This window comes from Pseudoalteromonas sp. SG43-4 (assembly GCF_014164325.1).
Lineage (GTDB): Bacteria > Pseudomonadota > Gammaproteobacteria > Enterobacterales > Alteromonadaceae > Pseudoalteromonas > Pseudoalteromonas distincta.
Window position 1 is genome coordinate 57672 of the sequence record NZ_JACJFB010000015.1, and the last position, 57671, is coordinate 115342.

A 57671-nucleotide genomic window follows, 5' to 3' on the forward strand; every position below is an offset into this window, starting at 1 on the left:
GCTCGCCAAAGTAATTAGGCACACCTGCGCGCACGGCATTAATACGGCATAAAATATCAAGAGGGTTGGTTACGTTACGAAGCGTAATAGTAAATTTATTACCTTTGTGGCAGCCCGTACGTAACTTACGGTCGTGGCGCTGTTGCGACACAATAAAAATACTCTCACTATTTAAATCACTAAAATCGATAGGCTTTTTAATTGGTACTTTTACACTAAACCACTGTGAGCACACGCCGTGGCGATCTTTCATGCCTGCATAGCTTACGTCTCGCGGTGAAACACCCGCACGCTGTGCAATTAGCTTTGCAACGTATTGCGTGTTTTCGCCTTTTTTAACCACCTGCAAACACACGTGTTCGCCACTGCCGGTAAATTCTATACCTAAGTCTTCATCAACCATAAAGTCTTCAGCTGTGGTTTTAAAATCAGCTTTAGAAAGCGGTGCACCGTATAAATAATTTAAATCGCTCATGCGTTTTTTGTACTCGCAAGCTCTTTACTCATAATAACCACCGCATGGCTCGAAATACCTTCTTTGCGCCCTTCAAAGCCTAGCTTTTCGGTAGTAGTGGCTTTAACGTTAATTTGGCTAAGGTCGCAATTTAAATCGCTGGCTAAATTAGCGCGCATAGCTTGAATATGTGGCAACATTTTTGGTGCCTGAGCAACAATAGTCACATCGCCATTACCAAGTACATAACCTTGTTCTTTAGCTAAGCCCACCACATGGCGAAGTAAAATACGGCTATCGATATTTTCATACTCGCTTGCCGTATCGGGAAAGTGCTTACCAATATCACCCATTGCAAGTGAGCCTAAAATAGCATCGCATAATGCATGAATAGCAACATCACCATCTGAGTGCGCTAAAAAGCCCTGTGGGTAATCAATTTTTTCACCACAAATAGTTAACGGGCCTTCGCCACCAAATTTATGTACGTCAAAACCATGGCCAATTCGTATCATAATCCACTCTCGTTTTGTTGTTTATGTAATAAAAACCCAGCCAGATCTAAATCCTCTGGCGTGGTTATTTTAATATTATCGCTACGACCTGCTACAAGCTTAACCGGTTTACCCGCCCACTCAATTGCACTGGCTTCATCGGTAATAGTAGCCCCACTTGCTAATGCGTTTTGCAGTGCATTTTTAAGCTCGTCATATTTAAAAAACTGCGGGGTAAGTGCTTGCCATAAATCATCTCGCGGCACAGTTTGTAGGGCATGAGTGTGGCCGCGTTTTATAGTGTCTTTTACTTTGCTAGCTAAAATACCGCCTTCATCAGCGCTTACGCATTCATCAATTAGACGTTCTATATCACTGATATTAACTAATGGACGAGCAGCATCATGCACCAATACCCATGTTGGTGGGTTAGGCGCTAAAAAAAGCAAGCTATTGAGCACCGAGTCGGCTCGCTCTTTTCCGCCACTGGCTCGCACAATGCGATTATCAAGCAGTGGGAGTTCGTCAAAATAGGGGTCGCTGTCGCTAAGGGCAACAACAATAGTGCGTAATTGAGGTAATTGAGAAAGTTTAGCTAAGGTGTGTTCTAAAATGGTTTTACCGGCTAATTGTATATATTGCTTAGGCGCATTGTGCTGCATTCTACTGCCAACACCCGCAGCAGGTACAATTGCTGCAATAGTCTGTTTATTTGTCATATTGTTTGCCCGGTAAAACACGAATAAATGTTTCGTCCGGTTTAATCATTCCCAATTCGTTGCGTGCACGCTCTTCAATGCCTTCTTGGCCAAGCTTTAAGTCTTCAATATCTGCTTTAAGTACTTTATTACGTTTAATGAGTTTTTCGTTGGTTTGATGATGCGACGTTACTGCACCTTTTAGTCGTGTGTAGTCTTGTAAACCATTATGACCAAACCATAACCTGTATTGTACAAACAGTGCTAAGCACAGTAAGCCAACTTGAAAAATACGCATTTAACACTCCTTATTTTAAATTCCAAATACCTTAACTTTAATACGCTAAGGGGCGCTTTAAATTGCGCCAATTAATACTACCCGCTAAAAGCATTTCGCGTAGTGATAAAACACGCGGCATACAACGCTTCGAAAATTGCCACTGATGCCCGCAACATGCAGCGGTTAAACTCACTTTACTTGGCTTTATTAGCTGAGCATTTTGCTGCTCTAGTCCATTTCCTAAAAAATCAAACCATCCAAGCTCGTTACAATGCAGCTTATTTTCGCCTAACTGATCGATACTGTCTATTCTAAGACGCACCTGATCGTAGCCATGCAATATAACGGGCACTATAAGCCCCACTTTGGCATACGTTTGATAAAAAAGTTCATTAGCTTGAACATTCACATCGGGTGGGGTCGGTTTTTGCTTTTCAAGCCACGTACCATTTTGTGCATCAAGCGTAAAAGGCGTGTCACCATTGGCAACTAACGTTGCCGCTCGCTCAATATAATAAGGTAGGCTTTTTAACTGGCGGCGCAGTTTATCGGCATTAGGCTCTGCAACTAATCGCTGAACCTCACGCTGATAAAACGCATTGCACAATTGTGCATACAACACTTTTTGTGCATCAGTTTGCCAAATTTCAACTTGCTGTTGAGCACCAAGTGACTGATTTTTAGCGACCAAAAGCTGTACTCAAAAATATTCAGGTAAATGTTTTATAACACAGTATTGAATGTTTTTTAAGCGCAGCGCACTATTTTAAGCGCTTGGCTTTTCACCTAATTTTGCTTTACCTGATTCTAAAAATTGCACAACCGTATTACGCTTTTTACCAATCAATAGACTGCCATCAGCTAAAAACATAAAGTTTTGCCAATTGCGTTTAAATACATCAAACGTCGTTTCGATAATATTATCGCGTGCCATACAAAAATAAACCGTGGTGTTAGCTTCCCAATCTAAAAACGTTAAGATTGCTTCTGGTGGTAACGCATCGCCATTTTCCCACGCATCTTGCCAATCTACTTCTTGGCTAAAGCTTTTTTCTTGACCACACCAATCGGTGTCTTCAAAAAAATCAGGGTGATCAAACTCACGGCTCACCATGGTTGTCCAAAGTACGGCTGCGCGCTCGTCGCTCATAGGCTTTATTTTTGCTGCGTCTTCATCAGATACAGGTAAATCTTTGTGGCGAAAAACCCACGCCTTTTTGTAATCATCTAAAGAAATATAGTTCATAGTATTGGCAAATTAGTTAACATTAAAAGTGCAAAGCCAAATTATACAAGAGATCAAAACATGACTACAGCAATAAAACCACTTTCCCTAAAACCAGGCATATACCAACACTACAAAGGCCCGCAATATAAAGTTATTCATGTTGCCACCCATAGCGAAACCGAGGAACAGCTTGTGATTTACCAAGCACTCTATGGTGAATTTGGTATATGGGCGCGCCCACTTAGTATGTTTTTAGAAACTGTTGAAAAAGAAGGTGAGGTCATACAGCGTTTTGCTTATATTGGACCTGCTGCTTAACTATGGCATTATAACAAAATAACTTACTGCTCAGACCAGACAAGGGTACACCGTGCAATTTAATTCAACTGACAATTACATAGCGAGTAGCGCGCTTAAACAAGCTGTAAATGCTGCCATTATGCTCGAAAAACCACTTTTAATTAAAGGCGAACCTGGCACAGGTAAAACCATGCTGGCTGAGGAGTTGGCTAAAAGCTTAGATACCACGCTTATTCAGTGGCATATAAAATCGACTACTAAAGCGCAGCAAGGTTTATACGAGTACGACGCGGTTTCGCGCCTGCGCGACAGCCAACTAGGTGACGAGCGTGTACACAATATTGGCAACTACATCGTTAAAGGTAAGCTTTGGCAGGCATTTACGTATGCAGAGCTTAACGGCAAACGCCCAGTGCTTTTAATTGATGAAATAGACAAAGCCGACATAGAGTTCCCAAACGACTTACTACTTGAGCTTGATAAAATGGAGTTTCATGTTTATGAGACTAACGAGCGCATTGTCGCAAAAGAGCGCCCTATTGTAATCATCACATCAAATAACGAAAAAGAATTGCCGGACGCATTTTTACGCCGCTGCTTTTTTCATTACATTGATTTTCCTAGCAGCGACGAAATGCAGCAAATTATTGACGTGCACTACCCTAACGTTAAACAGGATTTAGTACGCCAAGCACTTGAAGTGTTTTTTAACCTGCGCGAAGCAAACGGCCTTAAAAAGAAACCTTCCACCAGCGAATTACTCGATTGGTTAAAGCTTTTAATGGCTGAAGACATAGACGCTAAAACACTGCACGACAAAGCGCAAAAAGGCGGATTAATGCCAATGTTTGGCGCCTTACTTAAAAACGAGCAAGATATAAGCCTAATCGAAAAACTTGCATTTATGAGCCGCTAGGGCCTGTTGACCTTTCAGGATTAAATTTGTTCTAACTAAGGACGTTTTAATCGTGGCGCGAGGTTTGTAACCTAGTGGGCTAAGTAAAAGCCGAGCAACAAAGAGTTAATCGTCCCTAGGACGAACCTTCAGGCAGCGCGTGTTTGGTATTTATGCTGTGTTATCGCCTATTTATGGGGAATAACCACACTACATAGGCTCTGCCTTGCCTAAATACCAAACACACTGCTGCAAATTTAACCTCGAAAGATAAACAGGCCCTAATATGTTAGTACAGTTTTTTTTCAAACTGCGTGAATACCGCCTACCTGTAAGCCTGCGCGAATTACTCGATTTAATTAACGCCTTAAAAAAAGGCGTTATATTTGCCGACGTAGACGCCTTTTACCATTTAGCACGCACCATAATGGTAAAAGACGAAACGCACTTTGATCGATTCGACAAAGCCTTTAGCGACTACTTTAGCGGTATTGCCGACCTTGATTTGCTCGAGAGCTTAAAGCAACAGCACAACCTACCTGAAGATTGGCTACGTAAAGAGTTTGAAAAACACCTAAGCGATGAAGAAAAAGCCCAACTAAAAGCCATGGGCGGGCTCGACGAGCTTATGAAAACCCTAAAAGAGCGTTTAGAAGAGCAACAAAAACGCCACGCTGGCGGTAATAAATGGGTGGGCACTGGCGGTACATCACCTTTTGGTGCGTACGGCTATAACCCAGAAGGCGTGCGTATAGGGCAAGACGGCAACCGTAATCGCCAAGCGGTAAAAGTGTGGGATAAACGAGAATACAAAAACCTCGACACGGACCGCGAAATCGGCTCGCGTACAATTAAACTCGCCCTTAAGAAGTTACGTAAATTTGCCCGCACAGGCGCAAGCGACACGCTTGATTTAAACGAGACTATTCGCGCTACTGCAAAACAAGGCGGCATGCTTGATGTAAAAATGGCACCCGAACGCCACAATGCAGTAAAAGTATTGATGCTGTTTGATATTGGCGGCTCAATGGATGACTACATCCACACCTGCGAAGAATTATTTAGCGCCGCTCACAGCGAGTTTAAACACCTAGAGTTTTACTACTTTCATAACTGTTTATACGAGCACGTTTGGCAAGACAACGCGCGCCGACATACAAACGTGATTGACACCATGACGCTGATTAATAAATTTACCAGCGACTACAAAGTAATATTTGTTGGCGATGCCACTATGGGCCCATATGAAATAGCCTACCCTGGCGGCTCGGTAGAACATTACAACGAAGAGCCCGGCAGTGCATGGTTATCACGTATAACAAACCACTTTGATAAAGTCGCCTGGCTCAACCCACAACCAGTTGAACACTGGCCGTACTATCAATCAATTGGCTTTATAAAAGAGTTAATGAACAACCGCATGTATGCGCTGAGTTTAGATGGGATAAGTAGAGCGATAAAAGAGCTGAGTTAATACTAAGTATTAGAGTCATATGAGGTTAAAATAACCTCCAAAACGTCAAAATAATGCTTTGAATTTTCTAAGTTATTAATTCAAACATTGTTCTTACCTTGGAGGTAGACTTGTTAAGCTCTGATCGATTTCAGCCTACTTGTTGCATATTCAGCACCTTACAGAGATTAATGCAGCATGGCCTTAAAAAGCCACACTACTTAATATTAAAAGCTATTTATTATAAGGTTATTCGATAGATCTCATTCCTACCTTTTACACTTGATACGACGACCTCTTTAACTTCAGCTTTTAATTGGCCACTATTACAGCCGACAAATTCAAAAGTGTAATTTATATCTATATAGGCTGTACCTATATCTGGATAAATTCCAAACGTCTTATAAAAATCAACTTTCCTTGTATCAAAATAAAAACCCCCATCTTTAGATAGAACTGGGGACTCTATATTGTCAAACCATTTTTTTGTATTAAAACCGACGCCCATTAGTTTGTTAGTATAAGTTTCTCTAGAAAAAAACCGCCCTCCGTATTGAGCTGTTCGGCTAGAATAATCCATATTATCATAATCATTTATTACATAAATAGATTGATTTCTTTTTAGTTGACTCCCAAAAGCCTCCAGAGCAACCTTTTCCCTTTTTGTAATAGCTCTATGGTCTCTATATTTGCTTGCTCTCATCCACCCACTCGGAAGCTCTGGTGAGAACCAATGATCATACGTATTAAAAACTACATTGTCGGGTACCGCACTTCGTTCTACAATATTTTCCCCTGTTACGGAGCCGCCTTTGTACAAAACCATTAGGCCAGTTTCTTCGTCATACCTCGAAAAAGCTGCAGGTTGTGATATTTTAAATTGCTTACCATCTACATTGGATTTCATTTTTTTTCGTTTTTCTTGCCAATCATTCCATACTGACTCTTTAATAGCTTTTCTTTCCTCTGGAGATTGGGTCGCACTGTTTCCAACATATTTAGTTATAGCGTCATAAGATTGAGAGCAATATCCGACTGTACCAGAGTATATATCGGTAGCAGAAGGCTCTTCAGATGCTAGTAAAATAGACTCTAAACCGGTACTTTTACAACCGCCAAAAAAAAGAGTTGATGTAATAAGTGCCAGTAAATAGTTTTTTTTCATTATAATTATTCCTTTATAAAATATTTAAATCGTTAAGGGATCTAAAAATCGTGCAATTATATTTTTCTACACAGTGTTGTAGAAAAATATAAAACCCATCCACGGCGCAAAAACCTGTTTCTTTAGAATTAAAAACCACTTAACAATCAATATTATATAGAAAATAACCTACAGTTCAATTATTAATACAGATAACCTCACCAATATCTAATGGGGGAACTCCAATGATATTGTGCGCGACAATGAATTAAAGTTATACATTTCGAGAGATAGCCATAATACTTTTGGTCACCATATCCAGAGGAAAATAAAAGAGGCATTTGACTTACAAATCTAGATTAATTAAACGAGTTAAAATCTAATCAAAAGATAATTGATTTTCTAAAACTTTATGAGTATGGGGGAAAGCCTTCAAGGATACTACAGAACATAGCTCGCAGTCTTTAAAACCAAATTGGTAGGAGCATCGTACAGGCAAAAACGCCTCTCCTGTGCCGGTCTCTAAACTTAGTTTTTTGTACCTCGCAAGGTCGCTTGCTCAATAATATGCGTGAGTAACTTAGCGGCTATGCCTTGGCGTAAATAGTTGCTTGATGTGCGCATTGATTTAATTTCGCCTTCGGTCACATTTAGTGCTTTTAAAGCGCCTACACCCGCTAAATTATTATCAATCCATAAGCTATAAAAGATTATATCGGGCTGAGTGAGTTTGCTCACATCAAGTGCATGTACGCTCTCAACAGGTGAGTGCTTTAGCATATCGTTATGATGCGCATGTAGTAGTTTTATAACGTGTGGGTTTGAAAGCTCACCTATTCTAATATCCATTTATACCTCGTTTAATCCTAGAATTTAATGCTTTAGGGCTTTAATGAAAACCCTAAAGTAAGTGGCTCTATTTAGGCTGCTAGTTTCCATACTACAAACGCAACAGCAAAGCCTACTAAATACACTAAACCTAACCACGTTAAACTACGTAATAGCACGCTGTGCTTTATAGCAGGCTCTGAGCGCACAAGGCTAAAGTTAAGCCATGCAAATACAGGCGTTGTAACAAAAGAAAGCGTCATGGCAAACGTAAGCATGGGGCCAAGGGCTGATTTAAAAAATAAAATAACGGCCATACCGGCAAATGCTTGTAGTATTAACCAAATATTTAAGCTGTGTTTTGATTGCCCAAAGCCAAGTAGTTTATGAGATTCGTTAAGCGTACGGGCGTAGCCATCTAGCACGGTGAGTGTAGTGCCAAACATACATAAAAAGGCGATTGCTGATACAAGCGGCCTTGCCCACTCGCCTATTGTTAATGCGTACATATCAATAAGCTGCTTGGCAAACGCGACACCGCCGAGTTCTATACTACTGGTTTGCCCGTACTGCACTAATACACCTAAGCTAAAAAATACCAAGGCTAAGCCAGCTGTAAGCCAGTAACCTACGTTAAAATCGAACAAGCCTTGGCTTTTAGAAACTGTTTGCTGCGCTTGTTTTTCTTTTAGCCATAAAGAACTTAATGCAGATATTTCGATAGGGGCTGGCATCCAACCCATTAAAGCCACCATAAAGCTCAGCATAGCCAGCTCGTAAGGTGATGGGCCAACATAGTCAGCAGGCGCCATTGGGCCATTACTAAACGCGATAACTAACGCAATAACGGTAGCCAGCGTTAATAACCCCATTATGCCTTTGGCCACACTGTCGAGCGCTTTAAAGTGCCCTAACAATAATATGGCTAAGCACACTCCTAATAATATCCAACATAGCAGTGTTACTTCTATCACTACGGGCAACGCGTAATGCAGTAAGCTTGCAGTAAGTAGTAATACGCCAGCGGTATTAACTACGGCGGCTACAATGTTTAAACCGATAAAACTGTAAAAATAAAACGGGCCTTTACTTTTATAGCCCTCCACTAGGCTATTTTTAGTCGCGAGTGTGTATTCCATACCAAAGCGAAAAAACGGGTACTTTAAAACATTAACAACCAGTATTAGCCAAAATAGTTGCCAGCCAAATATTGCCCCAGCTTGCGTAGAGGCAACTAAGTGAGAACCGCCAATAGCGGCTGTTGCCATGAGTATTCCAGGTCCAAGCGCACCTAGTCGAGACTTCCATACTGCTTTTGTTGTGTGCATTAATTTCTCAAAATATGTGTGTTGTGTGTTCTTTTTATTAATTTTTATAATTAATAAACTGCAAGAACGCATAACTTACCTAAATTACAGGCAATAAAAAAGAGCCATACGGCTCTTTTTTACAATACTTTGTGACTAAATTTTATTTAAGATCCATCTCTTGGATGATCTCGTGTGCGATTTCAGGTGTAGTGCTAACAGGCTTTTCGTGTAAGTTTGCTTTTATCTGCCCTTTTCGATGTTTTAGTGCCGCATCGAGTTTTTTAGCTGCGCTTGCAATGGCAGGGTACATAACTTCGTTTTCCCCTTTTACCGATATGCGCGTGCCTTCGTAATTAGTGCTAATTTCAGCTTGGATTTTATGATGCTCTTTAGACAAAATAATATCGAGTGCAATAAGCGATGGAAAGTGGCTCTCGATTTTTGAAAATTTTTCGTTGATGTGCTCTCTAATAGAGTCAGTAACTTCAACATGGTGACCAGAAAGATTAATTTTCATAGGGTATCCTTTTATTTGTTACCTCATAAATAGTATTGGGGGCTATTTAGATTAACACAAGGAAAAAAGAGAGATATTTGAGGTTTATTTGCGGTTTTTGGTGATTTAAATCATGCGTTGTGCAAAGTTTATGCAAAGCCCATAGTGCATGGGCTTTCAGACGTCTAGCTGTATTGATTAATCTGTGTACGAACAACAGTAGTCAGCAAAATCAGATACTTTTACTTTAAAGCTTACATTTGCATCAACATTAAACGATTCACCTGCGTTAAATGTTTTCCACTCACTTGCCCCTGGTAATAAAATATCCCATTGGCCAGCTAAAAGCTCCATGCATTCTTTTTGGTTTGTATCAAAAACAAACTCACCAGGTTGCATAAAGCCTAAAGTTTTCGCTTCGCCATCACCTAAAATAACGGTACGGCTCGACACTTTTCCGTCAAAATATACATTGGCTTTTTTTACTACACTTACGTTATCGAACTTTGGCATTTTTAGCTCCTGCTATTAATTTAAGATTTTTATTTATAAATTTTATCGCACTACCTTGCCTGATAGCTTACTTTCTTGCAAGGAAAGCAGCATTGTTCAAGGTGAAGTTGCTTCATGTAAGGGCATAAAAAAACCCGCAACATGTGCGGGTTTTTCAATTACTTACTTTATTTAATCAAAGCGATTAAAAAAGCTCGTTTGCTTTACTTACAATGTTTGCCACTGTAAAGCCAAAGTGCTCAAACAGCTCACCAGCAGGTGCCGACTCACCAAAGGTAGTCATACCTACTACTGCGCCATTTAGACCTACGTACTTGTACCAGTAGTCAGCAATACCTGCTTCTACTGCTACGCGGCGTGTAACAGATGCCGGTAATACGCTTTCTTTGTATGCTGCGCTTTGATCTTCAAAGGCATCAGTACATGGCATAGATACAACACGTACCTTTTTACCTTGGCTGCGTAGCTCAGTTGCTGAATCTTGTGCTAGTTGCACTTCAGAACCCGTTGCAATGAAAATAATCTCAGGGTTGCCGTCACAGCTAAGGATGTAACCACCCTTTTTAACATCGCTTAATTGCTGTGCGTCACGCGCTTGTTGCTCAAGACCTTGGCGAGTAAAGATTAACGATGTAGGACCGTCTTTACGCTCAATAGCTTGTTGCCATGCAATTGCCGACTCAACTTGGTCACAGGGGCGCCAGTTGTATAAGTTAGGCGTTAAACGCATGCTTGCAATTTGCTCTACTGGTTGGTGAGTTGGACCATCTTCACCTAAACCGATTGAATCGTGCGTGTATACAAAAATGCTTGGTTGCTTCATTAATGCAGCCATACGTACGGCATTTTTTGCATATTCAACAAACATTAAGAACGTAGCACCGTAAGGAATAAAGCCTTTATGAAGGGCAATACCATTCATAATTGCCGACATACCAAACTCACGTACACCGTAGTAAATGTAGTTACCGCTTGCATCGTCGTGTGTTAAACCTTTAGAGCCATCCCAAATTGTTAAGTTTGAGCCTGCTAAATCGGCTGAGCCACCCATAAATTCTGGTAATAACGGACCAAATGCGTTTAATGCATTTTGCGATGCTTTACGAGACGCTGGGTTTGCAGGGTTTGCTTGTAATTGCTCAATGTACGCTTGAGATTTTTCAGCCCAATCGCCAGGCAGTTCGTTATTAATACGACGCTTATATTCAGCTGCAAGCTCTGGGTATGCTTTTGCGTATGCTGCAAATTTTTCGTCCCAGCTTGATTCAAGCTGTTGACCTTTTTCTTTGCTATCCCATTGTGCGTAAATATCATCAGGAATTTCGAACGCATCGCCAGTCCAACCTAAGAATTCGCGAGACGCTTTTATTTCGTCATCACCTAGTGGTGCACCGTGACAATCGTGGCTACCAGATTTATTAGGTGAGCCGTAACCAATAATTGTTTTACAACAAATTAGTGATGGTTTATCGGTAACACTTTTAGCTTCTGCAATTGCAGCACTTATAGCATCGCTGTCGTGGCCATCAACACCACTAATTACATGCCAACCGTATGCTTTAAAGCGAGCTGGCGTGTCATCTGTAAACCAACCTTCTACTTCACCATCGATTGAAATGCCGTTGTCATCCCAAAATGCAACAAGTTTACCCAGACCTAATGTGCCTGCAAGTGAACCAGCTTCATGAGAAATACCTTCCATAAGGCAGCCATCGCCCATAAATGCATAGGTAAAGTGATCAACAATATCGTGACCTTCACGGTTAAACTGCGCAGCTAGCGCTTTTTCAGCAATTGCCATACCTACGGCATTTGTGATCCCTTGACCTAATGGACCCGTAGTAGTTTCGATCCCTGGTGCATAGCCATATTCAGGGTGACCTGGTGTTTTAGAATGCATTTGACGGAAGTTTTTAATTTCGTCCAGTGGTAAGTCGTAACCACTTAGATGCAATAGAGAATAGATAAGCATTGAACCGTGGCCGTTTGAAAGAATAAATCTGTCACGGTCAGCCCACTCTGGATTTGTTGGGTTGTGTTTTAGATAATCGCGCCATAATACTTCTGCGATATCAGCCATGCCCATAGGGGCTCCAGGGTGACCAGATTTGGCCTTTTGTACTGCGTCCATTGACAAGACGCGAATAGCATTTGCAAGTTCTTTGCGAGATGGCATGAATTCTCCTACCTTTATGTGTATTTGCGCGGGTATTTATGTGTTTGTTTATGCACCCAAGTAACTTGGGTTTGTTTATATCGACCATTCTTACTTATTGTGGGGGCTGTGTGCAATTAAAAACCCTATAAAAGTGAGGCATTATGAATATTTTTTAAGACCAAAAAGTTATTAGTAATTTTATTTAGACGTCTAGGCGTAAAAACACTATGCAAGGTGTTTTGTTTTCGATAAAATACGCCCCTTAATTTTTTAGCGCTAATACCGACGTTTGTGAAGCGCAATATTTGTGAGCAGAAATACAATGGCAAAACATTTATTTACTTCTGAATCAGTTTCTGAAGGTCATCCGGATAAAATCGCCGATCAAATCTCTGATGCGGTACTTGATGCTATCCTAGAGCAAGACTCTCATGCCCGTGTTGCGTGCGAAACTTACGTAAAAACAGGTATGGTTATGGTTGGTGGTGAAATCACTACTAGCGCATGGGTTGATATTGAAGAAATTACACGTAAAACAGTACGTGAAATTGGCTACACGCATTCAGACATGGGTTTCGATGCAGATTCATGTGCAATTTTAAACACTATTGGTAAACAGTCTCCTGACATTAACCAAGGTGTTGACCGTACTAGCCCAGAAGAACAAGGTGCTGGCGACCAAGGTCTTATGTTTGGTTACGCATGTAACGAAACAGAAGTACTAATGCCTGCGCCAATTACTTACTCACACCGTTTAGTACAGCGCCAAGCGCAAGTACGTAAAAGCGGCGAGCTTAACTGGTTACGTCCAGATGCAAAATCTCAAGTTACTTTTGCATACGAAAATGGTAAGCCAGTAGGTATTGATGCAGTAGTACTATCTACTCAGCACAGCGAAGACATTTCGCAAAAAGATTTAGTAGAAGCGGTGATGGAGACTATCATCAAGCCGGTGCTTCCTGCAGAGCTTATTACAAGCGCGACTAAATTTTTCATTAACCCAACGGGTCGCTTTGTAATTGGCGGACCAATGGGCGATTGTGGTTTAACAGGTCGTAAAATCATCGTTGATACATACGGTGGTATGGCTCGTCACGGTGGTGGTGCTTTCTCTGGTAAAGATCCATCAAAAGTTGACCGCTCAGCTGCATACGCTGCACGTTACGTTGCTAAAAACGTAGTTGCGGCTGGCCTTGCTGATAAATGTGAATTACAAGTTTCTTACGCAATCGGTGTTGCAGAGCCTACATCTATCAGCGTTGAAACGTTTGGTACAAGCAAGTTAGAAGAAAGCCGTTTAATCGAGCTTATTCGTGAACACTTTGACCTGCGCCCTTACGGCTTAATTCAAATGCTTGATTTAGAGCGCCCTATCTACCTTCCTACAGCGGCTTACGGCCACTTTGGTCGTGACGAATTCCCTTGGGAACGTACAGATAAAGCTGATGCACTTCGTGCAGCTGCAGGCCTTTAAGCTAAAAGTGTTGAAGTAAATTAAAAACGGCCCTTAATAGGGCCGTTTTTGTATCTAAAACTTATCAGTTACATTGTTTGTAGTGCGTCTACAAAATAACTATAAAATCGACCTCGAATTCTTTTGTACTTTAGGTATATACTCATTTCATTATAAAAGCTTTAGGGATAGTTAAATGGCCGATAACTTTCGCGTTATATTTGCAGGACTTGCCGATAACGTTGACATAAAAACAGCGTGCGCAAACTTAGCTGCAAAATTAAAAACGTCAGATGAAAAAGTAGCTCTTTTTTTTAAAGGTAAGCCGCTGTTTGCGCCAAGCGATAAAGACAAAGCGTTAAAACAGACTAAGTTATTAGCAAGCCTAGGTATTAAAAGTAAGCTGCAAGCTGTTTCAAATGCGATTCAAAATAGCTCCCCCGCAGCTGCAAATAACAACCAACGTGATGAACGTATTTTTGATGCACTTGATTACATCACTAGCAGCTTAATACGCCTTGAAGAAAAGCTAGATGAGCTAGAGCAACGCCTTCCTGAAGCTCAATTAAATACACCAGACGAAAGTGTAGACGAATGGCAAAATGACGACCTAATGCTAGATGAGGATTTAGCGACTCCTAAAAAACGCAGTAACTTACTTTTATATTCATTGATTGCAACTGCCACCATTTTGCTAGTTGTACTTGCTGTTTTTTTAATTTTTCCCGATTTATTCTCTTTTTAAAAATGGCTAATTAGTTTAATGAGCAATGAACGCGCACAAATAAGAGCTGAAATTCGTAACACCCGTAAAAACTTGTCAAATAATCAGCAAATAATTGCTGCGCAATCGCTAAAAATGAATTTTATTCAACACTTAAAAAGCGAAAACACAACGAATTCAAAGCATATTGCCATTTATTTAAGTAACGACGGAGAACTAGACACTTCATTGTTAATTAAAGAATTATGGAACTTAAACCACGTTGTTTATCTACCTATAATACACCCATTCAATGGCGCTAATTTACTATTTCAGCGCTATGAGAAAAACTCACCCATGAGGGCAAATCGCTATGGTATCTTGGAGCCTAAGCTGAACTGCTCTCAAATATGCCCATTACCAGCGCTTGATTACCTCCTTATGCCATTAGTGGCATTTGATAAACAAGGTAATCGCCTAGGAATGGGAGGTGGGTTTTACGACCGGACATTGGCACGTTTACACGAACAAAATTGGCAAAAACCACAACTAATTGGCCTTGCACATGAATGCCAAAAAGTTGATGCTCTACCAATCGAGTCATGGGACGTACCTCTTAAAACCATTATCACCCCAGATAAAACATACTGTTGGTAACATTTAATTTTGGTTACTAACCGCATATTTCTGACATACATGAGCACAAAGCAATGACACAAGACGAATTAAAAAAAGCAGCTGCTTGGGCAGCACTCGAGTTTGTAAAAGAAAACACCATTGTAGGTGTCGGTACAGGCTCTACTGTTAATCACTTTATTGATGCCCTTGGCTCAGTAAAGGACACTATTGTAGGCGCTGTATCAAGCTCAGAAGCGTCAACTGCACGTTTGGAAGCGTTAGGTATTGAAGTGTTTGAACTTAATAACGTGGATGCTTTAGATGTATACGTTGACGGCGCTGACGAAATAAACGCTCAAAACGAAATGATTAAAGGCGGCGGCGCAGCACTAACACGTGAAAAAATAGTAGCTGCAGTTGCAAAACAGTTTGTGTGTATTGTTGATGACACAAAGCTGGTAGATACATTGGGCGACTTCCCGCTTCCGGTGGAAGTTATTCCAATGGCGCGCAGCTACGTTGCACGAGAATTATTAAAACTTGGTGGTGACCCTGTTTATCGCCAAGGCGTAGTTACCGATAATGGTAACGTTATATTAGATGTATTTAACTTAAAAATTACCAATGCCAAACAACTTGAAACACAAATAAATTCAATTGTTGGCGTAGTTACCAACGGCCTATTTGCGATGCGAGGTGCTGATAAAGTGATTATCGGTACCAAAAATGGGCCACAAATTAAATAGGATGAGGTTATGAGTAAGGTATCGTTAGCAAAAGACAAAATTAAAATTCTCTTGCTTGAAGGTGTTCACCAAAGCGCTGTTGAAACGCTAAAACGTAACGGTTACAGCAATATCGACTACGTTAAAACATCCTTACCTGAGGACGAGCTTAAAGAGCGCATTAAAGATGTTCACTTTGTAGGACTTCGTTCTCGTACTCATATTAACCAAGCCGTATTAGACTCAGCTGAAAAGCTAGTTGCTATTGGTTGTTTTTGTATTGGTACAAACCAAGTTGATTTAGATGCTGCACGCGAACGTGGTATTGCTGTATTTAACGCTCCATTTTCTAATACTCGTTCAGTTGCTGAACTTGTACTTGGCGAAATTCTACTTTTATTACGTGGTATTCCAGAGCGTAATGCAGCGGCTCATCGTGGTGGCTGGTTAAAAACAGCAAATGGTTCGTTTGAAGCACGTGGTAAAACATTAGGTATTATTGGCTACGGTCACATTGGTACTCAGCTAGGTATTATGGCTGAAAATATCGGTATGAACGTGGAGTTTTACGATATCGAAGATAAGTTATCACTGGGTAATGCAACACAAGTTCATAACCTTACTCAGCTGTTACAACGCTCTGATATTATTAGCTTACATGTACCAGAAACACCGCAAACTAAAAACCTTATTGGTACAGCAGAACTTGCAGTTATGAAGCAGGGGTCTATTTTGATCAATGCATCACGCGGAACTGTTGTTGATATTGATGCTCTTGCAGAAGCGCTTACAGAGAAAAAACTAAGTGGTGCAGCAATCGATGTGTTCCCTACTGAGCCAAAATCTAACGATGAAGAATTTGTATCGCCACTGCGCCAATTCGACAATGTTATTTTAACGCCGCACATTGGTGGTTCTACACAAGAAGCGCAAGAAAACATTGGTATTGAAGTAGCGGGTAAATTGGCTAAATATTCAGATAATGGCTCAACTATTACTGCGGTTAACTTCCCTGAAGTATCGCTACCTGAGCTTGCTAATCGTAGCCGTTTATTACACGTACACCACAACCGCCCAGGTGTACTAACGCAAATTAACCAAGCGTTTGCACAGCACGGTATTAATATTGCTGCGCAATACCTACAAACAGACGCATCTATTGGTTATGTAGTTATTGATGTTGATACAGATCAATCTGAAGTAGCACTTAAAGAACTGAGCGCTGTTGAGGGTACAATTAGAGCACGTATTTTACATTAACCATTCTTTGATATTAAAAAAGGGTCCTTATGGACCCTTTTTTGTATTTAGATTACATATACTTTCTCAAGTATTTTTTGAATACCGGATCTGTTGCAGCCAACTCTTTTTGCTCAGCTAATATCTCTTTTAAAATAGCGCCTGAGGTAAGCGGGTTAGCAAGAACCACTCTAAATACAACCGTTGGTTGATTGTCGTATTTAGAAGGCGTTAAGCGTGTACGTGATACAAATGAGCGACCTGACTCGCGTTGACGCTTTTGCATACTGGCAGTAAAACGGTTCAGTGAAGCAAAAATATCTAACCGAGTTGCAGCATCTGCATCGGCTATTGCTTGTTTAATTTGCTTAGGTACATAACGATACGTTAATAAGCACAACTCAGGCTCCGAAATAAGCTCAAAGTCTTCATCAGCCTTAATTAAATCAGCAAAGTAATGTGCTTTTTTGATGCTGCGATCAATCAGCATTTCGTAACCTTTACGACCAATAACACGTAAGCAAGCATGTACTAACATTGCCATACCCGGTCGGCTGCCTTCAAGCGTGTGGCTACCTAAGTCTTTTGAACCTTTACGTAATATGTACTCAGCGTGATGCTCTATTGCATCAGTTGCAGCGGGGTCTTTAAATAAAACCAAACCCGCTCCCATTGGTACATACATTTGTTTATGTGCATCGATGGTAATTGAATCTGCTCGCTCAATCCCTTTTAGTAAAGGACGGTGCGTACTCGATAAAAGGGTCGCTCCTCCCCATGCAGCATCTACATGAAAATGGCAGTTAATGTCTTGTGCTAAGTCGGCCATTTCATCAAGTGGGTCAATATTACCGGTTTCGGTTGTCCCCGCGACCCCAATAATCGCCATTACTTTAATGCCTTGCGCTTCAAGCTCACGTGCTTTTTCGCGCATAGCTCCTACATCAACTTTATTATTTTCACAGGTTTTAATACCAATTAAGTTATCGCGACCAATGCCGAGTAAATCAACCGATTTACCTAATGAGTAATGCCCGCGTTCTGATATTAATACTGCTAAACCTTTATAACCGTAATGCAGCATACCAGCAATTAAGCCTTGTGCACCTATGCCTCTAAAATCGCCATCAGGTTTTAATAAGCGGTTTCGCGCAATCCAAAGCGCAGTAATATTAGCAACCGTACCACCAGAGCAAAATGCACCTAATGAGGTTTTAGCACTGTGCATCCATTTAGAATAAAATGAGTCTTCTTGCCCATAAGCTAAATGATGCATCATCCCAAGCACTTGACGCTCAAGAGGCGTAAACGCTTTAGATGTTTCTATTTTTACTAGATTTTGATTTAGCCCTACCATCAATTTTGACAGCGGTAATAAAAAGTGCGGCAAGGCAGAGGTCATGTGACCAATAAAACTAGGCGCAGCTGTATGCACAGAATGTGCAACAAGTTGCTCCATTATGTCTTGGGCATAAGCAGAGACAAACGTTGGATCTTCTGGGATCACTGCCGATTGAAAATCTTTTTCTATTTCATGTAATGGTTTTTCAATTGCCGCTATATTTTCGTTTAGAAAACCTGCTAAATTACTCGAAATTTCAAGCTCGATTTTGCTTAAAGTTGAGTCTGGCGCTTCAGGTACAGTAAATATACGCTTAAGGCTTTCTTTAGAGGCGACGGCACAACGCTTTTGATCCATCTTAATACCTAGTGTGTGTGTAGCTAAAACACGCGCTTACCCATCAAAAACGCCTACTTATTAGGACATTTGGAGGAATCGTGTTTCTTTAAAAATTGCGCTAACTTTACTGCAATATAACTAAAATGTCTCGTTTAAACCTATAAAAGCAATCAAAGCGATGACAAAAAAATGATAATTTAGGGTCTATTTATCTTTCAAGGTTAAATTTGCAGCAGCCTGTTTGGTATTTAGGCAAGGCAGCGCCTATGTAGTGTGGTTATTCCCCATAAATAGGCGATAACGTAGCATTAATGCCAAACAGGCGCTGCCCAAAGGGTTCTGCCTAGGGTCTATTTACTCTTTGTTGCTCGGTTTTTACTTAGACCACTAGGTTACAAATCTCGCGCCGCGATTAAATCGCCCCTAGTTTGAACAAATTATAATCCGCAAAGATAAACAGACCCTAATTAAAACTCTACCAAACCTAATTATTTATTGGGCATTTACTTATTTTGGGTATAATAAATTTGATAACAAAAAAGGGACACATATGCCAGAAGGAAGAGTCAAAGTTAGTTGGATAGTGGCAGGCTTTAGCTTGTTTTTAATAAGCTTGCTAACCTACGTTTACTACACTTACCAAACCACGCGTGCTGAAATAATGCAGTCGGTTGATAATCGCTTACTTAATGCCGCCACCAGCGTTAAACATATTTTAGGTGACGATTATTTAAGTGCGGTTAATCAAGGCGATAATATAAGTTTTTCTTACTATCAAGATAAAAGTAAACAACTCTCTGAGTTTGCTCAAGCACTTGATATTGCTTATGTCTATTCAATGATTTTAAAAGACGGTAAGGTGCTTTTTAGCTCATCAAGCTACACGCAAGACGATCAGAATAATGGCAAGGTAACTCAATTTTTAGATCTCTACCCTGAAGCTACCGATGCAAATATAAGTGCTTTTTATTCAACAGAGCCAGTATTTGAAATATCGAGCGATCAGTGGGGCCACTTTAAAACAATTTTTATTCCTTACGTTGACCCAATCAACGGCAATACCTATTTAACGGGTGCCGATATAACTATTTATGATTTAAACGAGAAACTTAAAGAAAGCGTATCAAAAGCAGCTGCAATGGCTAGCTTCTTCTTTTTTATCGCGATACTCGTTGCCGCCATATATATTTATTTACTAAAACGGTCTTTAGCAACTGACTCAAGTACTGGTTTTTCAAATCATATTGCACTTGAGTACTTTATTAAAAAAAGTAATGCTCATCACATGCAATTAGCCGTTATTTGGGTTAATGAAATAGAAGATATAAACAGTTTTTATGGCACTGAAGTGGGTGACAAGGTAATGAAAAACTTACTTATTCACTTTAAACTTAGAAGCTCTACGCATTGCCATATATACAGACTAGCAACAAATAAAATAGTATTACTCGCGCCTAAGGAAATGAGTAATGACGAATTTACCGACCTCGTAAAAACATATAACTTTAATACACCGGTATTAACTGACCCTTTTATCTACATAACCCTATGTGCAGGTATTGCCAGTGGTAATAAATCGCTACTACTTGAAAACGCTCATATAGCAGCGCTGCAAGCTAAACAAGGCAGGCATAGTGTAGTTAACTACTCAAAAGCGCTACACGATGTAAAAACGCAATATCAATACAATGTAGAAATGGCTAAAGAAGTGCGAGAAGCGTTTGATAACAATCGTATAGTACCTTACTTTCAACCCATTATTGACACAAATACCAATAAGGTCGTTCAATACGAATGTTTAGCTCGAATGGTAACAGCGCAAGGGGAAGTATTAAAACCTGATGCATTTTTAAATGTTGTTACCCGCTCAAGAATGGACGGAATACTTACCCGTACTATATTTTCACAATGTGTTAGTCGCTTTAGAAAAACCGATATTTGCTGGAGTTTAAATATAACAGCACAAGATATGCTCGACCCTAATTTAAGTGAGTTTATTGCGGACGAACTTAAGCGCTACCCGCATCCTGGTAATATCACATTAGAGCTTTTAGAAACCCAAGCTATTGCCAACTTCTCTGAAGTAAAAGCATTTATTGGAATGGTTAAAACAAAAGGCGTTAAGGTTATTATTGATGACTTTGGTAGTGGTTATTCAAATATATCAAACGTACTTAAGCTTGAAGTAGATGGTATTAAATTAGATGGCGCACTAATAAAGCAAATAGTGAATGACAAAGATATCTACTTGTTTATTGAGCATATAGCCAGCTTTGCTAATCAACTTGGTTTACAATTAATGGCAGAGTCGGTAGAAAATGCAACCATAGTAACCGCACTTAAAAAGGCGAATGTGACACTAATGCAAGGCAATTATTTTGCCCACCCAGTGCCACATGTTAATACGGTTACAGAAGAATTAGCACTTTGACTTACTTTAACCAGGGCGTGTTGATCTTTGTGGATTGAAATTTGTTCAATCTAGGGGCGATTAAATCGCGGCGCGAGGTTTGTAACCTAGTGGGCTAAGTAAAAACTGAGCAACAAAGAGTTAATCGTCCCTAGAAAGAACCCAAAGGGCAGCACATGTTTGGTCTTTATGCTGCGTTATCGCCTATTTATGGGGAATAACCACACTACATAGGCTCCGCCTTGCCTAAAAACCAAACATGCTGCTGCAAAATCAATCACGAAAGGTCAACACGCCCTAGGTAAGTTTATAACGAGTCGGTGGCTTTGCTGGCCACTGGCCCAGTATTTACGCTCAAAAGGCGTAATTGCATCGTCTGACTCATAAAGTGTTACATCGCAAGGGTTGCCTGTTAATTCAAGCGCCCGAGCAAACTCCTTAACGTAAATATCCCAATTGCTGCGCACTTCTAATTTTCCACCTAACTTAACGATAAATGGAAAAATAGCTGCGCCATGCCAGCGCCTACGAATATGCTTAGATTTAGGCCACGGGTTTGGATACAACAAATAATGGTGCGTAGGTTGCCAATTGGCGGCTACCGCTAAACGCCAAAAGTCATTTAAATCTGCTTGCACTAAGATGTACTGACCACTGTCGGTTTGCTTATATTCAACATCATGCTTATCTAATCGGTGCGAAGATTTATCAATTCCAACTATAAGTGCATCAGGGTGGCGCTTAGCTAAGTTAGCTGAGCTTTCACCCACGCCACAACACGAGTCCAAAATAAGCGGGCCACTAAAGGCTTGTACTTTAGCATTAACCTCGTCAAATGCAGTTTGCGTATGCGCTGCAATTGGCTTTTTAAATTCAGCATCTAAATGCTTATTTACTATTTCATCAAGCTTTTCGTGAATACCCACTTGATTAGATACAATACTACGTGAATTTGCATCACTCATTAGTGTCTTAGCCCCACACCTTTTTTAATTAAAGTTAGCGCTAAAGTAAATAACACCGTAATAAATACCAAAATAACACCTAGCGCTACACTTAAATCAACATCAGACACACCTAAAAAGCCATAGCGAAATGCATTTACCATGTAAATAATAGGGTTTATTTGCGATACGTTTTGCCAAAATTCTGGCAATAACGTAATTGAATAAAATACACCGCCTAAGTAAGTTAATGGCGTTAGTATAAAGGTGGGAATAATACTTATATCGTCAAAGCTATTTGCATAAATTGCATTAATTAAGCCACCTAAAGCAAACACAGCTGAGGTTAAAATAACGGTCGCCATAATTACAAAAATATTATGAATTTGAATATCAACAAATAATAACGATACACAAGTAACTATAAAGCCCACCATAATACCGCGCGTCATACCGCCGCCCATATAACCCAGTACAATGATGTAATTAGGTACAGGTGCAACTAAAAGCTCTTCAATGCTTTTTTGAAATTTTGTTGAGTAAAAACTAGAGGCTACGTTGGAATAGGAATTAGTAATAACCGACATCATTATAAGGCCAGGTACAATAAACTCCATATAACTAAAGCCGCCCATATCACCAATACGTGAACCAATTAAGTTACCAAAAATAACAAAATATAAGCTCATCGTAATTGCTGGCGGCACTAAGGTTTGTACCCAGATACGTAAAAAACGAATACACTCTTTAATCCATAAACTCTTTAAGGCTACGCCATATTTAAACATTTATTCGCCCCGCCCTTGCTCTAGTAATCCTACAAATAACTCTTCTAGTCTGTTTGCTTTATTTCGCATACTCAATACTGTATTTCCTTGGGTTGTTAATGCGCTAAATACCGCATTTAAGCCCTGTGATTTAGCGACTTCTACTTCAACAGTATGATCGTCCGTCATCGTAAACTTATAACCTTCAAGCGTGACAGGGTTTGCTGGCATTTTTAAATCTAAAATAAAGGTTTCTTTATCAAGTTTTGCAAGCAGTGCTTTAATGGTGGTGTTTTCAACAATTCGACCAGAATCAATAATCGCTATGTTTTTACACAGTAACTCAGCTTCTTCAAGGTAGTGTGTGGTTAAAATAATAGTAACGCCTTGCTCATTTATTTGGCGTAAAAAATCCCACATTGAACGACGAAGTTCAATGTCTACACCCGCTGTTGGCTCATCAAGTATAAGTAATTTTGGCTCGTGCATAAGGGCGCGTGCAATCATTAATCGACGTTTCATTCCGCCTGAAAGCGTACGTGCTTGCTTGTCTTTTTTCTCTAACAAACCCAGCTGCGCTAAATATTTATCAGCACGTTTATGGGCTTCACCACGTGGCACACCATAATAACCGGCTTGGTTAACCAGTATTTGGCTAAGCGTTTCAAACTGGCTAAAGTTAAACTCTTGCGGCACTAGGCCTAAATGCGCTTTTGCAGCTTCTAAATCAGTATCAATATCACAGCCAAAAACTTCTACTTTGCCTTTTGTTTTATTAACAAGTGACGAAATAACACCAATAGTGGTTGATTTACCGGCTCCATTTGGACCAAGCAAAGCGAAAAAATCGCCCTCTTCAACTTGTAAATCAACGCCTTTAATTGCCTCAACACCATTTTTATAAACCTTGGTAAGGCCTTCTATATTTAAAGCAATATTTTGCTTATTCATTACTTACCCTCACCATAACCCCAACGTTTTGTTAGGTTATGCTCAATGTTTAAATGATCTAAAATTCTCGCCACCATAAAATCAACTAAGTCTTCGATACTTTGTGGCTTATGATAAAAACCAGGTGCGGCTGGCATAATTGTTACCCCTAAACGAGATAACTTAAGCATGTTTTCTAAATGAATTTCGTTAAATGGTGTTTCGCGAGGCACTAAAATGAGCTGTCCGCGTTCTTTAATTACCACATCAGCGGCGCGCTCTAATAAATTATCAGACGCCCCCACTGCAATTGCAGAAACCGACCCGGCACTACATGGGCATACTACCATTTTTTTAGGAGCAGCAGAGCCCGAAGCCACAGGGCTAAACCAGTTATCTTTACCGTATACTTTTAGCTGTTCAGGTTTGGCATTAAACAGCGTACTTAACTGCTCTGTGGCTTTATCTTCATTACCAGAGAGCTTAATATTTGATTCTGTATCAAGCACCACGCGTGCTGCACTTGAAATGAGAACGTAGACCTGAAATTGCTGCTCTAGTAATACTTCAAGTAACCTAAGCCCATAAGGCGCACCCGATGCACCACTAAATGCGAGCGTAATTCTATCTTTAAATTGCACACTATTCTCCGCTGTATTTATCAGCTAAGCCATCAACAAGGTGTTGATGAAGGCCATTAAAACCACCATTGCTCATAATTAAAATATGTTGATTAGGCTCAATATTTTCAAGCACTGTATCAATAATTGTTTGTGTGCTGTTAAAGCACTGCATGCCTGCTTTATCTGCTTGCTCTTTTAGCGACCAATTTAGATTCTCTGGTTCAAAAAGGAGTACGTTGTCAGCATCACGCAGTGAATCTAATAATGTATATTGGTGCACGCCCATTTTCATGGTGTTTGAGCGCGGCTCTAAAATAGCGATAATTTTTTCATCGCCTACTTTTGCGCGCAATCCTGCAAGCGTAGTTTTAATTGCTGTTGGGTGATGCGCAAAGTCGTCATACACTTTAATATTATTTATATCCGCCTTTAGCTCCATACGCCTTTTAGGGCTAATAAATTCTCCTAACGCATCAATACTATGATCAATGGCTATACCCACATGGCGCGCTGCTGCGATAGTCATAATCGCATTTTTAACGTTATGCTCGCCTATTGCTTGCCAACAGACAGTGCCCTGCTTTTCGCCATTAAGTAATACATTAAACTCACTTCCATCGGCTTTTATTAATTCATAGCTCCAATCATCGCCTAGCGTTTCGCTTTCGCTCCAAAGCCCTTGTGCTATTACATCATTAAGCGCTACGTCTTGCTTTGGCCAAATTACCTTGCCGCTTTGAGGTAATGTACGCATTAAGTGATGAAATTGTTTTTTTATTGCGTTTAAATCTTCAAAAATATCAGCGTGATCGAATTCAAGATTATTTAAGATAAGTGTACGCGGGAGGTAATGTACAAACTTACTGCGCTTATCAAAAAAAGCAGTGTCGTATTCATCGGCTTCAATAACAAAAAATGGCGTTTCACCCACTTTTGCCGATACACCAAAATTTTGCACTATGCCGCCAATTAAAAAACCTGGTTTTAAACCTGCGTACTCTAACACCCACGCAAGCATACTTGCTGTGGTTGTTTTACCATGCGTACCAGCAACCGCAAGCACCCAAGAATCTTGCAGTAAGTTATGCTTAAGCCACTCAGGGCCAGATGTATAAGGCAGACCTTTATCAAGCACATATTCAACACATGGGTTACCCCGGCTCATTGCATTACCAATAACGACCATATCTGGCTTTGGCTCTAATTGAGATACCGCGTAGCCTTGAGTCAGTTCAATGCCAAGCTCTTCAAGTTGCGTACTCATTGGTGGGTAAACGTTTTGATCGGAACCCGTTACTTTATGACCCAACGATTTAGCAATGGCTGCAATACCGCCCATAAACGTGCCACAAATGCCCAAAATATGTATATGCATATACTTTCCTTAAATCGTATGCTCACTTTACAGCTATGCAAAGTTTAATGGCGCTATAATGCCAAAATTCGTGCTTAGTTACCATTGCGAGTAAGCATTTCACTCGTGCCAAAATGACCACTTGATAATAAAAAAGCCTTCTTAATTAGAAGGCTTTTTTATTAGTCATTATTTGCTACATCATTAAAAATACTATCAAACCTATACCGAGCAATAAACGATATATCACAAATGGCAACATGCCCATTCGCTCTATTACTTTTAAAAACATAAATATACATGCATAAGCCGATAAGAACGATAGCACCACACCTAGTAATAATGTATTCCAATCAACCACATGGTCACCCAAAGCAAGCTCTGCAGTATAATAAAGCCCCATCATAGAAATAATTGGAATTGCCAGTAAGAACGAAAAACGCGCTGCGCTTTGCTTATTCATTCCAAGCATTAAACCAGCAGTCATCGTGATACCTGAGCGAGAAGTTCCCGGGATCATTGCAACAGCTTGTGCAAATCCAATAATAAGTGCTGTTTTCCAATTAAGCTGATAAATAGTTTTAATTTGCTTACCTTTTGCATCCGCGTACCAAAGCAATAAACCAAACACAATTGTGGTAGTAGCAATTACCCAAGCGCTTCGTAGGTACAACTCTATAAAGTCTTTTAAAAGTAAGCCTAAAATAGCGGCAGGCACAGTGCCTAAAATTATCCACCAACCTAGCTTACTATCATCACTAGTACCCTGTGTTCCAAAGGATTTAAACCACGCACTGAGTATGTCGACGACCTCTTTACGAAAATAAATAACAACGGCAATTAAAGTACCAACATGGACTGCCACGTCAAACGCAAGCCCTTGATCTTCCCAGCCTAAAATTTGCGATGGGAGAATTAAGTGCGCAGAACTAGAAATTGGTAAAAACTCAGTAAATCCCTGTATGAGGGCTAAAATAATTATTTCGATGATACTCATGGGTTAGAAAACTCCACCTTCCATAGCTTTTGTTGAGGGTTATTATATTCATTCCATAACTGCGCAATCGTTTGTTTAGCTACAGGATGATAGAAATCTGGGGCAACCTCGCTAAGAGGTTGTAATACAAATGCGTTTTTAGTTATTTCATCTCGTGGTAATTGTGCTGGAGAAGCGCAAATTACATCATCATAAAATAGTAAATCTAAATCGAGCGTTCGTGGACTAAACTTTTTATCGTTCGCTGTGCGTCCATTATCACGCTCTATTTGTTTTAATAAAGCGCATACATCAACAAGCGACATATCAGTTGTAGCGCCAACGACTGAATTATAAAAATTATTGCCAGCAAACCCTACTGCTTCACTTTCAAAAACAGACGAGTGTACAATATGTTCAAAGTGCTGCTTAAGTGCAATTAATGCACATTGTATATAATGCGCTTTATTTATATTTGACCCTAGGCTGATATAAATTTGAGCCATTTAGTCAGTTGCCTTAACACGTGTAATTTCAACACCTACAGTTTGCGCTTGTGCTACTGCTGCAGGTTTACTTACTCTTATAGTAACTTGTGGAGTATTAAACTCGCTTAAAATAATATGCGCTAATTGTTCAACTAAAGTTTCTAGCAACTCTACAGGTTTTAAAGTGCAGTGCTCAATAACTCGCTCACTTACTTTTGAGTAATCGAGTGCTAAATTAATATCGTCATTTTCAGCTGCAGGCTTAATATCGCTTAGCATTTCAATATCAAAATAAAGGCTCTGTTTACTTTCTTTTTCAAAGTCGTACACTCCAATAATAGTGTCGACGTGCAATTGAGATATAAAAACCTTATCCATTGATACTCCAAATAACAACAAACTACTAAGCAACTATACTAAGCATCAATAAAATTAATACTGTATATGGTTTAGCCAGTGTTTAAATATGTAAAAATAACTTCTACAATAGCAAAATAACTAAACTAGCTATTAAATAGCCTGTTAATAATTTTTACGATAAATTTTGCTGCCAATAATAGCCTAAAAGCACTATCAATTGGTATAGCAATTAAAAAATAAGGAAGCGCGTGTTAGCCACTATAATGTTTGTTTTAGCTTATTTACTTGGGTCGATTTCGTCGGCTATTTTAGTGTCGCGGTTGTTCAAACTTCCAGACCCTCGTAATAGTGGTTCTAACAACCCAGGAGCTACAAATGTTTATAGATTAGGCGGAGCATTTCCGGCTTGCTTGGTTCTAGTGTTTGATATTTTAAAAGGCACTATTCCGGTATGGGGGGCTTATTTTTTAGAAGTTGAACCTTTAGAGCTTGGTTTAGTCGCAGTAGCTGCTTGTTTAGGCCATATGTACCCACTGTTTTTTAGCTTCAAAGGCGGTAAAGCCGTAGCAACGGCATTTGGCTCATTATTACCTATTGGCTTATCATTGGCAGGTTTACTCGTGTGTACTTGGTTAGTTATAGTGGCAATAACACGCTATTCATCACTGGCGGCGCTTGTTGCTGTATCTCTAGCGCCCTTGTATACTTGGCTAATAAAGCCACTTTATACTCTTCCCGTTACTTTTATCACGCTGTTAATTATATTTCGTCACCGTACTAATATTATTCGATTATTTAGTGGGGAAGAACCAAAAGTGGGTGCTAAAAAAGCACCCACCGATGAAAACAAAAATATCTAAAATATGAGTCATTAAATCGGCTCAAGGCTATCTATAGGCCAACGAGGTTTTGTTTTCATATCAAGCGTGGCAAATTGCCCTGCTTTTAAACGTTGCATTCCGGCATAAGCAATCATTGCACCATTGTCGGTACAAAATTCAGTACGCGGATAAAACACTTCGCCTTTCATACCCTTCATTACGCGTTCAAGCTGCAGTCGAAGCTGTGTATTTGCACTCACACCACCGGCGATGACCAAACGCTTAATACCTGTTTGTTTAAGCGCACGCTTACACTTAATAACGAGCGTATCAATAACCGCCGTTTGAAATGCATGCGCTATATCAGCTTTGGTTTGATCGTCGTCGTCGTTTTCACGAATCGTGATTGATGCCGCTGTTTTTAAACCACTAAAACTAAAATCAAGTCCTGGCTTGTCGGTCATAGGGCGAGGAAATACAAAACGCTTTGCTACGCCTTGTTCGGCCATTTTAGCTAAGCGTGGACCACCGGGGTAATCAAGACCAAGTAACTTAGCCGTTTTATCAAAGGCCTCGCCTGCGGCATCATCAACTGACTCACCTAGTACTTCGTATTGTCCAATACCTGCTACTTTGACCATCATGGTATGACCGCCCGATACAAGCAATGCAATAAACGGAAACTCAGGGGTATTTTCCTCAAGCATCGGAGCAAGTAAATGCCCTTCCATGTGATGTACTGCTACCGCAGGTATATCCCAGCCGTATGCTAATGAGCGACCAATAGACGTACCTACCAATAATGCACCAACTAGACCTGGGCCTGCAGTATAAGCAATACCGTCTAAATCTTCAGGGCCACAACCTGCTTGCGCAAATGCTGCATCTATAAGTGGTAATGTTTTACGAACATGATCGCGCGATGCAAGTTCCGGCACTACACCGCCGTAATCAGCGTGTACTTTTACTTGGCTGTATAATTGATGAGCTAACAAGCCTTTTTCGTCATCATATATTGCAATACCCGTTTCATCACATGACGATTCAATGCCTAAAATTCGCACTGTACTTCTCCTGCCTTTTAAATTCTACTTTGCTTCTTTTATAACGTAAGACCAATATTTGTTTGGCCATCTTCAAGGGCAAACTTTTTAAGTGCCTTTACGCTATCAGAGGTAATACGCCCCATATTTTCTACAAAATCAATTAGCTCACCTAATACTTCAATTTCGTACTGCATTAATGGGTGCTCTCTCACTGCTGTGTTATCAGCAATCTCACCTTCAACCGTCATTTGATATTCAATAAAGCGAGCCACTGTTGCTTGAGATATTTTGCTCACACTAATGAACTCTTGCTCATCTTGCGCCACTAAACCGTGCATTAAGCTAAGTAAAGACGTTGCAGCATCAATAGCAGGATAAGTACCAAACATATCAAAATCAGCAAGTTCAGGAACATTTGGCTCTATTTTTTCAACTTGTTTTTCGAGATCTATTTTACTTTTAGGCAGTAAGATTTTTTCCCAACAAACATTAAGCGAATTACGTAATAAGGTTTCATCACCAAACCCCGTTGCTTCGCTAAATAAACCGTAATTTGGCAGCATTCGCTCTATTAAAGCACTTGCTAAGACGGCCTTTTGTAAATAGTTAAGCTCTCTAATACGCTGAAAATTATTTGCTTTAGTCATTCTTTAACGTCTCACACGACCAACAAAAATCAAATGTTGATCCATTATGCTCATTACAATTAGGGCATACCCAATCTGGAGCGGATTGTTTTACTTGTTGATAGTTTACCAATATTTGCCGCGCATGGCGCTCTTTTATCGCATAAACCTGCACACTAACTTGCGCCTGATCATATGGAATTTCTCCAAGCGCCCCTTGGAGCATCTCGCCTTTAATTTTACACTCTATTCCAGCAGTTTGTATTAAGCCTTTTACGATATTCGCTTCCAAGGTATTTTCAGCTTTATAAATTGTAACCCATTGAAAAGAGCTATCTGTTGAATTGTTATTATTAATATTTTGCAATATTCACCTCATTTATTTTGTGTTAACAATATCCTGCGCTAAATTATTAGCATGCTGTACTTTTAAGGAATAAACATGACACTAACAACCCCAGGCTTACTTTTTCCGGCCATATCGCTGCTATTACTCGCCTATACAAACCGATTTTTAGTTTTAGCGCAATTAATTAGGGAGCTAAATGCGCGTGAAGGTGAATCTATTCGGCCTGTTGTAGTGGCTCAAATCACTAACTTACGTAAACGTATTAAGCTAATTAGAACGATGCAAGTGTACGGGGTAGCCTCTTTTCTACTGTGTACACTATCAATGTTTGCATTATTTATTGAGTTTAATGCCACAGGAATTATTTTATTTGGCATTAGCTTAGCTTGCTTAAGTTTATCGTTATTAACGTCTTTATTTGAAATACATATTTCCTGTGATGCAATCGAGATAGAACTACAAAGCATTGAAAATAAACCACTAAGTAGCCGAATAAATAGAAATTTTGTAAAATAGTTTATTATAAATAAAACACTCTATTATTTGTCACAATCATGTTGTATGAACGCCCCTTTTTGGGGCGTACTTTTTTATTAATTAGAACAATTTAATCCAAATATACTAACTAACTTACTGACTACAAATAAGTTTACTTAGCTAGCCCATTGCAAAAACATAGATAAAATACAATAAACAACTAGTTATGAATTTAAAAAGTAATACTATTTGGTCGCTTTTCTCTTTAATTAATACTAAAAGGGGGGTATCCTGCTGGAAACACGTATGAACTTGCAACCGTATTTCAATATAGAATTTTACTAAACTTTAGAATAAAAATTAATATATTTGATGTCCGTGGTATCTGCGACTTACTTATAAAAAGGGACTATAAAGTGAGATTTGAACAATTAGAGCAATTTGTAGCACTTGGTATATTACGTCATTTTAGACAAGCTGCTGAACAAACCCAAATTAGTACTTCAGCGCTAACGCGCAGCATTCAAACACTTGAAGATGAAATGGGATATGAGTTAGTAAAACGCTCAACACGCTCTGTTAAATTAACGCCAGAAGGCGAGCTTTTTCTAGAATATGCTAAAACAACCCTATCGGAACTTGAGCTAACGAAAAAGCGGATTTTTCAATCAGTAAACGGTAATGCCAATGAAAAGCTCGTTATTGGGTATACCAATAAGGCAAGCAGCATAGTACCTATTTCTTGTGGACAGTTTTTAGCTCAATACCCTCATATAAAAATTGAGATGCAGCTACAAGATCAGCAAGAGTTAACACGCAAACTCCAACAAGGTGAAATAGACATTAGCGTATACTCTCAAGCTATTAATAGTATTGGCAGTGACATTCACTTACCTGATCAGCTTGTGTTATTTGTTTCAAAAAACCACCCTCTTGCCCATAAAAACGATATAAGTAAACAAAACCTTGATAACTATCCGATGTTTGGCTGTTTCTCTGAGTCTAAACAAGTACAAACTATGCTTAATGAAGCAATTGATTCTTTAAATAAATCATCAAGTATTAAAGTGGGCAGTATTGAGCAAGTAATGGCAGGTGTAGTTAAATCAGATCATTTTGCTATTGCAAGCATTGAACATGCTAATGCAATCGCAGAGAATTCTGAATTAGTACAACTTAAAACAAATAAAGATTTAAACCACGAACAACTCGTTGTACAAACAAGCCAACAGACGTCGATTACTGAACATGTAGAGCATTTACTATCGCTTATAAAAAAAGCGGGTGCTGCATTTAGCTAATCTGATGTTTCAAAAAGTGCGGCACAATAAACAGTAGCTTTTAACAGCTTTTCGGCTACACTGTCGCACCTTTTTTAAACAGCTGATGTGAATGAACACACTTTTTGGTCCTGATGTCTATTTAGATGATATAGAACGCCAAGGATATACCGTAATTCATAACGCGCTTATTGCCGATTTAGTTAACGATTTAGTTGCAGACTGCCACCGTATAAACCCTCACTTTAGCCTTGCTGGTATTGGTCGATTAAATGACTTACAAATAGATAAAACCGTACGTACTGATAAAACCTATTGGTTTGACGGCAGCTCTCAAGCACAGCTTACCTATCAAGCAATAATGCAAAGTATAAAGACCACGTTAAATCGCAGTTTTTTTATGGGGTTATTTGATTACGAATGCCATTATGCAAAATATACACAGGGTGATTTTTACAAAAAGCACTTAGATGCATTTAAAGGTCGCTCTAATCGAGTATTTACAACGGTACTTTATTTAAATACGCCTAAGCAAGGTGGCGAACTTGTTATTTATAAACCTAAAAGTAAAGAGATAGAAATAACAATTAAACCAACTGCTGGCACATTAGTAATGTTTGAAAGCGAACGCTTTGCCCACGAAGTACTTCCCGCCGTTGACGATCGCTATTCTATTGCAGGCTGGTTTAGAAAAAACGCCTCTATTAGCGGCATTATTGATCCGCCCCGATAACTCCTAATAGAGCATTTTAACAGCCTTTATTGAGGCTTTTAAAATGCTATTGGGTATGAAAGTAATAACCCTATAAAGATAGCCAAACCCACGTAATGATTATTTAAAAACGCTTTAAAACAGGCATCTCTTTCACGTTTATGAATAAGCGTTTGTTGGTATGCCAATAGGCCCGCAGCAATACTTAAACCAACGCCAAACGCGACACTTAAATGATTGCTTATACCAATAAAAGCAACCAACGCTATAAATACAGCATTAAGTAAAAAGATAATATGGCGGTCGTATTTACCAAATAAAATAGCGGTTGATTTTACCCCTATTTTTAAATCGTCGTCCCTATCAACCATCGCATACATGGTGTCGTAAGCCACTGTCCAGCAAATATTGGCTATAAATAATAACCATGCCTGCTGTGGTAGTGCATTAATTGAAGCCATATACGCCATAGGAATAGCCCAACCAAATGCAGCCCCTAAAACAATTTGAGGTAACTGTGTATAGCGCTTCATAAAGGGGTAACAAAAGGCTAAAGCCAAAGCTCCAAAAGAAAGAAAAATAGTATTAACGCTAAGCATTAATACTAAAATGAACGCAATAACTATGAGTAGTAAAAATAGACTAAGTGCTTCACCACTACTCACCTGCCCTGAAGCTAGCGGCCGTTGAGCTGTGCGTTTTACCGAGCCGTCTATTTTTCTATCTGCAAAATCATTAATTACACACCCTGCGCTACGCATAACAACAACGCCCAGCGTGAATATAATAAGGTTGAGTAAGCTCGGCATCCCACTATTAGCAAGCCATAAAGCCCAGTATGTTGGCCAAAGTAATAACAAGGTACCAATGGGCTTATCTATACGCATTAACTGTATATAATAAGGAATATGTTTTGGCTTTAAAGCGGCTAATTTCATGAGTATAAATATGCTCCAGGTAAAAACACTTCACACACTAAAAACTTATATTCTTTGAGTGAGAATACACTTCGACGCCCTAGTAAGTTTTTCTCGGGTAAGTTCAATTTTGTAACTAATTGCTGAATAGGGTGCGTGTCATCAAAATAAGCAATTTCTATATCCGTTCTTTTTAATGCTGGGTCTTGAAAAATCACATCACCTAAAGGACGCTCGCCCATATTGTGCAAAGGATTAATAGAATCATTTTTAGGAAGCCAGCTTTGTGCGTACACCACAGGTTTGTTATCGCACAGTAAGAGAACTTCTCTATTAATAGCTGTTTTAGCTGTGCTGTTTAGTAGTAAGTTTTGCTCTGGGCTTAAAGTAAATAACTGCTCACTTAATACCTTTACATTAAAAGTTTTTGAGTTACTTTTTAATTTAGCCGTTAATGAATTCTGTTCAAAAAGCCACTCTTGCTCTAGAGGAGATAAGTCACTTATATAAGAAGTGGACTGCCAATTAGCAGATATAGACAGAGGATAAGTAATCACAATAGCTCAACAAAATAAAAAACAACAAGATGATACCATTGCCAAAGCTTTTGAAAAAGTGATGTTTTATAACCATAAATAATTGCTTGGCGCTGTTTATTACCTACTATTAAGTATAAACTATTTGTAACAAGTTTTAAGAAACGCTTTAAATATGAAAAAAATAGTATACGCAGGTCTTTTTACGTTCTTTGTAAGCGTTATAAGCTTTACAGCTCGTGCTGAATCCACAGTTGGTTATTTTGGTTTTGAGCCAGATATAATCACCAACTACATTGGCGCATCAAGTAAAAAAATGGGCTATGTGCGTGTAACTATTGATTTAATGCTTACTGATACTTCTGATATTGCAGTGGTTGAACACCACACGCCATTACTTCGTGATGCCCTAGTAGAGATTTTATCTAAAGAACCAGAAGAAAAAATAAAATCACTTACTGGCCGTGAAGAAATACGTGCAAAGTGCGCCGAAAAACTAAAAAGCCTGCTAAAAGAAGAAACAGGACAAGAGATCATCCGTGAAGTCTTGTTCACTAAATATTTATATCATTAGTATTTAACGTTTTGCGTTAAATATTTTGGCGGTATAGGCAAAAGCCATACCGCTAAGTAACCCACCTAAGTGCGCCCAATTAGCCATACCTACAAACAATACATCAGCAAACCCAAGCACTAACCAAATCAACATAAAGCCAACAATAGCCGTACTTACAAGCGCAGGCTTGTTAGGATTTAAAAAGCTATGAATCCAGCAAAAACCAAGTAGCCCATACACCACACCACTCAAGCCGCCAAAATTGGGGCCAACCATTAAGTATTGTGCCCAATTACTTATAAGTGCAGTTACTAAAAACAAACCTATTAGGGTGAGTTTTCCGCATTGTTTTTCGATATTGTCACCAAGCGACATCCACCAAATTAAATTAAACACTATATGCATCGCGCTAAAATGTACTAGGGCGGGCGTTAACCAACTTAAAGGCTGCGTAGGTTTAAACTGCATCATGGTGTAAATGGTCTCAAAACCACCTAGTAAAAAAGCAAAATAAATTATAACGCTTACAATACTTACGGTTTGATTTAACCAGCTAAGCGCTTTAAATCGCGTCATTAGATTAAGTGATTGCCCTTGGTATTTAAGCGGCGATTGTGTGCTACCTACATCCCATGAAGCTTGTTGATAGCGTTCATGGTTAGGGTTTTGTGTAAATTCGGCCCATAAAGGTTGTATTTGATGAAAATGCTCAGGCGCAACACTAATAATGACATTGCTACCATCTGAGGAGCTTAATTGTCCTTGTAAACCTTGGCTTTTTAAATAATCTATAAAGCCCTGTGCGGCGCGCGGGTTATTTAAACTGCCAAGCTCTATCATCGCTCTACTTTCTCGCTGTAAGCAGCTTCCCAAGCTGTAAAGCCGCCATCCATACTGTAAACGTCTTCAAAACCTTGCTCAACTAAGTAGCTAGCTGCGCCTTGTGAGCTCATACCGTGGTAGCAGACAATAATAATTGGCTGATCGAATTCTTTTTCCATCATAAATTGTGCGATATTACCGTTAGAAAGTGCTTCTGAGCCTGGAATGCGACCGGCTTGATACGAATTAGGATCGCGAATATCTGCAATTACCACGTCATCTTTATCTAAAAGCTCTAACGTTTGCGCTATAGAAATATGTTTAAATGCCATTGAAATCTCTTTAATTAATAGTATAAAAAAGGCGGCTAAAGCCGCCCTTCTTGTAATTTAGTTAGGAACTAATCCCAGTTTAAAATTACTTTACCTGACTGACCTGAAATCATCATATCAAAGCCAGCTTGGAAGTCATCCACAGAATATTGATGTGTAATGATTGGGTTTAAATCTAGGCCAGATTGAATCAAACTTGCCATTTTGTACCACGTTTCGAACATTTCGCGACCGTAAATACCTTTAATCACTAAACCTTTAAAAATAACTTGGTTCCAGTCAACTGCCATATCAGATGGTGGAATACCCAGCATGGCAATTTTACCGCCGTGGTTCATATTATTAAGCATTGAATTAAACGCGCTTGGCACACCTGACATTTCAAGGCCAATATCAAAACCCTCTGTCATACCTAGCTCTTTCATTACATCTTCAAGCTTTTCATTGGCAACGTTTACAGCGCGTGAAGCCCCCATTTTACGTGCTAAATCTAGGCGGTATTCGTTTACGTCGGTAATTACAACGTGGCGAGCACCAACATGTTTTGCAACAGCTGCTGCCATAATACCAATTGGGCCTGCACCAGTGATAAGTACATCTTCGCCAACTAAGTCAAACGATAGTGCGGTATGAACTGCGTTACCAAATGGGTCGAAAATAGAAGCGAGTTCGTCAGAAATATTATCTGGAATTTTAAATGCGTTAAATGCAGGAATAACTAAATATTCTGCAAACGCACCTTCACGGTTTACACCTACACCCGTTGTATTACGGCATAAATGTACACGCCCTGCACGACAATTTCGACAATGCCCACACGTAATATGCCCTTCGCCAGATACGCGGTCGCCAACCTGAAAGCCACGAACTTCTTGGCCCATATCAACGACTTCACCAACATATTCATGGCCAACAACCATAGGCGTTGGAATGGTTTTACTTGCCCATTCGTCCCACTTGTAAATATGTACGTCGGTACCACAAATAGCTGTTTTGCGAATTTTAATCAGTAAGTCGTTATGACCTACTTCTGGCTTTGGTGCATCTGTCATCCAAATGCCCGGTTCTGCTTTTAATTTTGATAATGCTTTCATAATCCACACTCAATTAAAAAACCGAAGCGAGGCTTCGGTTTAAAATAAAATTAAATAACGCCCATTTCTTTACCAATACGGGTAAATGCATCGATAGCTGTATCGAGTTGCTCAATACTATGTGCCGCTGAAATTTGTGTACGAATACGCGCTTGCCCTTTTGGTACTACAGGGAATGAAAAACCGGTTACGTAAATGCCTTCAGCAAGTAATTTATCAGCCATTAACGAGGCTACTTTGGCATCTCCTAGCATTACAGGGATAATTGCATGATCTTTACCTGCACACGTAAAACCAGCAGCTTCCATTTGCTCACGGAAATATTTAGCATTTGACCAAAGTTTAGCGCGAAGCTCGCCGCCATTTTCAAGCATTTCAAGTACTTTAATTGATGCAGTAACAATTGAAGGCGCTAATGAGTTTGAGAACAAGTATGGGCGTGAACGCTGACGTAACCATTCAACAATTTCTTTTTTACCTGATGTGTAACCACCTGAAGCACCGCCCAGCGCCTTACCTAATGTACCGGTGATAATATCTACACGGTCTAATACATTACAGTACTCAGGTGTACCCTTACCGTTTTCGCCAACAAAGCCAACTGCGTGAGAGTCATCTACCATTACAAGCGCATCATATTTATCGGCTAAGTCGCACACAGCTTCTAAATTACAAATAACGCCGTCCATAGAAAACACGCCATCGGTAGCAATTAGTTTAGTTTTAGCACCGGCTTCGTCTGCTGCAATAAGTTGCTTCTCAAGATCAGCCATGTCGTTATTTGCATAACGAAAACGTTTAGCTTTACATAAACGTACACCGTCAATAATTGATGCATGATTTAATGAATCAGAAATAATAGCGTCTTCTGCGCCTAAAATAGTTTCGAACAAACCTGTATTTGCGTCAAAACATGAAGAATATAAAATAGTATCTTCTGTTTCTAAGAACGCACTGATTTTTTGCTCTAGTGTTTTATGGATGTCTTGAGTGCCACAAATAAAACGCACTGAAGCCACACCAAAACCATGATTATTTAAACCATTCTGCGCCGCTTCAATTAACTCTGGGCTATTAGCTAAACCTAAATAGTTATTAGCACAAAAGTTGATTACTTTACCTGATGCAACTTCGATTTGAGCTTGCTGCTGGGACTTAATAATACGTTCGTTTTTATACAAACCTTCGGTTTTTACGTCTTCAATTTGCTGTTGTAACTGGCTAAAAAAAGCAGATGCTCTCATCTAGGTTCTCCATATATTTGAACGGGTAAACAACCGCACTTTCGCGGCTGTTTATTATGCGGGGTATTGTAAAAGTTTAATGGGTAAAATGCACGGTTTGCAGTTCGTCGCAAACGCCCTCAGTTGGAAGGAATTCCTGCCAGTTTACAGGCTGTTTATTTATGTTTTTAAAAGTGCAGGTAAACTACTTATAGAATCGATAATTAAATCAGCTTCTTGCTTAGCGCTTTGGTCAAAGCTTTGCCCTGAACGCACTAAAACGCGTGTAGTGATGCCCGCTTTTTTCGCAGCCTGCATATCACTGAGTTTATCGCCCACCATAATACTGCAAGCAGGGTCGATATTATGCTCTTGTATGCCTTGTAATAACATTCCTGGCGCAGGCTTTCTGCAACTGCACTCTTTCAAATATTCAGGGCGCGCTTTTTTAGGGTGATGCGGGCAAAAATACACATCGGTAACTTCAATGCTGTGGGCACTAAACTGGTCTTTCATCCAGTCGGTCAGTGCTAAAAAATCAGCTTCGGTGTAATAACCTCGACCAATTCCAGATTGATTAGTGACGATTATGATTTTATAGCCTGCATCATAAAATGCTTTACAAGTGCTAAAAACACCGTCAATAAATTCAAATTTATCGCTTTGATACACATAACCATGATCAACATTTACCACGCCATCTCGATCTAAAAAAAGCGCTTTATTTTTTTGTTGTGCATTCATTACAAAGACTCTTTTTGTACAACATGGTCAAACATCGCTTTTACATCATCAACTGTAATTTGGCTCATTAAATCATCGCCTTTTACGCGTGTACCCCACGGTACTTGCTCAGCCGTTTTACCTGTTTGCTTAAACAAGTTTTGATGATAAACCTCTACCACGTAGTCTTGATATAAATAAGGACCTGTGCGTGCTGGATTTGAATGTGCATATAAACCAATAACCGGCGTACCAACTGTTACTGCCATATGCGCAGGACCCGTATCGGGCGCAAGCACTAAGCTGCCACGCTTTAACACGCACAACAACTCTTTGAGTTTTGTTTTACCGACTAAATTTAAAATAGGCGTGTTGCTGTGCTCAATAATGCTATTTGCTAGGTTAATCTCAAGCTCTGTTGGGCCACCCGTCAATACCATCTTAAAGCCTTGCTCGCTTGCATAATCAGCCAATGTGGCATAACGATCAGCGAGCCAATTACGCTGCGCTTTACTAGCTGCGGGCGATATTACTAATAGTTTATTAGTTAGGTATTCTGATGTTAATAACTCATCTGCAACCGCTTGGTCTTGCTCGGTGTATGGCATGTCCCAACTCGGTTTATAATCAGAAACACCAATGGCTTTTGCAAAACCTTTAAAGCCTTCAAGCACATGCGCCTGGGCTTGTGGGTCTATTCGTTTATTAATAAATAAGCTGTGCAATTCTTTTGAACGAGCCCTATCGAACCCTATTTTTACTTTTGCAGGAATACAACGCGCTACAAACCCAGCCCTTAATGCAACTTGCATATTAAGAAGCACATCAAATTTTTGGTTGTTGAAGCGTTGCTTTAAGCTTTTAAGCGCTGCTTTGCCTTGCTTTTTATCAAATACCACCAGCTCAACACCCGGTAAGTCAGCAAGTAACATGGCTTCTATTTTGCCAATTACCCAGGTGATTTTTGCATTCGGGTGTGCCTTTTGAATAGCTTGTACTGCACTCACAGCATGACATACGTCACCAATGGCTGAGAGTCTTAATATACAAATAGATGAATAATTAGGAGCTTGAGTCACACATTCCCTTAGGTATTAAATACAAAAGCCGATCTTAAATTATAATCACGCTATTGCAAGCACTTATCCTGCGCTTTAAAACGCGCTAATATAGACTCATTATTTAGCAATTACACAGAGCTATGTTTAAACAACACGTGCAAGGCAATCACACGCTATTAAGCCACCCTAAATACACAAGCCAAATTACCCTCGATTGGTTTGATGCAAATTATTGGCAACAACAAAATAAAATTGTGGGCGCTAAAAAAGGTCGAGCAACTGCGTGGTTTTTTAAGCAAGACGAATTAACAGCCGTACTTAGGCATTATTGGCGCGGTGGCTTAGTGGGTAAATTGCTAAGCGATCAATATTTATACCCAGGACTTGAACAAACCCGCGTATTTAAAGAGTTTAGCTTAATGAGTAAGCTTATAGAGCTTGGTTTAAACGTACCAACCCCTGTTGCAGCTAAAGTAACCCACAGCGGATTAATTTACCGTGGTGATATTATTACCGAGGCTGTTAAAGGCGCTAAAAGTGTACTCGATATATTAATTGAACGCCCATTGACTGAAGATGAGTTGGAGCGCATTGCTAAAACAATCGCGCTATTTCATTCAAAAGGTGTGTATCACGCCGATTTAAACATTAATAACATATTGTTTGATGATACTGGTGATGTGTATATTATCGACTTTGATAGAGGTGAAATAAGAGCGCCGAACCCACAGTGGCAACAAAGTAATATGGCACGCCTTGAGCGCTCATTTTTAAAAGAGCAAGGTCGAAATGATGTATTTAATTGGCAAGTGAATGACTGGAAAACTCTGCACAGCAACTACCTCAAAACACTCGCTAATATAAGTTAACTTAATATCAGTTAACCTAATATCAGTTAACTTAGTTAGCCAAAGCTAAATACTGCAGAGCAACCTGCTCTGCCTGTACTTGTTTTAGAATATCTGCGTTTTCTACATTTGGCTTATCTGCTAGCACCTGCATAACGGCATTGGCTAATGCCTCACTTTGTTGAACGGGTACTAAATATTTACTCAGCTCGCCTGTTAATATCTCGCTTGGTCCAAATGTACAATTAGTGCTAACTACCGGAGTACCCACCGCTAAAGCCTCAATTAATACCGTTGGCAGCCCTTCAAAATCAGAGCTCAAAACTAAAGCTTTGGCATGCTTAATCCAGTTGTATGGGTTTTGTTGAAATCCAGGCACTACTAACTGTTTATCTATGCCATATTGCTGTGCAAGCTTTAACGCTTTTGCAGGTTTATTACATAAAAGGACTAACTTGTATTTTTTATCAAGCTTTGCAAATGCTGCAAATAATATATCGTGGCGTTTTTGTTTAGCGAGCCTTCCTACATGAATTAAGTAAGGCTCATTTGGGATGTCGTTATTTTTCTCATTTGCTTGTTGGTTTATTTTTTCAAAATCGAACGGGTTATAAATAGTCGCGATTGCACTTGGGTTAATTAAATCCCCTTGTGTTATTTCTTTTTCAACACCCTTTGATACGCAAATAAGTGATTTACCATTTAAGTTTTGCTTACTTTTTTTAAGGTATAAATATGAAAATGGACCTAACTTTTTTTGACGGGCAAGTTCTGCATTGACGGAGTTATGAATAACAAAGTGAACATTTTTGATATTACTAAGCGCGAGCAAGTTATTACTTCTATCAAGGTTAGAAAGCACTAGGTCAATATTGCCAATCTCGCTTTGTTTTTTTTCAAACCACGCTTCTAATCGCAAAATACTATTTTTTCGCTGCCAGAATCTATCTACTTTAGATGCTCTATCAGGAAAAAGGCTATCAACTTTAACTATATCAGGAATGTCATACTCAGCGTTGCTCGCAAGAGATAATATAGTGACATTGTGCTGTAGTTTCGCCATTTTTTCAGCCAAAGTAAGCATTACTTTTTCAGCACCACCACCTACTAGTGAATCAATTACAATCACTATATTCATAAGCGATCTCCTACAAGCATATTTTTTATGCCAGTAGTGATCACGTCGAAGCTATGTGTGCTATCGAGTTGCTTATATTTACCAATAAATTCACTATAAAAAGGCTCGGTAATAACTTGAGCTATTTTCGTTGTAATTTCATCAATATCAAGATTTGCTTTTATTACAACACCTGCATTAACGCAATGATCCAAACGTGTATTCTGATCTTTTGAGATAGCACATGCCACAACAGGGGTTTGAACTGCAATTGCTTGCAATAAAGTATCTCCACCACTAAGTAATGCGACTTTAGCTTGGCTCATTAATGCCAAAAATTCGGTTCCTTGCAGGCTTGATAAACAAGTAACCTCATCACTTTTAGGAATTGCTTTATTATAATTTGCACCAAACACAACAACTGCTTTTAACCCAGTATGCTTAGTAATTTTAAGCGCGGCTTTAAAGTAAACCTCAGCACAATTAAGATTATTTAATATATGCCCGCCAGAACCCGCATTAACAATAAAATAGCCATCAGATACTAAGTTATAGCGATTTAAAACATCACGTTTTTGCTCACAAGAAGCAAATGCAACAAAAGGGCCTACATTACGAGGGGGTGCCAAGGGAAACATGTCTAACTTCGCACTTTCAGCCCATGTAAGTGGCTCAATACAATAATCAGGCTGTACAACCCAATGTGTATCAATTAAATTAATCCTGTTTAGCTTCAATCCCTTAGCGCGTTTTTTTGCATGCTGAGAAATAAATATAACTTTAGCGCCTACTTTTTTAGCCGCTTTCATATGCCCTGCACGTCCTGCACAATCAAAAACAACGACGTCAGGTTTAAATTGCTCTATAAAGTCGCAAACAGAATCAAGCTCTTTAGTCGCTGAGTGTTCCAGCAATGTGGCTTCAAAAGGACACTTTTTTGCGTAGCTTGTATGCTTGTTTAGTATGAAGTGAATATCGAGAGAATCAGTAAGTTCTGCCTTTAAACTTTGAGCCAACAACAACGAGCGCATATATTCACCAATGCCTTCTGGTGATGATACGGGAATAAATAAAAGTCGTTTGTTGCTCATTACATTCTCAATTTCCTATTTGAACTCCAGTATACCAATCAGATACTTATTACGATAGCTAGGTTACATTTTAATATATTAAATTAGCTCTATAAATTTGATTATTTACTGCAATAACAAGCTTAGGTTGATAAACTTAGCCGCAATCTAAATCACAAGGATCTGAACTTTGCGAAACAGAATTTTTCTACTTTCTACTCTTTTTTGCGCTATGAGCGCGTCAGTTAATGCTGAACCATGGGTAAAACCCGATGATTACGGTCTTAGAGCTGATATTCAACAATTAGCTGATGCCGGTGTTATTTTAGCTCCTGTAACTACCTATCCGCTTATGTGGAAAAGTTTTATAAGTGATGTGCAAAGCATGCCGCTTGAGCAATTATCTCCAAGCTTGCAAGATGCTTTACTTCGCGTTAAGCATCGATATAAATCAGAAAATAGCAGCTCGCATAGTCTTCAATTATCTGCTTTTGCAGCCACAGATCCAATCATAGCAACAAGCTTTGGTGCAACAAATACACAAGAAACAGAGCTTTCAGCAGCTTACGCTTATTTAGGCGATAACTTTGCAGCTAAAGTAGCTATAAATTACAGAAAAGACGGTAAAAAATGTTTAGTTGATGGAAAAACGACTGACGATATAGTTACCGATGAGCAAGCTTTAAACGATTGTAACGATACCTCACTTGACGATAGTTACTTAGCTTACCGTTTAGGTAACTGGATTTTTAGAGCCGGTGCTGTTGAGCAATTTTGGGGACCTGGTGTTGATAACAGCTTAATTATGTCTGGTAATGCGAAACCTTTACCTGCACTAAGTGTAACCAGAGAAAAAAGTACTGCTTTTGAAACACCATGGTTAAGCTGGATTGGTCAATGGGGCTTTACCGCACAAATGGCTAAACTTGAGTCTACACGTGTAATTCCTGATGCTTTACTTTGGAGCAGTAGATTAAATATACGCCCAATACAACAATTAGAAATTGCTGTTAGCTGGTCTGCACAATGGGCAGGAGACGGCCAACCAGGCTCTGCAGGTGATTTTATTGATGTCATAACTGGGCAAACAGCATGTATTGATGGCAATGTTAGTTGTGATAGCCAATTAGAGTCAAAAATAGGTAATCAATTAGCTGGCATAGATATTCGTTGGTCAGATACACTTTTCAACCAACCTTATGCGGTTTATGCCAGTACTATAGGTGAAGATGCTAGCTCACAGTTTAAACCCGCTGATAGAGCTTACTTATTTGGTGTACAGACAACACAACGTGTATATGATCAAAACTTATTAATAAATGTAGAGTACATAGATACAGGTGTTTCATGTCAAGCTGAATCAATAGTTGAAAATTGTTACTATGAGCATTCAGATTACAAATCGGGTTACCGTTACCATGGACGCACTATTGGTTCGACGTATGATAATGATGCGCAATCAGTTGTCCTAACACTACTTGGTCAGCTTTCTAATGGTGATGATTGGCAGTTTAAATTACGCAGTGTTGATTACAATAGTGACAATAGCGATTGGTACCCTAGCAATCCAGATTTAGGAAATACAATTACTAAAACAGGCTTTAATAGTAAGCAATTAGAGCTTCGTTATAGAATGCTTTCTATGGGAGGGCGAGTCACTTTAGGTGCTTTTGCATCTAACAATGACGGTGCTGAAAACGATACATCAGCATTTGCTAAGTATGAATTAAATTTTTAGTAAGTTACTTTATTAAAAATAAAAAGGGATGAAAACACTGTTTTCATCCCTTTTTTGTATTTTTAGTAACTTAAATCAGTAATTATACCAATTGCATTAAATTAGTGTTCTATTATAGCGATAAGAAAACAGCTCAATAACAAGGCTAAAATTATGATACATAGTTGTTCTATATAAATAATTTCTAACGTAGTTAGTGAGTTATTTAATACGCTAGAATGCTCATGCTTTTAATAAAATTGGTATTACTGTTTAATTTTACTAATTACTTTTGATGTTGAGCACCCATCTAAAAATTCAAGCACTTCAACTTTTCCGCCATGGCGAAGTACATGCTCAGCACCCGCTATTTGATCTACAGTGTAGTCGCCACCTTTAACTAAAATATCAGGACTTATTTGCTCAATTAATTTAGCGGGAGTATCGTTTTCATCTAAACTTCCAAACGGAATAACCCAATCAACTGATGAAAGTGCGCTAAGTACCATCGCACGCTCATCTAGCGGGTTAATAGGGCGTTCTGCCCCTTTTAAACGCGTAATAGATTCATCATTATTTAATCCAACAACGAGTCTATCGCCTCGTGCTTTAGCTTGCGCTAAATAACGTACATGCCCAGCATGCAAAATATCAAAACAGCCATTAGTGAATACAATGGTTTCGCCGTTTTGTTTTGCAAATTCAATATGCTGAAGTACATCATCAAATGGTGTTTGGTAATGCTCACCCGTAGTATGTAAATACTGACCAAGCTTGCGGCTTAGCTCTTCTGGCGAGACAGTTGCAGCCCCAAACTTACTCACAACGATACCTGCGGCTAAATTAGCAATTTCGACAGCATCTTTAGGTTCCATGCCCGCACCAAGCATAACCGCGAGTGTAGCTATAACCGTATCACCGGCCCCGGTTACATCGCTTACTTCAAGCTCTTGCGCTGCAAAATCAAATTTTTCATCTGCACTAATAAGCGACATACCTTGCTCAGAACGCGTAAGCAACATAGCTTTAATGCCATTTTTGCTAATTAAATCACGCGCACTTGCGGCTAAAGCCTCTTCTGAATCGGTTTGACCACCCGCTAACTTAAACTCATGTAAGTTAGGTGTAATGTAATCAGCACCTTCATATAAATGTAAATCTGGCGATTTAGGGTCGATTAAAACCGTTTTTCCGGCGCCCTTCGCAAGGCTTACCATTTCTTTAATTAAACTCAAAGATCCTTTGCTGTAATCAGAAAACACAATAAAGTCGTATTCATCAAGTACAAGCTCTAAGCGGTTTAATAAAAGCTGGCTGTGTTGCTCAGTAAACGTTTCTTCTAAATCAAGACGAACCAGTTGTTGATGGCGGCTAATAACACGCATTTTTGAAATAGTCGGTAAATCACATACACTGACTAATTGTGAGCTTATTTTTTCACCTTTTAGGATGGTCTCTAAAATCTGCCCGCTTTCGTCCTCACCAATTAAACCCAATAAGCCAACTTTTGCATCTAAACGCGCTATATTTTTTGCAACGTTAGCTGCACCGCCCGCTTTGTCTTCAAATTTACTTACTTTAACAACTGGTACTGGCGCTTCTGGCGAAATGCGACCTGTATCACCATACCAATAGCGGTCTAGCATTACATCGCCAACAACTAATATTCGTGCCGCTGATAAGTTTTTTAATAACGATAAATCCATTACTGCTGCTCCGCAACAACCATATCCATGGCTTCACATAACCAGTGACCTATAAACATGTGAGCTTCTTGAATACGTGCTGTTTCGTCATTTTTTATAATAATAGGTAACTTAGCAATGTCTTTTACTTTACCGCCATCACGCCCAGTTAATGCAACAGTAAAAGCGCCTAGTTTATTTGCAGCCTCTAATGCTAAATTAATATTGTTACTAGTACCTGATGTGGTTAAACCAATAACTAAATCTTCTGGCTTGCATAGCGCTTGAACTTGGCGTTCAAACACCGTATCAAAGTGATAATCGTTGCTGTGCGCTGTTAAAATTGAGGTATCAGTGGTCAATGCCATTGAGGCAAGCGGACCTCGTTCTAATTTATAACGCACTACAAATTCTGCAGCTAAATGCTGTGCATCTGCTGCACTACCACCGTTACCAAACCAAACAATCTTGCCACCAGCTTGTAATGCACTATGGCATGCTTCTAACAATTGCATAGATTCTTGATGATAAGCCTCCATCGTTTCAAATAATGCCTGATGACGGTTTAATGTTTCAACGTAGCTAGTTGCCACTGAATCGATAATTGACATGAAAAAATTCCTCTTGGAACTGAAATGGCAGGAAAAATTAAATTCATTATTCCATAATTTTATTTAATTGTGTGTATTTTATCGGGTTATAACTGAACCCAGACCATATTTTATAACGAGTCTGTTTAGAAAACGGCTATTTCACGGTAAACTAACGCCACTTCCCTTTAAGAAAGATCAGTATGGCACGCATTTTTTACTCATTCGCATTAATTATTATTAGCCCACTGATTGTATTTTATCTCTATATTTTACGAGGTAAAAAAAACCAAGGCTATCGTGCACACTTTAAAGAGCGCTTTGGGTTTGTCAGTAAGTCTTTGTTTACGGTTAAAACTAAACCTTTAGTTTTTCATTGTGCTTCTGTTGGTGAGGTACTTGCCGCAACGCCACTTATTAAAGCTTTGCAAAAAGTGCATCCAAATTTAAATATACTTATAACCTGTAATACTCCAACAGGCAGAGAGCAAATACTTAGCCAGTTTAAAAATACTGTAGCGTGTAGCTATTTACCAATCGATTTCCCGTTTGCGACGGCTCGATTTTTAAAGCGTATAAAGCCACAAGCATTATGTATTTTAGAAACCGAGCTATGGCCAAATTTAATGGCGATAAGCCACAAAAAAAACATACCAGTGCTTGTCATCAATGCAAGACTCTCTGAAAAGTCACAGCAGGGCTATCAAAAGGTCGCTAAATTAACGCATATTATTATGCGCTCAATTACGGTACTTGCGAGTCACAATAAAACAGATGCTACACGCTTTATTGAACTTGGTCTTGAAGCTTCAAAAAGCCATGTAACAGGCTCAATAAAATTTGATATAACACCAAGTGAAGAGCAACTAGCTAAAGTACTCAACCTTAAACAGCTTTATAGTAGTAATGAACGCTTTGTATGGGTGGCAGGCTCAACACATCCTGTTGAGCATGAGCTGGTACTTTTAGCCCATCAAGAATTACTAAAAAAGCAACCGAACGCATTACTTATAATTGCCCCGCGCCATCCAGAGCAATTTGACAAAATGGCAGAGCTTTTAACGCAAAGCCCACTTAGCTTTAGCCGTCGTAGCCAAAATAACTATAATAATGAGCAAATACTCCTTGCTGATACGCTTGGTGAATTACAGTGTTTATATGGCGCTGCAAATGTGAGCTTTATTGGTGGCAGCTTAATTCGCAGAGGTGGGCATAACCCACTGGAATCAGCAGCGTTTTCGGTAGGTGTAATAACAGGTCCACACACATACAATTTTGACCATGTTTATCCAGAGCTAATAAAGCTCAAAGGTGCTGTAGTGGTTGATAGTAACGACGAACTAGCTAAGCAGCTTATAACGTTTAGCCAAAACACAAAAGCGTGCCAAACCTTAGGTATTAAAGCTGCGCAATGCGTAGCTAAAAACCAAGGTGCTATACAAAAAACACTTAACATTATTAATCAATATTTAGAGCCAAAACCGTGACCAACATAGCTATAAGCCAAACCCGTGAATGGGTGTCATCTGTTATTGTTAAATATAACTTTTGCCCATTTGCACGTAAAGAAGTGGAAAATAACTGTATTCATTACATAGTAAGCTCTGCAACGAGCATGGATGATGCTGTAATGGATATGCTTGAGCAATGTGTTGAGCTTGACCGTGAACCAGAGCGCGAAACAACCCTTATCATGTTTGACAATGGCTTTAGTGACTTTGAAGACTTTTTAGACTTGGTCGATTTAGCTAATGCACTTTTAGTCGCGCAAGGCTTTGAAGGTAAGTATCAAATCGCTAATTTTCATCCTGATTACGTATTTGCTGACAGTGATGAAACCGATGCCGCAAACTACACAAATAGAGCGCCCTTTCCTACATTGCATTTAATCCGCGAAGCAAGTATGAGCGAAGCACTTGATAGTTATAACGAGCCTGAATCTATTCCTGAGCATAATATAAATCTAGCAAGGCGTAAGGGGATTGATTTTTGGCAGCAGTTACTTGAAGGCTGTAAAAAACCGAGCGCTTAAATGCTCGGTTTTATTTTGGTTTGTGCAGAACAAGACAATAACAAACGCTTATTTTTTAACCCAGTTACCATTTACTTCAACGTAATGACCACTTTGGGTTTTTTCAATTGTTTTAGCAGCAGCAAGTGCTTCTACTTGTGAAAGCGACAAGTTATTCTTTTTAGCGAGCTTTAAGTACTGCGCTTTACGCTTTGCATTTATGTCATCAACAACGGCTTTTGCCTCTGCGTTTTGTACAACAAGTCCTAAATAACCAGAGCTATCTTCACCTACTAGACCTTGGTTTTTAGCGTCATCAAGGCTAATAGCCCACGCAGAGAAAGACATACATACTGCACTAACTAACGTAATAATATTTAATTTTTTCTTCGTATTCATGTTCTAGCTCCTCAAAATAACTCACTGTCGTCACTAAATAAATTGTCGAGTTCTTTATCTACTTTTACGCGAATTTCGTGATCGACCTTCACATTTAAATTAATAGTAATGGGCTCTTTAGCAGACACCTCAACACGATGCGTGCAAGCACTGAGTGCACTAATAGCACTCAGCGCGAGCAGTACTTTTATCAATAACGACTGTCTCATTATTAGTTTCCTTTTTGTGAGTATTGTTGCTCAACTTTTTGTGTAATTTCGTCACTTAAACGCAGTGCACGCAAAAGTGTAAATACGTTTTCTTCGTGGTTATAATTAAAGTTAACCTGCTGCTGCTCTGCTTTATTATAGCCTTGCAAATTAACCCCTAGTTTTAACCAACCATCATTTTTTAGTGCCACACTGCTATTAAGTTTTTGAATATCTAAATTAGTTAATAACCCTAACACGGGTTGTAACTCTTGCTGTTGCTGCATTACTGAATCAAAAGCGGCATTATTGGTAATTTTTAAATTACCTGTTCCTTGGCTAAATAAGCTTCCGTCAATTATCTCAATTTTTCCACTATCAAAGTGAACCGGTAAAGACCCCGCCAAGCGTCCCGTTAATACAATGCCCGACTTATCGTCGAGTGTAACAAGTTTGCTTGCATCAATATTTTCAAACTTAACATTAGCAACTTGGTTTGGCTTCCCTACTGTGTAGCTATCTAATGAAAACTCGCCACCAAACACACTTCCTTTTACATCATTTATAAGCGCGGTATTGTTATTAACTTGCCATTGACCTTTAATAGTTTTAACTACGGCACCGGCTCTAAATTCATTTAAATTAAAGGTAGTTGGTTTTACATTAAGCTTACCTGAATTATATTCCCCGCTAAATGTACTGCTTAAATCACTCGCAAGGTAATCGTTATACAATGCACTTGTATGACTAATCCCTATATTGAACAATGCATTTTGTAAGTTTATATCGCCACTAATATAGCCATTAAATTCGCCCTCTGTTAACTGTGCAAGTGGCTCAAATTGACTAATAAACGCATTTAACGACAGCGCACTTTGTTCAGGAATAACCACTTCAAATGGATGAGCTTGCGACGACATATGATGATTTATCACTAACTCAACATTATTTATAAATGCGTGATGCGTAGCTTTTAGTGCACGGCTTTGCAAGCCCGTAGACTCTACTTTTATATTATTAAGTTTTATGTCGGGGCTATTAACAGCCTTTATATTCGTTTTTGCTGTTAGATCAGCAAATAACTCACCTACGCCTAAATTAGCATTTGCTGTTAATGTGTTACTTATATCTGTGACTTTAAATTCTTTATATTCTGCGCTTTTTAATTGCTGCGTTAACGTTACTTCTGTGTTTAACTGTTTATCCATTTTTGCAGTTAAATCACCTTGGTATTGCACTGCACTTATATCAAACGCATCTACACTATTAAGCGTTAATTTAGCATTTATAAGCCCAATGGGTTTTAAGTCTATAAACTCACTTATATTAAAGTGACCACTAAGGCGAAGCCCATTCGCTGTTGCAGGTGCAAACTCAGGTAAATTTTCAAGCACAACGGCGTAATCGCCTATAATTGCAGCGCCAGATAACTGAGCATTAACGTTAATATTATTTATATCGGGTGTATTTATTTGAGCTGACAAAGTTGACTGTAAGTCTTCAAATGGAGATGTAATATTTAGTGTTGTATCTGTTATTAAAATATCAAATTGCTTATCGCCCACGCTTACCAAATTAATTGCAGGTACCCTCAACCCACTAGCCTCTAAGCTAATTGATTGAGGGAGTTTAAGTTGCCAATTTAAAGGAACTTGTTTGCTAATAAAGCCTGCATATTCACTTGGTGGAATTAACTCAGTACAGCTTGGTGTTAAATTAATTTTGTTATTAAGCAAATCGGTATTAAACATTAACGCTTGGCTATTTAAATTAAAACGCGTCGCCAATTTACCAGTGGTTAATACGTTAACTTTGCACTGCTCATACGTGTGAGCAAACTGGGAGCTAATATCGCCATTTAACTCAAGTTCTATACCATCAAAGCTAAATGCTTGCTGAGTATTAAAGTTAAAATCTGCTATTAATGTATTTTTAGTGTTTATAACGTGCTTTAAAAAAGTGTCATTAATTTCAAACTGACCCCTTACTTTATTAGCAGTCAAAATTGCACTTGCGTTTATATCACCTGAGACATTAAATTTATTTAATTCGGGTTCTAATATGCTTATTTTAAGTGGCTTATTGAGCTCATCACTTTTTACTACAAGCTGTTTAATATTGATTAATGGGCGATTTAAGGGAAGTGCTAAATCGAGATTTTTAGCAAGCTGATTAGCATTATCACTTTTAGGGAGTGGATTAACTGTTAGCACTGCATTTTCAATATCTACACGCTTTGTATTTGCAGTAATACCAGTAAGTTGTAATTGTTGATTTTGATAATTTAAACACACTTTATCAGCATGAATATTTAAGCTAGACGTGATTGAAAAATCAAGGCAGTTTAATGTGACACCCGCTTTTTCGAGCTCAGGCGCTATAACCCACTGTAATAAAGGCAAGCGAAATACATAACCAAGCAGTAAGGTACTTAGTAATACAGCTCCAACAATTAAACCAATTCGCTTAAACATACTATCCTTAAATGCTTTGTGCTTTTAGCTATACTAATACCAACCTGCATAAATCTTTGATCAATTTAACGAATTAAATTGCACTATAACGTCGTTAAAAGTTTTTTATTTAGAACAACTAGATATAAAAACTTTTGCCTAGTTCTAGCGTAATTTTTTTAACGTTAAATAGACCCCATATATAAGCAGATTGGTATAATCAAAAAAGGCTGCACAATGCAGCCTTTTTTATTTTACAGTAAGATTATGAATCTAACTTGTATAAACGTAAATATAATTAACCTACGTTTTTACGTGCATTACGGAACATACGCATCCACGGGCTATCCTCGAGCCACTCATCTGGGTGCCAAGAGTTGGCAACGCTTCTGAATACACGTTCTGGATGCGGCATCATTACAGTGGCACGACCATCAGTTGACGTAATACCGGTAATACCTTCTGGAGAACCATTAGGATTCGCTGGGTACTGCGTTGTAGGGTTACCGTAGTTATCTACAAATTTAACCGCTACAGTGCCGCTATCAAGCGCCGCTTTAGTGGCTGCATCGTTTGCAAACTCAGCATGACCTTCACCATGAGAAACCGCTATAGGCATACGCGAGCCAGCCATTCCGTTAAAGAACACAGACGGATTCTCTTGTATTTCTACTAAACTAAAGCGTGCTTCAAAACGCTCTGATTTATTAGTTACAAAGCGCGGCCAATGTCCAGTACCAGGGATCAACTCTTTTAACGTTGATAACATTTGGCAACCGTTACATACACCTAAGCTGAAAGTATCTTCACGGTGGAAAAAGTTTTGGAATTGATCTCGTGCCATGTCGTTAAACAAAATAGACTTAGCCCAACCTTCACCCGCACCAAGTACGTCACCGTATGAGAAACCACCACAGGCCACTAAACCTTTAAATTGCTCTAGTGTTAAACGACCTTCTAAAATGTCGCTCATGTGTACATCAACGGCTGCAAAACCTGCGCGATTAAACGCCGCCGCCATTTCTAAATGAGAGTTAACACCCTGCTCACGTAAAATAGCCATTTGCGGTTTAGCACCGGTTGCAATGTATGGCGCTGCTATATCTTCATTTAAATCAAAGTTAAGTTTTACGTTTAAGCCTGGATCTTTTGCATCAAATTTAGCATCAAACTCTTGCTTAGCACACTCAGGGTTATCACGGCGCGCTTGCATTTGATACGTTGTTTCAGCCCAAATAGTACGAAGCTCAGTACGCGTATGATTAAGTACCGTATTTTCGCCACGGTTAAACATAATCGTATCGTCACTGTTAAGCGTGCCAATATTGTGACTAATGGCTGCTATACCATGTTGTTCAAACACCGCATTTACTGCATCTAAATCAGCATTTGCAACTTGAATTACCGCACCTAGCTCTTCGTTATAAAGCGCTTCAATGTCTGAACCTGTTAAAGCTGCTAAATCAACAGTTACACCGGTATGACCCGTAAACGCCATTTCAGCTACTGTGGTAAATAAACCACCATCTGAGCGGTCATGATAAGCAAGTAACTTACTATCAGCCACAAGTGCTTGCATTGCGTTATAGAAGCCTTTTAATAACTCAGGGCTATCAACATCAGGGGTTACATCACCTAATTGCTTATAAACTTGTGCAAGGCTTGATGCGCCCATGCGGTTTTTACCCGCACCTAAATCAACTAATATAAGCGATGTATCGCCTTTATCTGTGCGCAGTTGTGGCGTTACTGTTTTACGTACGTCGTCAACACGACCAAACGCAGTTATAACCAGTGAAAGCGGCGATGTTACTGACTTCTCTTGTGAGTCACCTTCATCTTTCCATGTCGTTTTCATCGACATAGAATCTTTACCCACTGGAATCGTTAAACCAAGCGCAGGACAAAGCTCTTCGCCTACGGCTTTAACAGCTTCATATAAACCAGCATCTTCACCTGGGTGACCCGCTGCTGCCATCCAGTTTGCCGATAACTTAATGTTTTCAAGGCTACCAATATTTGCACAGGCAATATTAGTTAACGACTCTGCCACAGCTAAACGAGCAGATGCACCGTAATTAAGTAATGCAGCCGGAGTACGCTCACCGAGTGACATAGCTTCACCGTGGTAAGTATCATACGTTGCCGCAGTTACAGCACAGTTAGCAACAGGTACTTGCCAAGGACCAACCATTTGGTCGCGCGCTACTAAACCCGTAACTGAGCGATCGCCGATTGTTATTAAGAATGTTTTTTCTGCAATGGTTGGTAAACGCATTAATCGCTGCGCTGCATCTGCTGCATTTATTGATGTGATATCAAGCGCTTTGCCAACAACTTGCTTTGACGTTACATCGCGGTGCATTTTAGGTGCTTTACCTAATAATACGTCCAGCGGCAAATCAACAGGGTTATTTTCAAAGTGGCTGTCTGACACAGTTAAGTGAGGTTCAGCTGTTGCTTCACCAATAACAGCGTACTGGGCACGTTCGCGCTTACAAATTGCTTCAAAGCGGTCAAAGTCCTCTACGCCAACAGCGAGTACATAACGCTCTTGTGATTCATTACACCAAATTTCGTGTGGTGCCATGCCTGGCTCATCGTTAGGGATGCTACGTAATTGGAACTTACCACCACGTCCGCCATCATTAACAAGCTCAGGAAACGCATTAGATAAACCGCCGGCACCTACATCATGGATAAACGCGATTGGGTTTTCATCGCCTAGCTGCCAACATTTATCGATAACTTCTTGGCAACGACGTTCCATTTCTGGGTTTTCGCGCTGTACTGAAGCAAAGTCTAAATCTTCGTTTGACTGACCTGAGGCCATACTTGATGCAGCACCACCGCCTAAACCAATGTTCATTGCAGGCCCGCCTAGCGCAATTAATTTAGCGCCTACAGGAATATCACCTTTTTGAACATGATCAGAGCGAATATTACCTAAACCACCGGCAAGCATAATTGGTTTATGGTAACCACGTACTTCTTCACCGTTATGGCTTGTTACTTTTTCTTCGTAAGTACGGAAGTAGCCTAATAAGTTAGGACGACCAAACTCATTATTAAATGCAGCGCCACCTAGTGGACCTTCTGTCATTATATCAAGTGCGTTTACAATACGACCCGGCTTACCAAAATCGCTTTCCCACGGTTGCTCGTAACCTGGAATACGTAAATTTGATACAGTAAAGCCAACTAACCCTGCTTTTGGCTTAGAGCCACGACCAGTTGCGCCTTCATCGCGAATCTCACCACCAGAACCTGTAGCAGCACCTGAGAATGGCGCAATAGCTGTTGGGTGGTTATGAGTTTCAACTTTCATTAGTATTTCAATGTCTTCTTGATGATACGCATATTCACCTTGCGCATTTGGGAAGAAGCGACCCGCTTTTGAGCCTTTCATTACTGCCGCGTTATCTTTATACGCCGACAATACATTTTCAGGATTTAGCTCAAACGTATTTTTAATCATTTTAAACAGCGATTTTGGCTGCTCTTTACCATCGATTGTCCAGTCAGCATTAAATATTTTATGGCGACAATGCTCTGAGTTCGCTTGTGCAAACATAAACAATTCGATGTCGTTAGGGTTACGTCCTAACTTTGTAAAATTTTCTACTAAGTAGTCTATTTCGTCATCAGCAAGCGCAAAGCCTTGCTCAACATTGGCTGTTGCTAGTGCTTCGCGTCCACCACCTAAAATATCGACAGACGACATTTGGCGTGGGGCATCACTGCGAAACAGCTGAGCCGCATCTTCAAGTTCATTGTGTGTGGCTTCAGTCATGCGGTCGTGCAATAACGCAGTTACTTGTGCAAGTTGTTCTGCGTTTAAATCACCTTCAACATAATAAGCAATACCGCGTTCAACACGGTGAACCTGCTTTAAACCACAGTTGTGGGCGATGTCGGTAGCTTTAGATGCCCAAGGTGAAATGGTACCTGGGCGAGGTGTAACAAGTACAAGTTTGCCAGCTGGGGTATGCTCAGCAATAGTTGGACCGTAAGTTAATAGTTTTTCAAGCTTGGTTTGCTCAGAGCTACTCAACGGCGATGTTAAATCGGCAAAGTGAGCATACTCGGCGTATACGTTAGTGACTGGAAGTTGCGATTGTTGGCAACGCGCTAAAATTTTATTAACTCTGAACTCTGAAAGTGCTGGTGCACCACGAAGGATCAACATAGGTAATTTCATCCGGGGTTAGGGATTGAACGATATTTTAGGCACGCATTATAGTCCAATTAGCATTCAGATTTAACTCAAAATTACGCTTTTCATAAAATTAACTTTTTAGCTTTATTTATAGCCTCTTTTGGTTAATAAAATAAAAGGTAAAGTGACGCGATGGCTTAGTTTTGCTATAACGGTGGCTGGCGAGCTTAAGGGGCACTCAATGTTCAAAGAAAAACTAATAATAATCATTACTTTAGTTATGCTGTTATGTGCATGTGATATGCAAGAGCAGCCAACTCAACTCGCCCAAATAAAAGAACAAAACAAAATACGTGTGGGTACACTTGCAAGTGCTAGTAATTATTATCAAGCCGTTCAAGGTGAACAAGGCTTTGAATATGAGCTATCTCAAGCATTTGCTGAATATCTAGGTGTAGAGCTTGAAATAGTGCCATTTTTTAACTTATCCGATATGTTTGAACGCCTTGAAAGCGGTGATTTAGATTTAATTGCCTCAGGACTTACCTATAATAAAACCCGTGCAGAGCAATACCGTTATGGACCAACTTACAGAACAATCAGCCAAAAGTTAGTTTATAAGCAAGGACGTGTTCGCCCTCGAGAGTTTGCCGACTTAGATGGCAACTTTACTGTTATCGCTAAAAGTAGTCATTCGCTTACTCTGCAAAAAATGAAAAAAAACAATCCAGATCTTACTTGGATAGAAAGCGAAGAGTTTGATGAAGAAGAACTACTTCAAGCAGTTATTGATGGCGAGATTGATTACACACTCGCTGATACACATACGCTATCGTTATTTCGCCGTTATCATCCAAATTTAAGTATCGGTTTTTCTGTTAGTCATAACGACCCGATTGCATGGATACTTAATAAATCAAAAGATGATTCTTTATATTCCTTATTAGTGCCATTTTTTGGCGATATAAAACAGAGTAATCAGCTCTACGTACTTGAAGAAAAATACTTTGGCCACGTACGCCAATTTAACTATGTAAATACCCTTGCTTATATCGAAGCTATCAAAGAAACCTTACCAACATACCAACCATGGTTTGAACAATATGCTGGTAGCCTTGATTGGCGTTTATTAGCGGCACTTAGCTATCAAGAATCTATGTGGAATCCTCGTGCTAAATCGCCAACAGGCGTTCGCGGTATTATGATGCTAACCCGCAGTACAGCAAAACAAGTAGGTGTTACCAACCGCTTAGAGCCAGAGCAAAATATTCGCGGTGGTGGTAAGTATTTAAGTAAACTGATTAAGCGTATACCTGATAGAATTCCTCAACCTGATA

General features: G+C 39.4%; 58 protein-coding genes and 1 pseudogene (2 of these 59 cut by a window edge). 19 read left to right on the forward strand and 40 right to left on the reverse strand.

Annotation, left to right across the window (positions count from 1 at the left end; genetic code table 11):
* The 6 genes from truD to H5160_RS14640 all read right to left on the reverse strand — a co-directional run.
* A protein-coding gene (gene truD / locus H5160_RS14615) for a tRNA pseudouridine(13) synthase TruD (RefSeq protein WP_182737849.1) crosses the window boundary here: on the reverse strand, positions 1-475 show its 5' end (the start). It extends 578 nt beyond the left edge of the window; the window shows 475 of its 1053 coding nt (coding positions 1-475); the start codon lies at positions 473-475; the stop codon falls past the left edge of the window.
* Positions 472-969, reverse strand: a complete 498-nt coding sequence (gene ispF / locus H5160_RS14620) for a 2-C-methyl-D-erythritol 2,4-cyclodiphosphate synthase (protein WP_024604077.1) — start codon at positions 967-969, stop codon at positions 472-474. Before ispF ends, truD begins: the two co-directional genes overlap by 4 nt.
* Entirely contained in the window at positions 966-1667 is a 702-nt protein-coding gene (gene ispD / locus H5160_RS14625; RefSeq protein ID WP_182737850.1) for a 2-C-methyl-D-erythritol 4-phosphate cytidylyltransferase, read from the reverse strand. The genes ispF and ispD overlap by 4 nt, the downstream gene beginning before the upstream one ends.
* Positions 1657-1944, reverse strand: a complete 288-nt coding sequence (ftsB, locus tag H5160_RS14630) for a cell division protein FtsB (protein ID WP_002958963.1) — start codon at positions 1942-1944, stop codon at positions 1657-1659. Before ftsB ends, ispD begins: the two co-directional genes overlap by 11 nt.
* Before the next feature lie 37 nt (positions 1945-1981).
* Positions 1982-2617, reverse strand: a complete 636-nt coding sequence (locus tag H5160_RS14635) for a hypothetical protein (RefSeq protein WP_002958964.1) — start codon at positions 2615-2617, stop codon at positions 1982-1984.
* 75 nt (positions 2618-2692) lie between these two features.
* Positions 2693-3172, reverse strand: a complete 480-nt coding sequence (locus tag H5160_RS14640; protein ID WP_002958965.1) for a DUF2947 domain-containing protein — start codon at positions 3170-3172, stop codon at positions 2693-2695.
* 60 nt (positions 3173-3232) lie between these two features.
* Here H5160_RS14640 and H5160_RS14645 point away from each other — a divergent pair, with 60 nt between their 5' ends.
* The 3 genes from H5160_RS14645 (at position 3233) to H5160_RS14655 (ending at position 5823) form a co-directional block, all read left to right on the forward strand.
* A complete protein-coding gene (locus H5160_RS14645; RefSeq protein WP_039486721.1) occupies positions 3233-3472 on the forward strand; it encodes a DUF1653 domain-containing protein in 240 nt (79 codons plus the stop codon).
* Between the two features lie 52 nt (positions 3473-3524).
* Positions 3525-4370, forward strand: a complete 846-nt coding sequence (locus H5160_RS14650; RefSeq protein WP_182737851.1) for a MoxR family ATPase — start codon at positions 3525-3527, stop codon at positions 4368-4370.
* 265 nt (positions 4371-4635) lie between these two features.
* Positions 4636-5823: a VWA domain-containing protein gene (locus tag H5160_RS14655; protein ID WP_182737852.1), complete on the forward strand. Its 1188-nt coding sequence runs from the start codon at positions 4636-4638 to the stop codon at positions 5821-5823.
* Between the two features lie 220 nt (positions 5824-6043).
* On the opposite strand, the gene H5160_RS14660 is transcribed toward H5160_RS14655, so the two are convergent.
* From H5160_RS14660 to tkt, 6 genes and pseudogenes are all read right to left on the reverse strand, one after another.
* The gene (locus tag H5160_RS14660; RefSeq protein WP_182737853.1) at positions 6044-6967 is read right to left on the reverse strand and encodes a hypothetical protein; all 924 of its coding nucleotides are present in this window, start codon (positions 6965-6967) and stop codon (positions 6044-6046) included.
* A 358-nt stretch (positions 6968-7325) separates the two neighbouring features.
* A pseudogene (locus H5160_RS14665) lies at positions 7326-7795 on the reverse strand (GNAT family N-acetyltransferase).
* 71 nt (positions 7796-7866) lie between these two features.
* Positions 7867-9042, reverse strand: coding sequence for an NRAMP family divalent metal transporter (locus H5160_RS14670; protein ID WP_182737868.1), 1176 nt, complete (start codon positions 9040-9042; stop codon positions 7867-7869).
* Positions 9043-9244: 202 nt separating this feature from the next.
* Positions 9245-9601, reverse strand: a complete 357-nt coding sequence (gene hpf / locus H5160_RS14675; RefSeq protein ID WP_007376058.1) for a ribosome hibernation-promoting factor, HPF/YfiA family — start codon at positions 9599-9601, stop codon at positions 9245-9247.
* A 177-nt stretch (positions 9602-9778) separates the two neighbouring features.
* Complete coding sequence (locus H5160_RS14680; RefSeq protein ID WP_002958974.1) at positions 9779-10093, reverse strand: pyrimidine/purine nucleoside phosphorylase; 315 nt, start codon at positions 10091-10093, stop codon at positions 9779-9781.
* Positions 10094-10277: 184 nt separating this feature from the next.
* Positions 10278-12269 (reverse strand): transketolase, encoded by a 1992-nt coding sequence (gene tkt / locus H5160_RS14685; RefSeq protein WP_182725113.1) that lies wholly within the window; start codon positions 12267-12269, stop codon positions 10278-10280.
* 304 nt (positions 12270-12573) lie between these two features.
* Here tkt and metK point away from each other — a divergent pair, with 304 nt between their 5' ends.
* The 5 genes from metK (at position 12574) to serA (ending at position 17010) form a co-directional block, all read left to right on the forward strand.
* Entirely contained in the window at positions 12574-13725 is a 1152-nt protein-coding gene (gene metK, locus H5160_RS14690) for a methionine adenosyltransferase (protein ID WP_002958976.1), read from the forward strand.
* Between the two features lie 175 nt (positions 13726-13900).
* Complete coding sequence (locus H5160_RS14695) at positions 13901-14449, forward strand: hypothetical protein (RefSeq protein WP_024595234.1); 549 nt, start codon at positions 13901-13903, stop codon at positions 14447-14449.
* An 18-nt stretch (positions 14450-14467) separates the two neighbouring features.
* Complete coding sequence (locus H5160_RS14700; protein WP_182737854.1) at positions 14468-15064, forward strand: 5-formyltetrahydrofolate cyclo-ligase; 597 nt, start codon at positions 14468-14470, stop codon at positions 15062-15064.
* Positions 15065-15117: 53 nt separating this feature from the next.
* Positions 15118-15771, forward strand: coding sequence for a ribose-5-phosphate isomerase RpiA (rpiA, locus tag H5160_RS14705; protein WP_002958979.1), 654 nt, complete (start codon positions 15118-15120; stop codon positions 15769-15771).
* Between the two features lie 9 nt (positions 15772-15780).
* On the forward strand, positions 15781-17010 hold the full coding sequence (gene serA, locus H5160_RS14710; protein WP_024595232.1) for a phosphoglycerate dehydrogenase: 1230 nt from the start codon (positions 15781-15783) through the stop codon (positions 17008-17010).
* A gap of 52 nt (positions 17011-17062) precedes the next feature.
* Here serA and panP read toward each other — a convergent pair whose 3' ends face one another.
* Positions 17063-18688 carry a pyridoxal-dependent aspartate 1-decarboxylase PanP gene (gene panP, locus H5160_RS14715; protein ID WP_024595231.1) on the reverse strand — a complete coding sequence of 542 codons (1626 nt, stop codon included), beginning with the start codon at positions 18686-18688 and terminating at the stop codon, positions 17063-17065.
* Positions 18689-19220: 532 nt separating this feature from the next.
* Here panP and H5160_RS14720 point away from each other — a divergent pair.
* Positions 19221-21101: a GGDEF domain-containing protein gene (locus tag H5160_RS14720; protein WP_182725116.1), complete on the forward strand. Its 1881-nt coding sequence runs from the start codon at positions 19221-19223 to the stop codon at positions 21099-21101.
* A gap of 266 nt (positions 21102-21367) precedes the next feature.
* Here the strand turns inward: H5160_RS14720 and H5160_RS14725 are convergent, their stop codons facing one another.
* The 8 genes from H5160_RS14725 to folB form a co-directional block, all read right to left on the reverse strand.
* A complete protein-coding gene (locus H5160_RS14725) occupies positions 21368-22045 on the reverse strand; it encodes a tRNA (guanosine(46)-N(7))-methyltransferase TrmB (protein ID WP_182725117.1) in 678 nt (225 codons plus the stop codon).
* Positions 22045-22812, reverse strand: coding sequence for an ABC transporter permease (locus H5160_RS14730; RefSeq protein WP_002961025.1), 768 nt, complete (start codon positions 22810-22812; stop codon positions 22045-22047). Before H5160_RS14730 ends, H5160_RS14725 begins: the two co-directional genes overlap by 1 nt.
* Positions 22813-23742, reverse strand: coding sequence for an ABC transporter ATP-binding protein (locus tag H5160_RS14735; protein ID WP_024595485.1), 930 nt, complete (start codon positions 23740-23742; stop codon positions 22813-22815).
* A complete protein-coding gene (locus H5160_RS14740) occupies positions 23742-24362 on the reverse strand; it encodes a flavin prenyltransferase UbiX (RefSeq protein WP_002961027.1) in 621 nt (206 codons plus the stop codon). Before H5160_RS14740 ends, H5160_RS14735 begins: the two co-directional genes overlap by 1 nt.
* A 1-nt stretch (position 24363) precedes the next feature.
* The gene (gene mpl, locus H5160_RS14745; RefSeq protein ID WP_182720488.1) at positions 24364-25719 is read right to left on the reverse strand and encodes a UDP-N-acetylmuramate:L-alanyl-gamma-D-glutamyl-meso-diaminopimelate ligase; all 1356 of its coding nucleotides are present in this window, start codon (positions 25717-25719) and stop codon (positions 24364-24366) included.
* Positions 25720-25894: 175 nt separating this feature from the next.
* A complete protein-coding gene (locus H5160_RS14750; RefSeq protein WP_024595487.1) occupies positions 25895-26695 on the reverse strand; it encodes an undecaprenyl-diphosphate phosphatase in 801 nt (266 codons plus the stop codon).
* Complete coding sequence (gene folK, locus H5160_RS14755; protein ID WP_024604057.1) at positions 26692-27180, reverse strand: 2-amino-4-hydroxy-6-hydroxymethyldihydropteridine diphosphokinase; 489 nt, start codon at positions 27178-27180, stop codon at positions 26692-26694. The genes H5160_RS14750 and folK overlap by 4 nt, the downstream gene beginning before the upstream one ends.
* Positions 27181-27540, reverse strand: a complete 360-nt coding sequence (folB, locus tag H5160_RS14760; RefSeq protein ID WP_024604056.1) for a dihydroneopterin aldolase — start codon at positions 27538-27540, stop codon at positions 27181-27183.
* Positions 27541-27770: 230 nt separating this feature from the next.
* Between folB and plsY the strand changes: the two genes are divergently transcribed.
* A complete protein-coding gene (gene plsY, locus H5160_RS14765; RefSeq protein ID WP_002961038.1) occupies positions 27771-28382 on the forward strand; it encodes a glycerol-3-phosphate 1-O-acyltransferase PlsY in 612 nt (203 codons plus the stop codon).
* 11 nt (positions 28383-28393) lie between these two features.
* Here the strand turns inward: plsY and tsaD are convergent, their stop codons facing one another.
* The 3 genes from tsaD to H5160_RS14780 are packed head-to-tail and all read right to left on the reverse strand — an operon-like array spanning position 28394 to position 30382.
* Positions 28394-29407 carry a tRNA (adenosine(37)-N6)-threonylcarbamoyltransferase complex transferase subunit TsaD gene (gene tsaD, locus H5160_RS14770; protein ID WP_165744224.1) on the reverse strand — a complete coding sequence of 338 codons (1014 nt, stop codon included), beginning with the start codon at positions 29405-29407 and terminating at the stop codon, positions 28394-28396.
* Between the two features lie 38 nt (positions 29408-29445).
* The gene (locus H5160_RS14775; RefSeq protein ID WP_002961040.1) at positions 29446-30036 is read right to left on the reverse strand and encodes a YjaG family protein; all 591 of its coding nucleotides are present in this window, start codon (positions 30034-30036) and stop codon (positions 29446-29448) included.
* Positions 30029-30382 carry a DUF2007 domain-containing protein gene (locus H5160_RS14780; RefSeq protein WP_002961041.1) on the reverse strand — a complete coding sequence of 118 codons (354 nt, stop codon included), beginning with the start codon at positions 30380-30382 and terminating at the stop codon, positions 30029-30031. Before H5160_RS14780 ends, H5160_RS14775 begins: the two co-directional genes overlap by 8 nt.
* Before the next feature lie 75 nt (positions 30383-30457).
* Between H5160_RS14780 and H5160_RS14785 the strand changes: the two genes are divergently transcribed.
* From H5160_RS14785 to H5160_RS14795, 3 genes are all read left to right on the forward strand, one after another.
* Positions 30458-30880, forward strand: a complete 423-nt coding sequence (locus H5160_RS14785) for a DUF2721 domain-containing protein (protein ID WP_002961042.1) — start codon at positions 30458-30460, stop codon at positions 30878-30880.
* A gap of 377 nt (positions 30881-31257) precedes the next feature.
* Positions 31258-32142 (forward strand): LysR family transcriptional regulator, encoded by an 885-nt coding sequence (locus tag H5160_RS14790; protein WP_182720489.1) that lies wholly within the window; start codon positions 31258-31260, stop codon positions 32140-32142.
* A 91-nt stretch (positions 32143-32233) separates the two neighbouring features.
* Entirely contained in the window at positions 32234-32854 is a 621-nt protein-coding gene (locus tag H5160_RS14795; RefSeq protein WP_002961046.1) for a 2OG-Fe(II) oxygenase, read from the forward strand.
* Between the two features lie 38 nt (positions 32855-32892).
* On the opposite strand, the gene ubiA is transcribed toward H5160_RS14795, so the two are convergent.
* Both ubiA and H5160_RS14805 read right to left on the reverse strand, forming a co-directional pair.
* On the reverse strand, positions 32893-33771 hold the full coding sequence (gene ubiA / locus H5160_RS14800; protein WP_182737855.1) for a 4-hydroxybenzoate octaprenyltransferase: 879 nt from the start codon (positions 33769-33771) through the stop codon (positions 32893-32895).
* A complete protein-coding gene (locus tag H5160_RS14805; RefSeq protein ID WP_002961048.1) occupies positions 33768-34307 on the reverse strand; it encodes a chorismate lyase in 540 nt (179 codons plus the stop codon). Before H5160_RS14805 ends, ubiA begins: the two co-directional genes overlap by 4 nt.
* A gap of 154 nt (positions 34308-34461) precedes the next feature.
* Between H5160_RS14805 and H5160_RS14810 the strand changes: the two genes are divergently transcribed.
* Entirely contained in the window at positions 34462-34860 is a 399-nt protein-coding gene (locus tag H5160_RS14810; protein ID WP_002961049.1) for a flagellar basal body-associated protein FliL, read from the forward strand.
* A gap of 3 nt (positions 34861-34863) precedes the next feature.
* Here the strand turns inward: H5160_RS14810 and glpG are convergent, their stop codons facing one another.
* From glpG to H5160_RS14840, 6 genes are all read right to left on the reverse strand, one after another.
* Positions 34864-35682: a rhomboid family intramembrane serine protease GlpG gene (glpG, locus tag H5160_RS14815; protein WP_024595695.1), complete on the reverse strand. Its 819-nt coding sequence runs from the start codon at positions 35680-35682 to the stop codon at positions 34864-34866.
* Positions 35679-35996 (reverse strand): thiosulfate sulfurtransferase GlpE, encoded by a 318-nt coding sequence (gene glpE / locus H5160_RS14820; protein ID WP_182737856.1) that lies wholly within the window; start codon positions 35994-35996, stop codon positions 35679-35681. Before glpE ends, glpG begins: the two co-directional genes overlap by 4 nt.
* Before the next feature lie 68 nt (positions 35997-36064).
* On the reverse strand, positions 36065-37090 hold the full coding sequence (tdh, locus tag H5160_RS14825) for an L-threonine 3-dehydrogenase (protein WP_024595694.1): 1026 nt from the start codon (positions 37088-37090) through the stop codon (positions 36065-36067).
* A gap of 50 nt (positions 37091-37140) precedes the next feature.
* Positions 37141-38334 (reverse strand): glycine C-acetyltransferase, encoded by a 1194-nt coding sequence (locus H5160_RS14830; RefSeq protein WP_002961055.1) that lies wholly within the window; start codon positions 38332-38334, stop codon positions 37141-37143.
* 159 nt (positions 38335-38493) lie between these two features.
* Positions 38494-39057 (reverse strand): D-glycero-beta-D-manno-heptose 1,7-bisphosphate 7-phosphatase, encoded by a 564-nt coding sequence (gmhB, locus tag H5160_RS14835; protein ID WP_182695085.1) that lies wholly within the window; start codon positions 39055-39057, stop codon positions 38494-38496.
* A complete protein-coding gene (locus H5160_RS14840; protein ID WP_182737857.1) occupies positions 39057-40115 on the reverse strand; it encodes a glycosyltransferase family 9 protein in 1059 nt (352 codons plus the stop codon). The genes gmhB and H5160_RS14840 overlap by 1 nt, the downstream gene beginning before the upstream one ends.
* A 122-nt stretch (positions 40116-40237) precedes the next feature.
* Between H5160_RS14840 and H5160_RS14845 the strand changes: the two genes are divergently transcribed.
* On the forward strand, positions 40238-40966 hold the full coding sequence (locus tag H5160_RS14845; RefSeq protein ID WP_182737859.1) for a 3-deoxy-D-manno-octulosonic acid kinase: 729 nt from the start codon (positions 40238-40240) through the stop codon (positions 40964-40966).
* Positions 40967-40997: 31 nt separating this feature from the next.
* On the opposite strand, the gene H5160_RS14850 is transcribed toward H5160_RS14845, so the two are convergent.
* A complete protein-coding gene (locus H5160_RS14850; RefSeq protein ID WP_182737860.1) occupies positions 40998-42083 on the reverse strand; it encodes a glycosyltransferase in 1086 nt (361 codons plus the stop codon).
* Positions 42080-43153, reverse strand: coding sequence for a glycosyltransferase (locus H5160_RS14855; RefSeq protein WP_182720496.1), 1074 nt, complete (start codon positions 43151-43153; stop codon positions 42080-42082). Before H5160_RS14855 ends, H5160_RS14850 begins: the two co-directional genes overlap by 4 nt.
* A gap of 211 nt (positions 43154-43364) precedes the next feature.
* On the opposite strand from H5160_RS14855, the gene H5160_RS14860 reads away from it, so the two are divergent.
* Positions 43365-44870 carry a capsule assembly Wzi family protein gene (locus H5160_RS14860; protein ID WP_182737870.1) on the forward strand — a complete coding sequence of 502 codons (1506 nt, stop codon included), beginning with the start codon at positions 43365-43367 and terminating at the stop codon, positions 44868-44870.
* Positions 44871-45115: 245 nt separating this feature from the next.
* Here H5160_RS14860 and hldE read toward each other — a convergent pair whose 3' ends face one another.
* Positions 45116-46555: a bifunctional D-glycero-beta-D-manno-heptose-7-phosphate kinase/D-glycero-beta-D-manno-heptose 1-phosphate adenylyltransferase HldE gene (gene hldE / locus H5160_RS14865; RefSeq protein ID WP_182737862.1), complete on the reverse strand. Its 1440-nt coding sequence runs from the start codon at positions 46553-46555 to the stop codon at positions 45116-45118.
* Positions 46555-47145: an SIS domain-containing protein gene (locus tag H5160_RS14870; protein WP_002961065.1), complete on the reverse strand. Its 591-nt coding sequence runs from the start codon at positions 47143-47145 to the stop codon at positions 46555-46557. The genes hldE and H5160_RS14870 overlap by 1 nt, the downstream gene beginning before the upstream one ends.
* A 182-nt stretch (positions 47146-47327) precedes the next feature.
* On the opposite strand from H5160_RS14870, the gene waaA reads away from it, so the two are divergent.
* Both waaA and H5160_RS14880 read left to right on the forward strand, forming a co-directional pair.
* Positions 47328-48611: a lipid IV(A) 3-deoxy-D-manno-octulosonic acid transferase gene (gene waaA / locus H5160_RS14875; RefSeq protein WP_182721486.1), complete on the forward strand. Its 1284-nt coding sequence runs from the start codon at positions 47328-47330 to the stop codon at positions 48609-48611.
* A complete protein-coding gene (locus H5160_RS14880; RefSeq protein ID WP_002961067.1) occupies positions 48608-49156 on the forward strand; it encodes a DUF1415 domain-containing protein in 549 nt (182 codons plus the stop codon). The genes waaA and H5160_RS14880 overlap by 4 nt, the downstream gene beginning before the upstream one ends.
* A gap of 48 nt (positions 49157-49204) precedes the next feature.
* Here H5160_RS14880 and H5160_RS14885 read toward each other — a convergent pair whose 3' ends face one another.
* The 4 genes from H5160_RS14885 to purL form a co-directional block, all read right to left on the reverse strand.
* Entirely contained in the window at positions 49205-49534 is a 330-nt protein-coding gene (locus H5160_RS14885) for a YdbL family protein (RefSeq protein ID WP_002961068.1), read from the reverse strand.
* An 11-nt stretch (positions 49535-49545) separates the two neighbouring features.
* The gene (locus tag H5160_RS14890; RefSeq protein WP_007378800.1) at positions 49546-49743 is read right to left on the reverse strand and encodes a YnbE family lipoprotein; all 198 of its coding nucleotides are present in this window, start codon (positions 49741-49743) and stop codon (positions 49546-49548) included.
* Positions 49744-49745: 2 nt separating this feature from the next.
* Positions 49746-52196 carry a YdbH domain-containing protein gene (locus H5160_RS14895; RefSeq protein WP_182737863.1) on the reverse strand — a complete coding sequence of 817 codons (2451 nt, stop codon included), beginning with the start codon at positions 52194-52196 and terminating at the stop codon, positions 49746-49748.
* Between the two features lie 277 nt (positions 52197-52473).
* On the reverse strand, positions 52474-56364 hold the full coding sequence (gene purL / locus H5160_RS14900; RefSeq protein ID WP_182737865.1) for a phosphoribosylformylglycinamidine synthase: 3891 nt from the start codon (positions 56362-56364) through the stop codon (positions 52474-52476).
* A gap of 211 nt (positions 56365-56575) precedes the next feature.
* Here purL and mltF point away from each other — a divergent pair, with 211 nt between their 5' ends.
* On the forward strand, positions 56576-57671 hold the 5' portion of the coding sequence (mltF, locus tag H5160_RS14905; protein WP_182737866.1) for a membrane-bound lytic murein transglycosylase MltF. 413 nt of this gene lie beyond the right edge of the window; the window shows 1096 of its 1509 coding nt (coding positions 1-1096); it begins with the start codon at positions 56576-56578; the stop codon falls past the right edge of the window.

Coding starts and splice junctions, on each gene's coding strand:
- ispF (WP_024604077.1), bottom strand. CDS start 969: ATGATACGAATTGGCCATGGTTTTGACGTACATAAATTTGGTGGCGAA.
- ispD (WP_182737850.1), bottom strand. CDS start 1,667: ATGACAAATAAACAGACTATTGCAGCAATTGTACCTGCTGCGGGTGTT.
- ftsB (WP_002958963.1), bottom strand. CDS start 1,944: ATGCGTATTTTTCAAGTTGGCTTACTGTGCTTAGCACTGTTTGTACAA.
- H5160_RS14640 (WP_002958965.1), bottom strand. CDS start 3,172: ATGAACTATATTTCTTTAGATGATTACAAAAAGGCGTGGGTTTTTCGC.
- H5160_RS14645 (WP_039486721.1), top strand. CDS start 3,233: ATGACTACAGCAATAAAACCACTTTCCCTAAAACCAGGCATATACCAA.
- H5160_RS14655 (WP_182737852.1), top strand. CDS start 4,636: ATGTTAGTACAGTTTTTTTTCAAACTGCGTGAATACCGCCTACCTGTA.
- H5160_RS14660 (WP_182737853.1), bottom strand. CDS start 6,967: ATGAAAAAAAACTATTTACTGGCACTTATTACATCAACTCTTTTTTTT.
- H5160_RS14670 (WP_182737868.1), bottom strand. CDS start 9,042: ATGGCAACAGCCGCTATTGGCGGTTCTCACTTAGTTGCCTCTACGCAA.
- hpf (WP_007376058.1), bottom strand. CDS start 9,601: ATGAAAATTAATCTTTCTGGTCACCATGTTGAAGTTACTGACTCTATT.
- H5160_RS14680 (WP_002958974.1), bottom strand. CDS start 10,093: ATGCCAAAGTTCGATAACGTAAGTGTAGTAAAAAAAGCCAATGTATAT.
- tkt (WP_182725113.1), bottom strand. CDS start 12,269: ATGCCATCTCGCAAAGAACTTGCAAATGCTATTCGCGTCTTGTCAATG.
- metK (WP_002958976.1), top strand. CDS start 12,574: ATGGCAAAACATTTATTTACTTCTGAATCAGTTTCTGAAGGTCATCCG.
- H5160_RS14695 (WP_024595234.1), top strand. CDS start 13,901: ATGGCCGATAACTTTCGCGTTATATTTGCAGGACTTGCCGATAACGTT.
- H5160_RS14700 (WP_182737854.1), top strand. CDS start 14,468: ATGAGCAATGAACGCGCACAAATAAGAGCTGAAATTCGTAACACCCGT.
- rpiA (WP_002958979.1), top strand. CDS start 15,118: ATGACACAAGACGAATTAAAAAAAGCAGCTGCTTGGGCAGCACTCGAG.
- serA (WP_024595232.1), top strand. CDS start 15,781: ATGAGTAAGGTATCGTTAGCAAAAGACAAAATTAAAATTCTCTTGCTT.
- panP (WP_024595231.1), bottom strand. CDS start 18,688: ATGGATCAAAAGCGTTGTGCCGTCGCCTCTAAAGAAAGCCTTAAGCGT.
- H5160_RS14720 (WP_182725116.1), top strand. CDS start 19,221: ATGCCAGAAGGAAGAGTCAAAGTTAGTTGGATAGTGGCAGGCTTTAGC.
- H5160_RS14725 (WP_182725117.1), bottom strand. CDS start 22,045: ATGAGTGATGCAAATTCACGTAGTATTGTATCTAATCAAGTGGGTATT.
- H5160_RS14730 (WP_002961025.1), bottom strand. CDS start 22,812: ATGTTTAAATATGGCGTAGCCTTAAAGAGTTTATGGATTAAAGAGTGT.
- H5160_RS14735 (WP_024595485.1), bottom strand. CDS start 23,742: ATGAATAAGCAAAATATTGCTTTAAATATAGAAGGCCTTACCAAGGTT.
- mpl (WP_182720488.1), bottom strand. CDS start 25,719: ATGCATATACATATTTTGGGCATTTGTGGCACGTTTATGGGCGGTATT.
- H5160_RS14750 (WP_024595487.1), bottom strand. CDS start 26,695: ATGAGTATCATCGAAATAATTATTTTAGCCCTCATACAGGGATTTACT.
- folK (WP_024604057.1), bottom strand. CDS start 27,180: ATGGCTCAAATTTATATCAGCCTAGGGTCAAATATAAATAAAGCGCAT.
- folB (WP_024604056.1), bottom strand. CDS start 27,540: ATGGATAAGGTTTTTATATCTCAATTGCACGTCGACACTATTATTGGA.
- H5160_RS14775 (WP_002961040.1), bottom strand. CDS start 30,036: ATGACTAAAGCAAATAATTTTCAGCGTATTAGAGAGCTTAACTATTTA.
- H5160_RS14785 (WP_002961042.1), top strand. CDS start 30,458: ATGACACTAACAACCCCAGGCTTACTTTTTCCGGCCATATCGCTGCTA.
- H5160_RS14795 (WP_002961046.1), top strand. CDS start 32,234: ATGAACACACTTTTTGGTCCTGATGTCTATTTAGATGATATAGAACGC.
- ubiA (WP_182737855.1), bottom strand. CDS start 33,771: ATGAAATTAGCCGCTTTAAAGCCAAAACATATTCCTTATTATATACAG.
- H5160_RS14810 (WP_002961049.1), top strand. CDS start 34,462: ATGAAAAAAATAGTATACGCAGGTCTTTTTACGTTCTTTGTAAGCGTT.
- glpG (WP_024595695.1), bottom strand. CDS start 35,682: ATGATAGAGCTTGGCAGTTTAAATAACCCGCGCGCCGCACAGGGCTTT.
- glpE (WP_182737856.1), bottom strand. CDS start 35,996: ATGGCATTTAAACATATTTCTATAGCGCAAACGTTAGAGCTTTTAGAT.
- tdh (WP_024595694.1), bottom strand. CDS start 37,090: ATGAAAGCATTATCAAAATTAAAAGCAGAACCGGGCATTTGGATGACA.
- H5160_RS14830 (WP_002961055.1), bottom strand. CDS start 38,334: ATGAGAGCATCTGCTTTTTTTAGCCAGTTACAACAGCAAATTGAAGAC.
- gmhB (WP_182695085.1), bottom strand. CDS start 39,057: ATGAATGCACAACAAAAAAATAAAGCGCTTTTTTTAGATCGAGATGGC.
- H5160_RS14845 (WP_182737859.1), top strand. CDS start 40,238: ATGTTTAAACAACACGTGCAAGGCAATCACACGCTATTAAGCCACCCT.
- H5160_RS14850 (WP_182737860.1), bottom strand. CDS start 42,083: ATGAATATAGTGATTGTAATTGATTCACTAGTAGGTGGTGGTGCTGAA.
- H5160_RS14855 (WP_182720496.1), bottom strand. CDS start 43,153: ATGAGCAACAAACGACTTTTATTTATTCCCGTATCATCACCAGAAGGC.
- H5160_RS14860 (WP_182737870.1), top strand. CDS start 43,365: ATGAGCGCGTCAGTTAATGCTGAACCATGGGTAAAACCCGATGATTAC.
- hldE (WP_182737862.1), bottom strand. CDS start 46,555: ATGGATTTATCGTTATTAAAAAACTTATCAGCGGCACGAATATTAGTT.
- H5160_RS14870 (WP_002961065.1), bottom strand. CDS start 47,145: ATGTCAATTATCGATTCAGTGGCAACTAGCTACGTTGAAACATTAAAC.
- waaA (WP_182721486.1), top strand. CDS start 47,328: ATGGCACGCATTTTTTACTCATTCGCATTAATTATTATTAGCCCACTG.
- H5160_RS14885 (WP_002961068.1), bottom strand. CDS start 49,534: ATGAATACGAAGAAAAAATTAAATATTATTACGTTAGTTAGTGCAGTA.
- H5160_RS14890 (WP_007378800.1), bottom strand. CDS start 49,743: ATGAGACAGTCGTTATTGATAAAAGTACTGCTCGCGCTGAGTGCTATT.
- H5160_RS14895 (WP_182737863.1), bottom strand. CDS start 52,196: ATGTTTAAGCGAATTGGTTTAATTGTTGGAGCTGTATTACTAAGTACC.
- purL (WP_182737865.1), bottom strand. CDS start 56,364: ATGTTGATCCTTCGTGGTGCACCAGCACTTTCAGAGTTCAGAGTTAAT.